This is a genomic window from Anaerococcus sp. Marseille-P9784, assembly GCF_902500265.1.
Classification (GTDB): Bacteria; Bacillota; Clostridia; order Tissierellales; family Peptoniphilaceae; genus Anaerococcus.
In genome coordinates this window covers 57,672-115,342 of the sequence record NZ_CABVOZ010000003.1, presented here as the reverse complement: position 1 = coordinate 115,342, position 57,671 = coordinate 57,672, and the positions used below count along the sequence as shown (strand labels likewise).

Sequence of the window (57,671 nt, the reverse complement as noted above, 5' to 3'; positions counted from 1 at the left end):
ACACTCGTTCCAGCATCTAAGTAAACAAAATCATTTTCAGAAATCAAACTTGCAGCAAATTTTCCAATAAGATCTTTTTCTTTAGTATTAATTGTAAATTTATAATCCAAGTCGTCCTCAGTTGAAATAAATTGAGCGTTTTTGATTGAGCTAGCTCCACCAAAAACTTTTACAATTTTATTAAGTGCATGAAGTTCATTAAGATCTCTTCTTACTGTTGCTAGTGAGGTGTCTAAAACTTCAGAAACTTCCGTAGTTTTTACTGAGCCTTTCTCATTTACTAACTCTATTATTTTTGAAAATCTTTCTTCCTTTAGCATGGCAAATCCTTTCTATAAACTATTATAGAATAATATTAAATCATTGTCAAGCATTTTAAATCAAAATAAATCATTTTTTTCAAAAAAATAAAGTTTCAAATTATTTTAAAATGTGAAACTTTAGATTTAAGATATAAAATTGTCAATTTTTAATGGAATCTAGGAATTTTTCAAAATTCGGATCTGATTCTAATATTATTTTTTTCCCATCTAGAAATCTTATGAATTGTATTTTGTAAGCGTGGAGCAAAAATCTTCCTAGCTTGATTTTTGATCCATAAAGTTTATCTCCTAAAATTGGATAGCCAAGATTTGCTAAAGACGCTCTAATTTGATGAGTTTTTCCAGTTTTTATATCAGCATTTATATAAGTTATGTCTTTTGATGGGTCATAAGTTAAAGTTTTAAAGTAAGTTATGGCAGTTTTTCCATCTTTTGAAACTTCATATCTTTTTTGATCTTCATTGTAGGCTAAATTTAATTTTATTATTTCATCTATGTCTAATTTTCCTTCGACAACAGCCAAGTAATTCTTCTTAAAAAGAATTTTTTCAATTTGATTTTGATAATATGCCATAGAATAAGGATTTTTTGCAACCATCAAAAGTCCAGAAGTATTCATATCCAAACGATTAACTAGTCTCACTTTTGACTTTATATTATTTTCAGAAAAATAATAAGCTAAATAATTTGCCAAAGATATTTGACCTTTGGAATTTACTGTCAAATTATAAGCTTTGTTTACAACTAATATATTTTGATCTTCGTAAACAATTTCTAATTCGCCTTTGACTTTGTCATAGTCAATCTTCTCATCTTCTATTGGAATAATTAAAGAATCATTTATATTTAAGTCAAAATTTTTATTAACCTTATCATCATTAACAAAATAGCCATTTTCCAAGATATCTTTAATTGCTCTTTTGGAAAAATTATTTTCTAATAAGAATTTTTTTGTAGTTATTTTTTCATTTATTTTAAAATTTATACTATTCATATCGACCTCTATGTTATAATGTATTATATGAGAGGTTTTCAAGATGACAAATGTTATAAATATATTTAAAAATAAATCGAAATATAGCAAAAATATTTTTTATAAAAGCAAAGATATATTAGAAAATTATGGCTTTATTATTTCTAAAACATATGATCCTCATGCCATGTTAAATCTTGTTATTGGTGGAGATGGGACATTTCTTAAAGCAGTTCACGATACAAATTTTACTGATATTCCTTTTATTGGAATTAACACAGGGCATTTGGGTTTTTATCAAGAGATTGAAGTTAACGAAATTGAATCTTTTGCAAAAGCTCTAAAAAATGGATCATATTTTACAGAAGAACTTACAGTTTTGGATTCAAATGTAAACAGAAATCATATTTCTTGCCTAAATGAAGTTGTTGTAAAAAGTGATAGAAATCAAATTGTTAGACTAAAAGTATTTATTGACGGGATTTTTGTAGAAAATTTCCAAGGCGATGGTCTTATAATTTCAACTCCCCATGGGTCTACAGCTTATAATTTATCTGCTGGCGGTGCAATTCTTCACCAATCTTTAAAAGGTTTTGAGCTAACTCCAATTGCTCCTATTTATTCAAATATAAACAAATCCCTTAAAAGTCCTATAGTTTTACCAGAAAATGCTATAGTCGATATCTTAGTATCAAGAAGGGATAATTACCATACTGTTTTTATCTTTGATGGAAAAGAACATCAAACTAAAGATTATAAAATTAGCATTAAAGTTTCAAATAAGACAATAAAAAAACTTATTCTTGACAATAATCACTATTGGACTAATATCAAAAATAAGTTATTGTAATTTTATTCTAAGTTTACTTGATTAAAAATGTCAAAAATTAAATTTCTTGCAATTGGTGCTACAGTTACTCCTGCTGCGTCTGTCGAATTTTCTATTACAATAGCAATAGCAATTTTTGGGTCATAAGCAGGAGCAAATCCTACAAACCAGGAATCAATTAGTCCGTCGTTTTTATCAACAGTACCAGTTTTGCCTGCTAGCTGGATTCCTTGTATATAAGCTCCTTTTGCAGTACCTTCATTTACTACATCTACCATCATATCTCTTATTATATTGGCATTTTCCACACTTGTAACTTTTGATAAGACTTCTTTTTCTGATTCCCAAAGAGTTTCACCTTCTTTATTTGTTATAGATGAAACAAGCCTTGGCTTCATCATTTTCCCTTCTGAAGCAATTGATGAAACCATCATTGCCATGTGAAGAGGAGTTGTCTTTGTTTTCCCATAACCAAAACCAGTCATAGCTAAATCTACTTGGTTTAATTCTTTGTATGGTATAGTCGAATCGTATTTCTCCAAATCAAAGTCATAGCTTTTGTTAAACATATATTTATCTGTCATCTTCATCAAAGATTCCTTACCCATTTTATTTGTTTTTGAGGCAAAATATGTGTTTACAGAATGAACAAAAGCACTTCTTAAATCAAGACTTCCAAAAACTTGATCGCCAAAGTTTTTGATATCAAAATTTTGTATAGTTTCTGTACCTGTATCTTCATAAGACTTATCAATATTATTTTCAAGCATAGCATTAGATGTAATGATTTTAAAAATTGATCCTGGTCTATATAAGCCCGAAGTAGCTCTATTTACTAAAGGTCCGTTGTTATTTGCAATTAGGTTATCCCAATCTCTATTTACAGTATTAGGATCAAAAGTTGGAGCTGATGCCAAGGCTAAAATTTCACCTGTTTTTGGATTCATTATTACTATTGCACCTTGATGAGGACTCAAATAATTATAAGCTAAATTTTGGATATTTTGATCAATTGTTAGGTGTAAATCATTTCCTTTGTCTGTTTTTACAACCATTTTTCTAAACTGACTTAAATTTTCTTCTTTTAAATTTAGTAACCAATTATTGTATGTTTTCTCTATGCCAGTTTTTCCATAAGTTTTTGAATTATAACCAGTAATTGCTGCGCTTGCTTTGCCATAATTATAGATTCTTTCTTTACTACCATCTTGGTTTTCTTGGTTATAAGCTAGGATATTTCCCTTTCTATCAAAAATTATTCCTCTATCAATTGCATCTTCATTTACCCACAATCTTCTGTTATTTTCATTTTTTGCTATCTCTTTTGCTTTGAAAAGTTGAAAATATACAATATACATGGCAAGGCCCATAAAAAGAAGTACAAAAAAGATCATTACAAAAAGCAATCTTTTGTTTAGGGTTGATTTTGATAGGACTTTTAACTCTCTGCTATCTTTAATTCTTTGCTCTTTTTCTAATTCTTTTATTTTATCAATGAAGCTTTTTTCAGTTTTCCTTTTTTTCTTTGCCTTAAAATTTTTATCTTCAGTCATTAGTTTCATCTCCATATTTAATATTTGTAGCACAATATTGCAAACAACCTAGAAGTATAAAACCTGAAAGCATGGAAGAACCACCTTGAGATATAAAAGGTAAGGTTACTCCAGTTAGGGGTATAACTTTCAAAACTCCACCAAGTATAATAAAAGTTTGTAAGGCAAATAAAACTCCTATACAAAATGCTAGTGTTGAAAAAAATTTATCTTGCTGAGTCAAAGATATTTTAAAAGCTCTATATACCAAAATCATAAACAGAAGAATTACCGCAATTCCCATAAATACTCCCATTTCTTCAGTAATAGCTGAGAAAATAAAGTCAGATTCTGCAACAGGTATATAATCTGGATGACCCAAACCAATTCCAGTTCCAAATAATCCACCACTAGCTGTGGCAAATAAAGCCTGAGTAATTTGATATCCTTTTTTATTTATATCCGACCATGGATCAAGCCAAGTTGCAACTCTTATCCTTACATGTCCAAACATAAAATAAGCAAGAATGGAACCTAAAATCATAGAAATTATGTTAAATACAATAAAAAACCTATCTTTTTCATAGACAAATTGGCTTAAAATCATAAGACCAAAAAATATCAATGCAGTCCCTAAGTCTTTTTGTAAAAATAAAAAACCTATAAACATTAAAATAACAAATTCCATATAATATCTACCAAAGGGTTTGCTTACAATTTCATTATAACGTGCATAAAAGCTTGCAACGAAAAATGCTAGTGGAACTTTGATAAATTCAGATGGCTGAAAAGAAAAATTCTTAATAACTATCCAGTTTTTAGCTCCTCCTAAATAAGTACCAAAAACAAGTGTTGCAACAAATAATCCAACAGAAACGATAACATAAAAAATACTTATTTTAGACCAAAACTTAAATGCTTTTAGTATAAAAAATGTAATAAAAAACAAGGCTATACCTACTAAATAAAATTGTAATTGCCTTTTGCCATAAGATGGATTTAATCTATATATCATAGAAACTCCTATAGAAAAAAGCATATTTACAATCATAACCAGGATGTTATCTGCTTTTGTAATCTTACTTACAAGGCTTGTTGATAAGACAACTACTAATAAAATCGCCAAATAAGTATAAAAGTCAGTATTGCCGATGTTTTTAATATTAAAAATTAGAGAAAGTGATAAAGATAAAAAAGTAAAAATCAACAGTAAAAAAGTCGATTTATTGCTATACTTATCTTCTCTTAAGGTTAAATCTAAATCTTTATTCATTTTTATCTCCTTGGATAAACAAGAATTGCAATTGACCAAGATGAATAATATCATTAGTCTTTAGTTCAATTGCATCTTCTATTCTTTCTCCATTCAAAAAAGTTCCGTTGGCAGATTTCAAATCTTCAAGGAAATATATATCTTCATCTTGAATTATTCTTGCGTGAAATTTTGACAAATACTTATCCTTTATACAAATAGTATTTCTATCATCACGACCAATTGTATCTTCTTCGCCAATAAAATAGTATTCCTGAACCATAAATCTAAAGGCATCATTTTTATTTATTAGTTTTAAATAGGTATCAGATTCTTTTTCCTTTAACAAAGTTGTTTTAACATCGTAATATATTATTCTTATAATAGAATATATAAAATAAAAAACAACTATTACAAAGATATACTTTAATATTGTCGAAATCAATTGATATAATGTTAAATTGCCAAATACATTTATTGAAAAAATTCTATCTATAAAATTAAAAAATTTATCCATAATATTCATCCTTTACTTTTGTTCTTATATTTTACCACATAAATTATATTTGAAAACTTATTAGTTTTGAGTTTACTAGCTTTTAGGCGATAATATCAAACATTAAAATAAAAAAGGATCTAATCTATATTTTAGACTAGTTCCTTATGGTTTACTCTTATTAATTTTAAAGGTCTAAATATGCTCTATTCAATAGAGTCGATGATGTCATTCATTTCTTTTATCAATAGATCTTTTTTCTTCGTTGATGACTTTTCATCTTTATCGACAGAATTTACATAAACTTTAATTTTTGGTTCAGTACCTGATGGTCTTAAAGCAAGCCATGAATTATCTTCAAAATAATATTTTAATACGTTTGATTTTGCCAAACCTGTATCGTCATTTTTGTAATCAATTATATGGTCTGTTTTAAGTCCTGCTAAATCTTTTATTGGATTTTGACGAACGCTTTCCATAATACGACCTATACGTTCTTGTCCATCTATTCCAGTTAAGGTTATAGAAATTACATCATTTGCATAAAATCCATGTTCTTTATAGATTTCATCAAGAACATCAAGCATGCTTTTGCTCATTTTTTTGTAATATCCTGCCATTTCAGCAATCATCATAGCAGAGTTTACTGCATCTTTATCTCTTACAAAGTCTTTATAGTTGTAGCCAATAGATTCTTCAAAACCAAAGATAAATTTACCTGAATTGTCTTTTTCTAATTTATTAGCAACTTCATAAATATTTTTAAAACCTGTTAGAACATCATAAGTTTTTACATTGTATTTTGCAGCAATAGGTTTTACCAAATCTGTTGAAACTAATGATTTAACTACTGCACCATTTTCTGGAAGTTCATTGTTTTTTTCTAAAGCTTCTAGTATATAATTAGTTAATAAAGATCCAATTTTATTTCCAGATAAGAATATATATTCTCCATTATCATCTTTAATTTCTACAGCACATCTATCGGAATCTGGATCTGTTGCAAGTAATAAGTCTGCGCCAACTTCTTTGCCTAATTTTTCTGAATATTCAAATGCTGCTGGCATTTCTGGATTTGGATATCCAACTGTTGTAAAATCAGGATCAGGATTTTCTTGTTCCTTAACGATGTAAATATTTTTGAATCCACGTTCATCTAATATTCTTCTTACAAGTTTGTTGCCACAGCCGTTAAGTGGTGTGTAGACAATTTTAATATCCTTATCTATATCATCATTTATTGTACAAGCCAAAACTTCTTTTACATAATCTTCTAATAATTGATCATCTACATATTCAATAATCCCTTCTTTTAATCCCTCTTCGAAATCAATTCTTGGAATTGCAAAAAAGTCTTGATGCTCTGATATATGATTTAAGATTTTATTTGCAGTTTCATCTAATATTTGACTTCCTTCTGAATTGTAAGCTTTATAGCCATTGTATTCTCTTGGATTATGACTTGCAGTTACCATAACTCCAGCGGAAGTTTTTAGATGTCTAACTGTATAGGATAAAACTGGTGTTGGCTCTATATCTTTGTGAATATAAACCTTAATACCATTTGCAGCAAATACTTCTGCAGTTATTTTTGCGAATTCTTTTGATTTGTGACGAACATCATAGGCAATTGCAACACCTGCTTTTTTTGCTTCTTCTCCATTTTCAGAAATAGTATCTGCAAAACCTTGGGTAGCTTGTGCAACCATATATTCGTTCATTCTATTAGTTCCTGCTCCAAGTTTACCACGCAAGCCTGCTGTTCCAAATTCTAAGGAGCTATAAAACCTATCTTTAATTTCCTTATCGTCATCTTTAATTTTTTCTAATTCTCTTTTTGTTTCTTCATCAAATTTTTCGTTGTTATACCAGCTCTCAAAATTTTTCCTGTAATCCATATTAACCTCCAATTTTATAGACGTTTACTGATAATTCATCAATTGTTAAAGCATCCTTAATTTCTATCTTATAAGTATTTTTACCCTCTTTAGAAAAAATATTTTCAATATTATCAATATTTTTGCCAAGGAATTTTTCCAAGTCTACTTTTTTAATATTTTCTATCTGGTCTTTAGAATTTATAATTATTAGAATTGTGCTTTTTTGCTCAGTAATTTTATAAATTATTGTTGAATCACTTTCTGTTTGCATAAATTCCAAATTTTTCTTTATATTTTCTCTACTTGTATTGGAAAATACACCAAGACTTTTTCTTAAAGCAATTAGATCTTTCGTATAGGTGAAAATTCCATAATTAATTTCTTTGTCTGCCCAATTTATTGCATTTACAAATAAAGGCGAATTATAGGAATTTCTGTCATTTTTTTTAGAATGATTAAATTCATTACCCTCATATAAAAAAGGAATTCCATAAGAAAGCAATATTATTCCCATACTAAGTTTGACATAATCGTCAATTTTATCAAGATTTGATAAGGAAATTTGCAACTTATCATACAAAATCAAATTATCGTGACAATTTAAATAATTAATCGATTCATTTGCCTGATCTGTGAAGCCTACTAAGCTATCATTTGATAATGATCCAGCTATTCCCTCTTGGAGAAGTCCTTTAAGCTTAAAATCTCCTTGAATATAGCCTATGGCAAATGATTCTGTATCTCCTTTGATTGCATCTCTAAATATGTCATTAAAAACTCCAAAACCTTGTGATTTTTGCGATCCCTTTAGACTTTGCTTTTCATAAGCTAAAGTTGTAGATAAAGCAAACCAAGGCTCGCCATAAATTATTATATTTGGATTTATTTTTCTTAGCTCTTTTACAGCAATTTTCATTGTGTCTATATCAATTAGACCCATCAAATCAAAGCGAAAGCCATCTATTTTATATTCACTGACCCAAAATTTTAGGCAATCGATTATTAATTTTCTTACGAAGGATCTCTCACTTGCAAGCTCATTACCAACTCCAGATCCATTTGAAAAAGTTTCATCTTCATTTAATCTGTAATAATATTTACATAAGCTATAAAGATTTGAATCATACGATTTAAAAGTATGGTTAAAAACAACATCCATAACAACAGCGATGTTATTTTGATGAAAACTTTCTATCATCTTTTTTAATTCATAAATTCTATTTAAGGGATCTTTGGGATTTGTAGAATATGAACCTTCTGGTACAAAATATAATTCTGGATCGTAACCCCAATTATAGTTATTATCATCAAAAAACTTATCAGAGGCTTCATCTACACTAAAGAAGTCAAAAATCGGCAGCAATTGGACATGAGTAATACCTAAATCAATTATATTGTCAATTCCTGTAGAAAAACCGTGATATTTTCTATTTTTTTCACATAGACCTAGATATTTTCCTGCATTTTTAACATTACTTGATTTATCAGCAGTATAATTTTTTACATTCAATTCATAGATTATAGCATCGTCAATTTTAATCTTGGGAACTTCTGAATTTCTAAAACCTACAGGGTCAGTTTTTCTCAAATCACAAACGATAGAGTACATACTATTTATGGATGATGCGTAGGAATAAGGATCTGTGATTTCATAGACATCATCAATAATATATGAATAAAAATATCCATGAAAGTCACCCTTTAAAGTTACTTCAAAAATCCCCAAATTATTTTTTTTCATAGAAATTTTTTTATTTCTTGGGTTATTGAAATTTTTTCCTATTTTTAATTCAATTTTTTTAGGATCTGGAGCAAAAACTCTAAATACTGTTTTCGATTTTTCATAAATTGCCCCAAGATCTATATCTTTTATATCTTCATATTTTATTTTTTCTATTTTCGTTAACAAAACTTTTTTTCCTTTGCAAAACATCATCTATGTTAAATTCACTAGACCATATCAAATTCTTTATTTCGTTTCCCGTCCATTTTTCTCTATCTAAAAAATCAAATGAAATTTCTTTACGCAATTTTATCAACTCCGAAAGATTCAATAGAATATTAAATGAGTCATTATATAATAATATTTCATCTAAAAGAGCCTTGAAATTGTAAGGGAAATTTTGATAGGATTCATTGATTAAATTCCTTGTTGTATAGCTTACTATTTCATTATTGTTTAATAGATCATAGGCTCTATAAGACTTATTTTCTTTCATGTTTTTATAATTTTTGAAACTATCAGCTAATAGATAAAATGAATTTTCTTCTTCTAAATTATTTACAATTCCACCTCTTGTGGAAAGTATATTAGACATATTTATTGAAGTATTAAGGATATCGAAATTCATATTATCTAATAATGGGTTAGTTAAATTTGAGTATATATCGCAAGCTGGGTAGAGAAATTTTTGTAGACTTACATTTAAGTTTTCTACAAAAATTATTTTTATTTTTTCCCTAATTATTTTATCTGATTCAACAAGTTTTTTTAGTGCCATTATTAGTTTTATAGCTTCTTTGGCCACATAATATCCCTCATTGGCTTTGCCAGAAAAAATATAAGTCTTAGGTATATAATAAGTATTGGAATTATCTCTTAAATAGAAAAATTCATAAGCTATGGCTAAGGCGTTTAATATTTGCCTTTTGCCCTCATGCATAATTGATAGTTGCATATCAAATATTGAATATGGATTGATATCTTTTTCTTTTTCCAATTTCTTTATAAGCTTTTCTTTATTTTCAAATTTAATTTCTTCAAGATCAGCAGAAAATCTTTTGTTATTTATTAGAGAATTTAGCTTATCTCTATCTGTATTTATATCATTTATCCCATTATCTCTTAATAAATTATAAAGTTTGGGATTGGCACTTTTGCCATAAGTAAAAGTATCAGTTCCCATATTAATATATCTTGTATTATCGTTTGCTTTTCTATCCTCGTAAAGAGTTTTTGAAAGGAAAATGTATTCTTTTGATAATGATTTATTAATATTTTTAAAGATTACAAAAGAATCTTCGATTAATGGTAGATAGTTTTCTTCTTTAACTAATTCTGCTTGAATTTCAACTATAGTATTAAATAAGTCTTGATTCATTTTTCTAATTTCATCCACAGGATATTTTTCTAAAGAATCATCAGTAATAGAAAAAACCAAATGATAAAATATTTCTCTTGTGTATGCTATAGCTTCCTTAATAGAAAAATCATATTGGCTTTTTAGTATTCGGATAAATTCAACTAAAGCTAAGCTTGGATGGATATCATTTATTACTACATTAGTTTGTTTGTTTATATTTCGAATATCTTTGTAATATAAGATATATCTTCTTACAAAATCTCTCATTGATGCCGCTGCAAAAAAGTATTCTTGCTTTAATCTTAAAATTTTTCCATCATAGGTAGAATCATCCACATACAAAAATTTGGTGAGAGAAGAGCTGTTTATATAATTTTCATAAGCCTTTATTAAATCGCCCTTGGTAAAATCTTTAAGATCTACATCGGAAATTGGATCAGACTTAAATAATCTTAAAGTGTTCACAAAACTTCCATCATCTGAAACTATGGGCATATCATAGGTCGTCACTTTATCTTTTTTGTCATAAATATCTATAATATTTGTAAAAGATTTCTGATGTTCGAAATTGGATCCATCTTTAAGCCATGAATCAGACTTAGCTAATTGCACTCCATTTTCGATTGATTGTTTAAAATCTCCTGACTCATATCTTAGAGCATAAGCAGTTGCCTTTATTTTTGCATTTGTGAGTGCATTTATCAAATAAGAGCTTCCCATACCCATATCTCCAATACCAAGAGCAAGATCTTTATCAAATTTCAAAATATGATCATAATCAAAACCAATTTCATTTATGGCAGCTTTTATTTGATCTTCAATTTCTAGTTTAGCGGATATATTTTTTAAAAATCCTCCTGGCAAATACTCGAAACTTAAAATATAAACTTCATAGCCTTCTTTTATTTTTTTGCTTGCTACCCAAGTTTTACCGACAATTTCCATCACAAATCTGCACAAGGAATCATATACTTCTTTTTCTCTTGCAAAAGAAAGATCCTTAGCATAAAAAGAATACAAATAATTTTGTATTCTTTCTATGATTAAATCTTTACTTATATTAAGCTTTTGTTTTTTCATACAAATCCAAGTATTTTTCTGCAGAAATTTGCCAATCTAAATCTATATTCATTGCATTTTTAACCAATTGCTGATGAGCCTTAGGATTGTCTTTGTAGATACTTATGGCATTTTTTATTGCAAACAATAACTCGTGAGCATTAATATTTGAAAAAGAATAACCAGTTCCCTCACCAGTGTATTCATTGTAAGGAACAACAGTATCTTTTAGTCCACCTGCTTCACGCACTATAGGAAGTGAACCATATCTCATAGCTATTAGTTGACTTATTCCGCAAGGCTCAGAAATAGAAGGCATTAGATAAAAATCACTTGCTGCATATATTTTATTGCTTTCTTTGGAATTAAAATATATTCTTGCAGCCATTTTTTCTGGATATTTCCAAGCGAAATATTTAAACATTTCCTCGTAAGTATATTCTCCCGTACCTAAAACTACAAATTGTATATCTTCAGATAAGAGTTCATCTAATATATACCTAACAAGGTCCATTCCCTTCATTTCATTTAGTCTTGATACAAGACCAATCATAGGAACATCTTCCCTTTGAGGAAGATCATATAGTTTTTGTAAGGCTAATTTATTCTTACTTTTGTTTTTTATAGTTTTTATATCGTAATTATAATCTATAAGCTTATCAGTTTTTGGATTCCATTGTTTGTAATCAATTCCATTTACAATTCCAGAAAGCTTATAATCGTATTGTCTAATTACTCCATCTAAACCTTCACCATAAAAAGGATAATGAATTTCTCTAGCATAATTTTCTGACACAGTATTTACAGCGGTGGCATGGATTATACCACCTTTCATAAAGTTTATTGCATCGTAATATTTTAGGTCATTTTCATTAAAATATCCACCATCAAGACCTGCAAGTCTCATCACATCAGGGTCAAAAACACCTTGATATTTAAGATTATGAATAGTAAATAATGTCCTTATATCATCATAATAAGAATCACCATGTCTAAAATCATTGACAAAAACATTTACCATAGCAGTATGCCAATCATTAGAATGAATTATATCTGGTTTAAAATTGATCTCTTTTGGCAAAAGAGTACAAGCCTTAGAAAAGTAAATAAATCTTTCAGCATCATCACCAAATCCATAAGGATAGGATCTTGAAAAATACTCTTTATTATCAATAAAATAGTATGTTACTCCATCAAAATCCAATTGATAAATTCCAGTATACTGATGTTTCCAATCAAGATCTACATAAAATTCAGTTACTTTTTCCATCATTGATTTGTATTTTTCGTCAATTGTTTCATACATTGGAAGAACAACTCTTATATCAACGCCAAGATTTTTAAGCTCTTTAGGCAAGGATCCTGCAACATCAGCAAGACCACCAGTTTTTATAAAGGGTACCGCCTCACTAGTAAGATAAAGAACTTTCATTAGTAACTCCTATTGTTTAATTTTTCATTTTTATTACTGACAAAAGGATGTGATCTATTGCCAAATAATTTCATATTATTTCCAATTTCTGTTCCTTTTTCACATATAGTAAAGTTTAAAATTGCATCTTCACCAATTACGCTATCTTGGAAAATTATTGAGTTTTTAACAACTGCATTCTTTTTGATATTTACACCTCTAAAGATTATTGAGTTTTCAACCTCTCCTTCAATAATTGAACCATTAGCAACTAAAGAATTTTTGGCTAAAGAGTCTTTTGTATAAGAAGTTGATGGTTCATCTTTGGATTTTGTATAAACTAAACCGTCTTTGTAGAACATATTATCAAAATATTCTCTATCCAACAATTTTATATTGGCATCAAAAAATGAATAAGTATCCATTATAATTTGTAATTGCTTGTCAATTCTATAAAAATCTTTACTTAAATTTGATGGATATTTAAATATAGCTGAAAGCAAAGAATCAATATTATTCATTTCTACAGCATATCTTAAAACTTTTATAAACACTTCTCTTTTTATTAGAATAGAACCAGCAAACAAGTCAAATTCATCACTTAACCCAAGGTTGATTCCAGCATTTAATGGCTTATTATTATCATCAGAATTGATAATCCTTCTATTTAATAAAAATCCATAGTCATCTCTAGTTTTTTGAGTAAATATCAAAACATCTGTATCGTTTGATTTCATTCTTTCTTTTGCATCACCAATATCCACCTTAGTAATATACATAGGATTTGTAATAAAAACATACTCTGCGTTACTTTGCTCATAAGCAGGCAAAGAATCATAATATTTACTTACTTCAGATGGATCTTTTATATCATAATTTGGTGGATTTATTGTTAGTCCTCCGCGTCTTCTATTTAATTCCCAACTTTTGCCATTTCCAATATGGTCAAGGGTTGACCTCATCTTTTTGCCAGCAAATAATATTACATTTGTAATGTCATAATTGGTAAGATTTGATAAGGTGAAATCAATAATTCTATATCTTCCCCCAAAAGGTAACATATAATCTGGTCTAACCTTGCATAATTCACCATAATTAGCTGGATTGAATTCAGAACTATAAACTAAAGCTAATACACTATCCATCCTATTCCTCCTCTATACCTTCATTACTAACCAAATAGACGCTATTAGAGTTTTCACAACCTATATTTTCATCTATTTCAATATCTTCTGCGACTACACAATTGTAAATTTTTACCCCTTCTTTAATATGAGATCCATTTAAAAGTACTGAATTATAAACTTCTGCACCCTCATCTACTTTGACATTAGAAAATAGAACTGAATTATCAACTTTTCCATCGATTACACACGCTTCATTTACTAGTGCATCTTTAAGTTCGCCTTTTGGGCCGATTCTATGTGGAGGCAAATTAAGGCTTGTTGTATATATTTTCCAATCCTCATCGTAAATATCCAATTCATTGTTTGGATCAATTAAATCTAAATTTGCCTGCCAATAGCTTCTTACAGTTCCAACATCTTTCCAGTATCCATCAAATTTATAAACATAAAGTGGATCGCCGCTAGCTAACATTTTTGGGATAATATCATGGCCAAAGTCATTTGTAGAATTTTTATCCTTATCATCTTCAATTAAAGCTTTCCTTAAAACTTTCCAATTAAATACATAAATTCCCATTGAAGCAAGATTTGACTTAGGATTTGCTGGTTTTTCTTCAAATTCTGTAATTCTACCCTCTTCGTCAGTATTCATAATTCCAAATCTACTAGCTTCTTCCCATTCAACTTCCATAACAGCAATTGTTGCACTAGCACCCTTTGACTTATGTACATCTAATAATTCTCTATAATCCATCTTGTAGATATGATCTCCAGATAGAATTAAAACGTATTCAGGATTAACTTGGTCTAGGTAATTAATATTTTCAAAAATAGCACTGGCAGTTCCCTCAAACCACTTACCACCTTCTTCTGTATAATAAGGTGAAAGAATCCTAAGACCACCGTGGTTTCTATCATAATCCCAAGCTGAACCAATACCTAAGTGTCTATTTAGTAATTGTGGTTTATATTGAGTCAGAACTCCTATGTCTTTTATCTCTGAGTTAGTTGAATTACTCAAAGCAAAGTCTATAATTCTGTATTTTCCTCCAAAAGGAACAACAGGCTTAGCCATATCTTTTGTTAAAGCTTTAAGTCTAGAACCTTGACCACCAGCTAAAAGCATGGCAGCTGTTTTGTTTGAATTTCTCATAAGTCCTCCTGTTAATAAAAAAACTTCTTAATGTATTAATACCCAATAATAAATATTAAGTGCATAAAAACCTTTTCTTAACTTATATTTTACAAAATTTTATCATTTTTGACAATATCCAATTTAGAAAGTATAATCAAGAACACTAGGGGATGCCAAGGTTTCGACGTGGTCGAAAAATTTTTAATTGCAAGTCGTTTACTGATCGTAAATCAGCTAATAAATATAAACGCAAACAATAATAGCGAAGCAAACTTCGCACTAGCTGCCTAAGAATTGGTAGCAATGAATTATAAACTCGTCGCAAGTTTATAATTTGTTTCATAATTTAGCGACAAAACTTTTAGTAAAGCTTTGAACTAAAAGTTCTATGATGAAGCTAGCATAAAAATTATTTGTAAGTTTAATGATTCTTATGCGAAATTTCTAAACTTACTAAACTTGTAGATATTAAAAAGGAAGCTTCCACGGACATGGGTTCAACTCCCATCATCTCCACCAAATGCCTTTAAGTTCATATATTTCAAAGTTTGTGTCTATTTACTGATACTAAAATGATACTTGAAAATTTAAGCAAAATAAAAACAGGGACTTGAGCTGCACCCATAAACACGGAATAACTTAATAATATTTTAAGCGGAATGTAATCTGTAATCAACAGGGGACATTCCGTTTAATTTTGCCTTTATCCTGTCTTCATTGTACCATTTGATGTATGATTCTATTTCTTTTCTTAATTGTTCATAATTCTTAAATTCTACACCGTAGTACATTTCTTGTTTGAGTAGACCAAAGAAGTTTTCCATTGGTGAATTGTCTAGACAATTCCCTTTTCTTGACATACTTTGTCGTATGTTTAGTTTTCTTAGCTTGCTAGACCATGAGCTATGTTGGTAATGGAATCCCTGGTCTGAGTGTATTACTAAGTTGTCTTTAGTACTAATACCTTTTATTGCTTTGTCTAACATTGAGTTGGTCAGTTTAATAGTTGGGTGATGGCTTAGTGTATAGCTAATTATCTCACTGTTGTAAACATCTAGTATTGGTGATAGGTATAGTCTTTCTTCACGTCCCTTGATTCTAAATTCTGTTACATCTGTTAGCCATAGTTGATTTGGTCTGCTGGCTTTAAAATTACGATTTACAACATTAGGAGCTACTTTGCCTACCTGTCCCTTGTAGGATGAGTATTTTCTTGATCTAGTTTTAAATTTAGTGCATAGGAGTCCTTCTTGTTTCATGATTCTTAGAACTCTTTTATGGTTTACTATTAGACCCTTGTTTCTTAGGGCGGTATTTACTCTCCTGTATCCATATCTTCCTTTGCTGGCTTTAACTATTAACTTGATTTCTTCTTTGATTTCTTTGTCTTTGTCTATTGGATTTTCTAATTTGCTCTTCCGCTCATAGTATGATGATTTAGGAAGTTTTGCTACTGTTATCCATTCACTTATCTTTGTACCAGGGTGTTCTTCTAGAAGACTTAGTATTATCTTTGTTTTTTCCTTGCTTCTGCTTCTTCTTCCAGTAGCAAGGCTTGAAACTTTTTTTCGAATAGTATTTGCATTTTTAGAAGTCTATTTTCTTCTCTAAGTCTGATTAGTTCTTCTCTTTCAGTCTCTACTATTGGTTTTTGATTCTTAGATTTCTTATCTGCTTTAGACATATCTTTATTAGGCCTTCCTCTATTATCTTCTAGCCCAGATAAACCACGTTGTTGATATGCTTTCTCCCAGTTAAATATTACTGAGCCATTGCTGATATCAAAATGTTCTGCGGTTTCTCTGTATGATAGATTATTGATTTGCCTATATTGTATTACAGATAGTTTAAATTCACTAGTGTATTTATTATTGTTTAGCTTTTTAGATAAGTTATCAAAGCCTCCTGAGTTATATTTGTTAATCCAATTTTCTAGAGTGCTATCAGGTATGTAATATTTGTTTGCTATTGCAGGTCGCCCACCTGTTTCACCTGATAAGTATTCTAGCACTAATCTAATTTTAAATTCTTTTGTATATTTTGGCATGAAAAAACCCCTCCATCCGTATTCCGGATTTTGGGGTTCGGCTCAACTTGCCCTGCTTTTTAAATTATTATTTTATTTGTTAAGATAATATAAGCTATCACTTGGTTTTATTTCTCCAAGTAATGATTCATCGATTTGTTTTAATCTTTCTAAAAATATTTGGTAAGTACCCTTCATTGTATCTTTATCTATGTAGCTAAAGTCCATATTATCAATAGCATTGTTTAACTCTTCTTTGGACATTTTGTATTTTTCACATAAGTTATCGCTTATTTCTGGATTTTGATTGATCTTTTCGATTGAGTTTTTGCATAAGTCTAAGAATTTATCAAAGTTTTCTTTATTATTTACTAGATAATCTTTGTTTACTATTATTATATCTCTTAAAAATTCTCCTTTTCCTATTGGTAGAAAGGTATTTAAATTGGTTTTGTATAAATTATTATTTTTTGCTTTACTATAATAAGGTTCAACTAATAATGATACAAAATTATTTGATGAGTTGATTTTTTTGACAATTTCATTTATATCTTGATAATATTCTATTTTTAATCGCAAAAATAAGTTAAATAGCCCAATTTTCTTATCTATTACTTTTGATATATTTCCAATTGGATCTGGAATAAATACATTTTTGCCTTTTAAGTCTTCTTGTTCTTTAATTTCAGTATCACTAAGCATATATAGTTCACCCGTTTGTGTGATAGCAGCTATTTCAAAGGCTTGATTTGTTTTATTATTAAAATATGGTCCCAAATAAGCTGGTATAATCCCTATGTCAAATTTTCCTTGCTCAATACTACTATAATTATTGACCTTATCGGTATTTATTTTATAATCATCACTTTTTTCGATATTATCTATTAATAAATCACCTCCAAAAGTCATGGCTGTGATATTGTATTCAGTTTCCTTTTCTTTTGGCTTTTCAACATTAATAGTAACATCAACATCTTCTGTTTCTGTATTCTCTTTTTTGCAAGCAACAAATATTAAGAGAAACATTATTATGAGAGTGATTTTCTTAAATTTAATCATTAACTTCTCTCCTATCCTCGATTGCTCTTTCTAAAGTTAGTTGATCAAAATACTCAAGATTGGAACCAACTGGTATTCCTTGGGCGATTTTTGATAGTCTAACATTTTTTTCAGCTAGTAGATTTGATAAAAATATACTTGTTGTTTCCCCTTCTATGGTCGAAGAAATTGCAAGAATTATCTCTTTTATATTTTCATCTGTGATTCTTTTTAAGAGTTTATCTATGTTTAATTCTTCTGGACCAATTCCATCTGATGGAGATATTAAGCCACCTAATACATGGTATTTCCCATGAAAGGCTGCAGATTTTTCAATAGCAATTAGGTCGTTAATATCTTCAACTACACACAAACAATCTTCATTTCTTGTTATGTCCTTACAGATATCGCAAAGATTATCTTCTGTGATATTTCCACAATTTTCACAATATTTTATCTTTTCTTTAACATCAATTAGAGCATCAGCAAATTCTTTTACGCTTTTTTCATCGCGAAAAACTATACTCATTGCAAGTCTTTGGGCAGATTTTTTGCCTATAGTAGGTAATTTTTGGAATTGTTCTATTAAATTTGATAAACTTTCTGGATATATAGCCATTACATAAGTCCAGGTATATTTATTCCACCTGTTAATTTATCCATTTTTTGACCGCTAAATTCGTCAGCTTTTTTCATAGCATCGTTTATTGCAGCTATTATTAAATCTTCAAGCATATCACTTTCTTCTGGATCTATTACATCAGGATCAATTTTAATAGCAACTAGTTCTTTTTTGCCGTTAACCTTTGCAGATACAACTCCACCGCCTGATGTTGATTCAAATTCTGTTTCCTCTATTTCAAGTTGAGCTTTTTGCATCTCTTCTTGCATTTTTTTAACTTGTTTCATCATATTGTTCATATTTGGTGAACCACCACGGAATCCGCCTCTTGCCATAATTATTCTCCTATTCTATAATTAATTCATCTCCAAAAACTTCTCTAAGTTTATCAGAGTGGTCATTATTTTCTTTACTTTCTTCTATAGTATTATTATTATCTAAATTTTCTATTCTATCAAGAGAAAACTTGTAAGCTCTCCCTAAGATAGACATTAAATTTTTTTCTATATCGTCTATTTTTGTTTCTATAAAAATCTTATAATAATCATCATTACAAAGCATTATAAATTCATTTTCTTTTATTTTATAATTAAAACCCTCATTATTAAATAATGTTGTCAAAAATCCCCCAGCTGTATTGATTATCATTTTTTGGATTTCTTTTTCTTTTTTGGGGTCTAGTCTATCAATATTTAGCTTTGGAAATTCTTTTTTTACTTCTGTTTTTGTTTTATCAATTTCAATAATAGGTTTTTGTAAATTTGACTTTGATTCTTTGGCATTTGCAATAGCTGTCATAGATTTTGAAAAATTATAATTATTAAGCTTTTGATCTATCAAATTATTTACAATTTCTTCAATATCATTAGCTGAATTTGCTTCGATTGCTCTAATTCTTGATTCAAAATTCTCCATATTTTTTAATTTAACAAGCCTTAGCAAACAAACTTCTGTCAATACATCTGTATTTTCAGCTAATTTTAGTTTATTTTCATAATCGATAAGCACATCCAAATAATCGCTAACTTCTAAATCGTTAATTTCTTCTGATCTTTTCTTGATAAAGGATAGTCTTTCTTCATCCTTAAAAAAAGAATCATTATTAGTCATTTTATAGATTAAAATATCATCAAAATATGATATTAATGAGCTTATTATTTCCCTATTAGTTTTATTTTTATCTCTAATGAAAAAAAGTGTATCAAGAGATTTGAAACTGTCTTTTTTTATTATTGCTTCTATCAATTTATCTATATCATAAAAATCAACCACGCCAATAAGCGATTCGACATCTTTTAATGAATAATTATCCGCTTCTAAAGATAAAACCTGATCCAAAAGTGATAAGGCATCGCGCATAGCACCATTTGATTTTTTTATTATCAAATTTATGGCATCATCATTCATACTAATATTTTTATCTATTAATATCTGATTGATTTGTTGATAAATTTCTTTTCTGCCAATTTTATTAAACTCAAATCTTTGAAGTCTTGATAAAATCGTTTGTGGAATTTTTTCAATCTCAGTTGTAGCTAATATAAATACCAAATGACTTGGAGGTTCTTCCATGATTTTTAATAAGGCATTAAAAGCCTCTCTTGTTATCATATGAGCCTCATCTATAATATAAACCTTGTATTTTAGATTATTGGGTGGATATATTACATTATCTTTAAGATTTCTAATATCATCAATACGCCTATTACTAGCAGCATCCATCTCAACAACATCAATTGTTGTTTCTTCTTCAATAGCCAAACAATTTTCGCATTTACCACAAGGAGAGCCATCAACAGGATTTAGGCAATTGATAGCCTTGGCAAAAATTTTTGCACAAGAAGTTTTACCAGTACCACGTTCTCCAGCAAACAAATATGCATGACTTATTTTATTTAATTTAACTTGATTTTTTAAGACATTGACAACTCTATCTTGTCCTAAGACTTTATCAAAAGTTTTGGGTCTGTATTCTCTGTATAAAGCTTTTGCCATATTTTCCCTTCCTAATATTATTTATTATACCATAAATACTCAATAGCTTTTGCAAGATTTTTAATAAATGGTATAATTTAATATGTTAATTGCATGGAGAGCTGTCCGAGTGGTTGAAGGAGCACGATTGGAAATCGTGTATACATATATAAAGTGTATCATGGGTTCAAATCCCATGCTCTCCGCCATGCACTAGACGGGGAACTAGCGGTGCCTTGTAACCTGCAATCCGCTACAGCAGGGTTTAATTCCTAGTCTAAGGTGTAAATTTCAATATAAGCCTTTTAGTTTTGGTGTTGATTGATGGGTCTTACGCAATAGAAACTTGTGAATCATGTCAGGACGGGAACGTAGCAGCATTAAGCAATTCTTTCTGTGTGCCGTAAGGTCACCTATCATGAGCTAAAATTACTAGAAACTGTATGTGGAATTTGCCTCGAAGCTAGGTGTGCTTACATATAAAAGTCTTGTGGAGTACTTATAAATATTTCACAAGACTTTTTTTATCTTTAATTTTATTTTTATTTGATTTATAATATATACAAAGGAGCAAATAATGATAGGCAAAAAAATTGAAAAAATGTTCAATGAACCCACTGAAAATCTTATGATCCCCGCAAGCGATGTTGCTATAGTACATGAAGAAGATAATCTCGTCCATGCAATCCTTGTTTTATCGTCTTCTGGATATCAAACTATACCAGTTCTTGATAATGAAAATCGCGTAAGAGGTCTTATTTCTATTTCAAATATTGTAACCAACCCCCATGAGCTATCAATTTTTGACGAAGATAGTTTATCACAAATAAAAGTTTCTGAAGTAATGAATCAAATCGTTCCTATTCTTTTTGATAATTATAATCTTGAAGAAGTTTTAAGACTATTAATCAACAATAACTTCATTTGTATAACTCATAAAAATGGATATTTCGTTGGAATAATTCCTAGAAAAGTTGTAATGGAAAGATTTACTCACATTGCCCACAATTTAGAAAATATATACGAACTCAAAGAAAAATAACTCCAAGATTTTACTTGGAGTTTTATTTTTCTATAAAATCTTAAATATTGCTGATCCGTAGGGACTAAGGTAAATTTTTTCGTTTTTTTCTATATTTCCATTTATATTTCCAGAACCTTCATATGAAATATCTTCACTATTTATCAATTCTTTAATTTTGTAAGGACTTTTTATGCTGTAATCGATATCTGTAAGGTTTATAATTACCAACAATTTTTCATCTTCAAATTCTCTGACAAAAGCATAAAGGCTATAACCTTCTATATCAAGAATTGTAGTTTTTGACTTTTCATCATTTAAGGCCTTATAATTCAAATAAATTTTTGATAGATCTTTATAGAATTTATTAAAAGTACCTTGGTTTTTATCCAATGTATGCATATCTATATTTTCATAAACTGAAAATGTTTGATTTGATAAAATCTCATCTCCCATAAAAAGCATCTTAGAAGAATTTAAGCTATAAAATAATGTAAAAATTGTCTTCATCTGCTTTGATTTTTCGCTTCCGTACATTTTCATAGCAAGACTTGCCTCATCTAAGAAACTATCTATATATGAAAAACCTAATATTCTATTTGAATTATTAGAATTTATAATTTTTCCAACATCTTTTTTATAATAATTTCTTTCAAACGGCTGTTTTTGATTGATTCTTATAAGAGGTCTTAGGGAATAATCATAAACATAGTCAAATCCTAAATCAAAATCATAAATTCCATTAAAACTTGCAAGAGCTAGAGATTTATTTGCATGGATAAGATCAATCAATTCTCTTATTAGGTCCATAAATTTATCATTTACTCCCCTTGAAAAATCTCCCTGCCAATAAATCATAGAATCGATATTAGAAAGTTCAATCCCATCTACATTAAATTCATTTATCCAAAAACTTAGACAGGATTTTAAATAGGATTTAGTCAAATTTTTCTCTGGGTCAAAATTTATTGTATTATGATAAGTGTAATTTATATCATCGTAATCGTAATTATAAAGCCTTGTACCGTCAAAATCATTCAAGTAATAAGAATCTGGATCAAATTGGCTAAAATCTAAATCTAAAATTATTTCAATTTTATTTTTATGGCAATTGTCAATAAATTTCTTAAAATCCTTACTTTCTCCATAACGATTAGTAAAAGCAAAAAGACCTATGCTATTAAAGCCATAAGATTTGTAATTTTTATATTCTGTAACTGGCAAAAACTTAATATAAGTAAAGTTATTAGCAATTACATGTTCTAACAAATCATCAAGAATTTGATTTTTGTCCTTGCTATCGTCCTTAAATAATGAGCCTAGATGGACTTGATAAATATTAGTTGGACTAATTTTTGTTTTTTTATTATTAAATTTATAAGAATCATCAGTTACCACTGAAGAATTTTCATTAATTAGAATTTTTCTTGAAAAAGGATCAATTTTTTTAAATTTTTGACCATTTTTATCCGTTATTATATATTGATATCTATCCTTAACTTTGGCGTTTTTTATATTAATAGAAAAAACTCCAGTTGAATAAGATCTAAGTTTTGATTCTTGCCAATCGTTGAAATCACCAATTATATGAACTTCTTTTGCATTTGGAGCAAGAATTCTAAATATGTAACCCTTATCTTTTTTGTGAGAGCCAAAAAATTTATAACCATCACTAGATAAGCCTTGTAAATACTCTCTTGTATCCATAATTCACCTCAAAAACATTATATTCTTTTAAATTAATCTTGCAAAATTCCATTTAATCACAAAAAATACAAGCTAATTGCTTGTACTTTCTTCAAATTTATTTATCATAGTTTCAGCTACTTCAGACATCATCCAATTTACTTTTTTTGACCAATCAGGATCTGTTGCGTAGGATTTGCCCATGGCTTCTGTGGAAACTCCTTTGTAGTAAATTCCTTTTGGATTTAGATAATTTTCTTTTAAGTGTTTTGCTACTGTGTTAATAGAATCAGCAGGAGACTCATAATTACTTGCTTTGTTATACGGATCGTCATCATAGGCGTTAAAGCCAAAAAGATTATTTTTGTTTACAAATAATTGGCTTGTTCCATTGCCAGTTTCATGTTTTGCCATTGCCATTAAAAGAATAGCATTTACTCCATAAGTTTCTTCAGCTTTTTTAAAATCTTTACCAAGACCCCTAAGACCTGTATCTTCTATGGCAGATTCTAATTCATCGGCTGTAAATTCTGTTTCATTTAGCAGATAAAAGCTATTGCTTTGATCAATTTCAGCTGATTTTTTATTTTTAAAGTCATCAAGATCCTTTTTTAATTTGTTAAAAACTAAAGCTCTTTCTTCTTTTAGAAGACTAGTTTGATAATTTATTTGATTTAATCCAGCCATAAGATTTTTCTTTTTTTCTTCTTTACTGGCATAGGCTAATCTTGTAGTAATAAAAATAAGCATTAAGATTATTAAAAATCCTAAGCTTATTATTTTAAAATTTTTCTTTTTTCTTTTCATATAATAACCTTACTTTTTTTATAGATTATATACTTGTAAGGCTATATTAGCAAGCTATTTGTTCATTTTTCTTGAGCCAGGTTTGATAGCTTGTGTGTCTTTTAAACTATCTGGCAAATCATCAGCATCCCAAGTATTTATATCAAGTTTTGTTGCTGAAATTATTGGAAGTCCATTTATTTCGTCTTTTTTTGATCTATTTACTATTGATGTTAGTGCCAAAACATTTCCGCCAAGATTTTTGATTACATCGACTGTTTCAAATGAAGATTTGCCTGTAGTAATTACATCTTCAACAATTATAACATTTGCCCCTTCTTCTATTTCAAAACCACGGCGAAGTGTCATAATATTGTCAACTCTTTCAGTAAAAATTGCTGGTACTCCAAGTGCTCTTGCTACTTCATAAGCTATTATAATTCCACCCATAGCAGGTCCAACACAAAGATCTACTTTTATAGATTTTTCTTTAATTTTTTCTGCTATAATTTTTGCAACTTCTTCACAGTATTCTGGATGAGCAATTAATTTTGCACATTGAATATATCTGTCTGAATGTTTGCCTGATGACAATAAGAAATGACCTTCAAGTAAGGCGTTTGATTTTTTTAACAATTCTAATGTTTTATCCATTTTTTCTCCTATATTATTTTCGTAATTTCACTTAAATTACTTATGTTTTCTTCTTCCATATATTTTTCTATTCCATTAGCAATATCTATCATGGTATTATAATCAATAAAATTAGCCGTTCCAACTTCTATTGCTACTGCTCCTGCCATAATAAATTCAAGGGCATCTTTATAATTCATTATTCCACCCATGCCAACAACTGGAATATCGACAGCATTAGCTGCTTCATAAACCATTCTTAAAGCTATTGGTTTTATTGCAGGACCTGAAAGTCCAGCAGTTTTATTGGCAAAAATCGGAGCTTTTTTTCTAATATCAATTGCTAGGGCATTAAAGGTATTTACTAAAGAAATTGCATCGCAACCCTCATCTTCAGCAATTTTTGCAAATTCTCCTATCGAACCAACATTTGGAGATAGTTTTACCATTAATGGTTTTTTGGTTGCTTTTCTTACTTTTCTTATAACTTCACTTGCTTTAATAGGATCAGTACCAAAAGCCATACCACCTTCTTTTACATTCGGGCAAGAAATATTCAATTCTATCATAGGGACTTCAGTCTTATCTAAAATACTAGCTCCTTTGACATAATCGCTAACGCTATGACCCCCAAGATTTGCAATTGTAACAGTATCTTGTTTTAACAAAAAAGCTAACTCTTCTTTTACAAAATAATCAATACCGGGATTTTGAAGTCCAATGGAGTTCATTATTCCTGCTGGTGTTTCATAAATTCTAATACCTTTATTGCCTAAATTTTTATTTAAAGTAAGGCCTTTTGAACAAATTCCACCAATTTTTGATAAATCTATATATTCTGCAAATTCTCTACCAAAACCAAATGTACCACTTGCTGCTATAACTGGATTTTTAAAATGAACTCCAGCAATTTCTACTGATAAATTCATCCGAAAACCTCCTTTGAATCAAATACAGGGCCATCCTTACAAACTCTTATAAAATCATGACTTGCATTTTCTACAGTACATCCAAGGCAAGCACCGATTCCGCAAGCCATATGAGCTTCCATGGAAACTTGAATTTTTGCTTTTTGGTTTTTTTCATGGATAGCTTTTAGCATTGGATTTGGTCCACAAGCATAAATTATATCGTAATCATTTGGATCAAAAAGATCTGTGACTAATTTACCATCATTTTTATATGATGTATAAGATACGGATTTTACATAAGGCTTAAATTCATCTACAAAATAAGGATCGTAGGTAAATCCTGCAAAAAAATCAGCCTTAGTTTCTAAAATTTTTGCTAAATATAATAAGGGAGCTATGCCAATTCCACCAGCTACTATGGCGATTTTTTTATCCTTAGAATCACTTAAATCGAAGCCATTCCCCAAAGGTCCTAAAATTTTTACCTTATGACCTTCTTTAAGGCCAGACATTATTTCAGTTCCCTCTCCTACAACTTGATATAGGAGTGTTAGTTTGCCATCTTCATCATCACAAACTCCAAAAGGTCGGGATAATAAGGGTTCATTTCTAAAATCTTCAGTTCTAAACATGAAAAATTGACCAGGCTTAGCATCTAAATTTACATCGACAAGCATTTTATAAATGTCAGTTGAAATTTTTGTATTTACTATTATAGGTCCGATTTTATAAGTTTTCATTAGCCAAGATTACCTCTCTGGTTTTTATAGCTGCTTCTCTTGCGTATTTTCCTATATTATCTTTGCCATCTTCATAATCCATATAGGCTTTTAGAACTTTTCTGGAATTATTTACAACTCCACCATTTTTATTTTTCAAAAGTTTAAAGACGTTTAAACTATCAGCTCCTTGAGCTCCAAAACCTGGAATTAAGAAAAATTGATTAGGATATCTTTGTCTAATTTTTTCAACTTCTTTAGTATGGGTTGCTCCAACAACAAGTCCTATCGGTCCAAAACCAGATTTTCCTAAATAGTTTTCATTTAATTCTTTCATTTTATCGCCTATGGCAAAAAATAATTCTTCATCATTAGTCATAAGTGTTTCAAAATCATTTGCACCAGGATTTGAAGTTCTAAGTAAGACAAAAACTCCTTTTTCTCCACTTTCAATATAAGGCAAATATGGAGAAATTGAATCCATGCCCATATAAGGATTTAAAGTTATAAAATCAGCTTCGAAATCTCCCTCAAAGTGAGCTTTGGCATATTGGCTTGCTGAGGCTGCTATATCAGATCTTTTGACATCCGCAATAGATAGGAGATTTTTTTCTCTTAAATATTTTAAAGTATCTCTATAAGCTATCATTCCTTCAATTCCATAAGACTCATAATAGGCAATTTGAATTTTATAAATTGCACAAACATCATAAGTGTGGTCAATTATTTCTTTGTTAAAATTAAAAATTGCCTGGCTTAATCTTAGGCCTTCTTTTATTTGATCTGGAATATAATCATAAGAAGTATCAAGACCCACACAAACAAAGCCTTTTTGGGAAACTTCCTCATAAAGTCTATCAATTATCTTCATATTTTAAAACTCCTTTCTTATAAACTCTTTTTACACGTCCAGCTAAAGTTTTTCCTATCATTAGGGAATTTTTTGATTTTGACAAAATTTCATCTTCCCTATAAGTATATTCTTCATCTAAATCTATCAAAGTAAAATCAGCCTCATAACCGATTTTAAGTTTTCCCTTATTTAATCCCAAAATTTTTGCTGGATTTGTTGACATTAGTTTTATAAGATGATTTAAAGATATTTCTCCAGATTTTACCAAAACTTCATAGACGGTTGAAAAACTTGTCTCTAGTCCCAAAAATCCTGGGGATCCTTTTTCTTTATCTTCTTTGGAATGAGGAGCATGGTCTGTAGATATGCAATCGACAACTCCTTTTTTTATCATTTCTATAAGAGTTAATCTATCAATTTCAGTTCTAATTGGTGGATTTACCTTTACCTCTTCTCTTTTTTTATCAGCTAAATAAAGATGGTGAGGTGTTACTTCGCAAGTTATTTTTGCTCCTAAGTTTTTAAAATATTCTATAGCCTTAATTGATCCTCTAGTAGAAACATGTGAAAAATGCACAGGGCAATTAAGTTTATAGGCATAATAGCAATCTCTAAGAGTCATTGCATCTTCTGCAATTTCGTAATCAATAGGTGAAACTCCCGTAACTTCTTCGTGCAAAGTCATATTTACACCAAGCTCTTTTGCTTTAAGCATTGCCTTATACATGGTTAAATCGTCATCTACTCCATGTCCATCATCTGAAATGAATTTAACTGATTTTGGCAAATTATCCAAATGATCCAAGGTTTTTCCATCAAAATCTTTCGTTATTGTATAAACTTGATTTATATCTATCAAATCAAGATCTTTTGCTCTTTTCATTATGTCTTCGTAAACTTCTACTGATGAAACAGTTGGTTTGGTGTTACCCATCAAAAGAACAGAAGTAAAGCCACCCTTTAGGGCAGCTTTTGATCCGCTTTCTAAATCTTCTTTGTAGGTAAATCCAGGATCCCTAAAATGAACGTGCATATCTACAAAAGAAGGAAGAAGAGCTAGATTATTACAATCTATAAGCTCAGTTTGATCGTCAATTTCAAATTCATCAACTATTATCCCATCTTTTACATAAATAGGCTTATTTGAAATTTTGACATCATCAAAACAATAAGCATTTTGAAAAACTTTTTTCATTTTATTCTTCTACATCGTAAATGTGTCCACAATAAACACATCTATATGATTTTTCTTCATTGTGTAGTAGTTCAAATTTTGATTTCACACTTCTTTCAGAAGTTGAAACGCATTTTGGATTTTGGCAAACTAATATATCTTCAATTTCTTCTGGAAGTTCAAGAGATTTTTTCTCAACAACTTTTTCATCTTTAATAATATTTACTGTAGCAGATGGATCTATTATTGCAACTGCATCTAAGTTTAGATCTGTGTGATTTTCAATTTTAATTATATCTTTTTTGCCCATTGCTGAAGAAGAAGCTCCGAGTATTAGTGCAACCTCATCTTCTAAACTTTCTAAATTTAAAAGGTTGAAAATTTTTAAACCGTTACCTGCTTTTATGTGATCTATTACTATTCCATCTTTTAAACTGGTAATCTCAAGCATTGTTTGCCTCCAATAATTTCATAATTAGTGCCATTCTTACATACATACCAAATTTTACTTGGTTAAAATAAACTGCTCTTGGGTCTTTATCCACTTCTGTTGCTATTTCATTAACTCTTGGTAGTGGATGTAGAACTATCATATCATCTTTTGCAAGTTTCATCTTTTCACAATCCAAAACATAAGAATCTTTGAGTCTTGTGTATTGACTTTGAGAGAAAAATCTTTCTTTTTGAATTCTTGTCATATAAAGAATATCACATTCTGGTATAACTTCTTCTAAGTTTCTAACTTCTTTGTATTGTGAATTGGCATCAAATACTTCTTCTTTTACATATTGAGGAAGCTTTAGCTCATCTGGAGAAATTAGAATAAATTTGTTATTGTCAAATAAATTCATAACTTTTATTAATGAATGGACTGTTCTACCATATTTTAAATCTCCAACCAAACCAATGGTGTGATTTTCCAAACTGTGTTTGTATTGGCTAATGGTTAATACATCTGTCAAAGTTTGAGTTGGATGTTGGTGGCCACCATCGCCAGCATTTATAATTGGACAATCAGCAGTAAGACTTGCTAGATATGCTGCACCTTCTTGAGGGTGACGCATTGCAATTATATCTGCGTATTGGCTAACAGTTCTTACTGTATCTTGTAAGCTTTCTCCCTTTGTTGTAGAAGAAGATCCAGCTTCTGAAAAGCCTAAAACTTTTCCGCCTAATCTGTCCATAGCTGCAGTAAATGAAAGTCTTGTCCTTGTTGAAGGCTCAAAAAAAAGAGTCCCTAAGATTTTTCCATCACATATATGGGAAAAATCTTCTGGACTCTTGACTATTTCATTTGCTAAGTCAACTATTTCATATAAATCCTCTTTGGTTAAATCTTCAGAACTTAATAAATTTTTTATGTTGATCATTTAGCACTCCTTAAGTTTTTTTAAATTTTACACTTAAAAGCCTATTAAGTCAATAGCAATTTTTAATTTTTTAACCTATCTCTTAGCTCGCTAATAGATAAAGTTGTTACATTATCCCTATCAACTCCCAAGTCATCAATGATTTCATCGATTTTGCCTTGGTTTGTAAATTCTATTTCCATATAAGGATCAGGATAAGTTTTTTTATCCCAGATGTCAATGTCAAATCTTTGATTCTTATAAGAATAAGACTTGCGTTTTTTATCTCCCTTATATTCTAATTTTATGCCAAGTTTGCTTAAAATACTTGTCATAACAGAAACAGAATCTATATTAACAGTATACTCATTATTAACTCTGAAATCATCGGAATTTTTAAATTCTTTAAAAGTTAATTCAATGTTTTTTTTCCCATCTTCAAACCTGCTTTCGCGAATCCTCAAATATCCATCAGCAAATTCTCCTTCTTCAGGGATAAATGTATAATTCGTTTGCTCTTCTTCTGAAATCTTTTTTGCTCCCAATGAAAGTAATTTTTCTTCCATCTCTTCTACATCAATATTTAATACTTTTACTTCAATTTCTCTTTGCATTATATAATCCTTACTGGGGCAAAATCAAGGTAATCACCTGATACACACCTTACCCCTATTCCTTTAATATTCCCTTCTTTTATCAATCTATGACCAAAGCCATGGAGGTGACCATATACTAAAAAATCCACCTGAAAATCTAAACATATATCAAAAAATTCATTAAAATCTCCTGAAGAATTTATCGGAGGATAATGTAACATCACAATTTTTTTACTTGCTTTACTTTCCTTTAACGAATTTTCTAATCTAAGTAATTCCCTTTGAAAAATTTTCTCATCGTGTTCAGTAAAATCCTTGCTATCTCTTGAAATCCAGCCACGAGTCCCACATATATCATAATTTTCATAAGAAAAATAATTGTTTTGTAAAAATTCCATAGATTTTAGACCCAAATTATTGATTTTACTAAGAGAAGTCCACCGATAATCATGATTTCCTTTTAGCAAAATTTTTCTTCCATTCAAATCATCTATCTTTTTTAAATCTATATAAGCATCATCAAGACTCATTGCCCAAGAAATATCACCAGGAATTAAGACACAATCGTCATTTCCTACAAATTTATTCCAGTTTTTAAAAATTTTTTCCTGATAATCCTTCCAATCATCTCCAAATACTTCCATGCTCTTTTGGTTTGTATAATCAAGATGTAAATCAGCCAGAGCAAAGATCATATTTCCTCCAAATAAATTTTATTATAAGTTATAGCTTCAGAATCTAAAATTTCCATTTCTCTTTTATGGCAAGTAAAATAAATTATCTGTCTAGACCTAGTCAAATCCAACAAAAAATACAAGGCATTTCTAAGCCTATCCATATCATAATTTATAAAAGCATCATCAAAAATCAAAAAGTCATCAGAATTTTTTTCATTTATCGAATACTTAAAGGCAAAATTTAGTTGATCATAAAAACCAGTAGAAAGTTTATCTATATCTAAAATTTCTCCACTATTGGTAAATATTTTTGCTTTCAAATCCTTATCGCAGATAATTTTTTCGTATCTTCCTCTAGTCAAAATGTTAATCATTTCTGAAACTTTCTTGTCGTAGTCATCTAAAGATTCTTTAGAGCTTTCAATTATTGCAATTATCTTATCTTTAGCTAAATTAATAGCTTTGATTTCATTTTCCATATCATTAAGCTTTTCTTTTAAAGTTTCTAATTTATTAGTAAGATTTGGCAATTTTGAAAGCTCATCTTCAAATTTTGCTAGATTTTTTTCTAAATCTATATTTGTTTTTATCAAGGATTCAAGTTCATTTTCGTAAATATTAATTTTATCTTCAGTTTCTCTAATATTTATATCTTGATTGCTGGTATAATTTTCTAAATTTTCTGATTTTTCTTGATTTTCTAGAATACTTAATATTTCTTCTATCTTTTCTTTTTCATTTTTTATCTTAACAAATTCTAAATACTTGCTCTCATTAGCATTATACTCTTTATTGCTAATCTTACTTAGATTATTAAATTTAAGCCATTGAAATAGACAAAATAAAGTAGCCAATACTAATCCAAGCACAAAAATAAAAATATTATTTTTATAAAAAGCAAAAATTGCCGTTATAATAAGCAAAGCTAGACCTATAAAATAATTATTTTTATTAAAAGTCCAATTTTCGTTTCTATTGGCATAATAGTCATCATAGTTTTTATATTTTTCAAGCTTTGCATCAACCATTTTTAGTTGATTTTCATATTTTAGCTGATCTTTAAGGTTGTTATTTCGAAGATTTTTTCTAAAGGAATCTCTTTGGTCTTTAAATTTTTTTAAATCCTCAGAAATCCTAGCAATTTCTTCTCTATTTTTTTCCAAATTTTTAAATTCTTCGATGTAAGAATTTCTAAGTATTTTTAGTTTTGAGATTTCATTTTCTAAATTAGAAATTTGCTTTATAGTTTTTGCGTAAGGCTTGCTATAAGCCCTATCTGTTCCTATATCAGCTAAAGATTTATCCAAAATTTCTAAAGCATTGGAAGATGAAAAAACATAATCATCTTTGTTAATAAGCATTTCTATTATCTTCTCTTTTGTTTGTGAATTTGATTCTTGACTTTGATAAATGGAAGTCAAATCTTTGTAAATATCATAAGAAATTCCTAGTAAAAATTCTCCTGGGAAAGCTAAATTGCTATTTTTACTAGCCACTATTTCTTTATAATTCAAATCATAAATTTCATAAGATCCATCTGAAAAATCTCTGCTAATCCTATAATCCACACCATCCTTAGAAAAAATACCATAACCACTATACTTATATGATGAGAGCGGCCTATAAATTTCGTGTTTTTGATTAAAATGACGTATTTTTTTACCATCGTCAAAGCCATAAAGCAAGGCTTCGATAAAACTTACAATTGTAGATTTGCCCGATTCATTTTTCCCATATATAAGATTAAAATTTTTACTAAATTCTATGCTGGTATCAGAAAATTGCCCAAAGGAAATGATATGCAATTTTTTTATAAAAACGCTCATTTTTTGCTCCTTAAAATTGCATCCATTCCTATTTGGTAGGATCTTTTTTCAATCTCATTTAAAGGCCTCTCAAAGTCATCGGCAAATTTACTTAAAAGAGAATTGGGAAATAATTTGATTTCATTCTCAAAAGTATTTTCTTTTGTAAATATAATCTCAATATAATGAGAGTTTATAGAATTTTTTATTATAGAAATATCAAAATCATTTGCTTGATCAAAATTTAATCTCAAAAAATTTATTTTATCCGAAAGATTTTCATTTACAAATCTAATAATTTCTTCTTCATCTTTAAATTGTTCAGACGAAATATCAAAAATATTATATTTCATTTGACTAGACGAAATATGATCAATTTTTCCATTATCGTATAAAAAATATCCAAAATCACCAAGATCTGTAAAATCAAAAGGCTCGACAGATCCTGGATTATAGATATTATTTTTTATAAAAGTCTTATGAATATGACCTAGGCCTATATAATCATATCCTAAGGCATTTAATTTATTAAAATCTAAATCAAGATAAGAACTTTTAGTATTTGATAAATTTCCATGAACCATAAGAATATTGTAAAAAGATTTGTCAAGCTTTAATTCATAAGGAAAATCTTTATCATATATCCTATCTTTGTAAGATAGGCCGTAAATTCTAGTACCAGATTTCTCATAAAAGGATAAATTATCGTCCATAAAGATATGAAAATTAGAAGGCTTTGATTTTAAAAAAATCTCATTTGTTTGATCGATATAATCGTGGTTGCCAGTTACATAATAAATATCCTTAGAAAAATTTTCAAAAATATTAAATAAATACTTGTAATCTTTTTGGGAAAAATAATCTCGTTCAAATAAATCTCCACAGATTAATGCAAAATCAGCATCTTTATTAGATGTAAAAATATTTTCAAAAGATTCCCATCTAATCTTATTAATAAAATTTGCTTTATTATCATCATAAGTATTTCTTGTTGATAAATGGCAATCTGCTAGATGGATAAATTTCATAATATATTAAGTGCCTTTATTAATTTTTTCTTATCTTCTATTTGAAAAACTGTTATAGACCCATTTTCTATCCAGAAATTATCCCAAGCTGAAAGATCTTTTAATATCCAAAATAAAGAAGCTTTTATGGCAATTCCATGGGAAATGCAAAGGGCATTCTCATTTTTTTCTACTAATTCATCGTAAAATTCACTAAGTCTATTAATAAGATCTAATCTATTTTCCCCATTTGGATATTTTATATGAAAAATATCATCTTTCTGATTTTTAAAAAAATTATCATAAGTATTAAAGACATAATCATAAGATTTGCCCTTAAAATCTCCAAAATCCATCTCATTAAGCCTGCTATCGCTAGTAAAATTTTCAAAGCCTAAAATTTTTGCAGTTTGTTTGGCTCTAAGGAGATTTGAAGTATATATTCTATCAATTTTAAAATCTTTAAGCTTTTCTTTTGTTTTTTCCAATAGTTCATATGAACTTTCATCAAGCCTTGTATCTTCTGTGGAAAAAATCTTTTCTTTGTTGGCCTTAGTTAAACCATGACGGACTAAAATTATATCCATTAAATCCTCCTATTCTCCAGAACTCATAGCTTCAGCCATATCGATTTTCTTTAAATTTTTGTGAACAAAAATTATTAATACAAAAAGTATAAGTATTGTTAAAACCCCACTAAAAATATAGGCTGTTGGGTGAGTTCTGTAAGCGAGTAGTACATTTTCTGGTGCAACTACAGCTATTACATACCTAAACATTAAAATTCCAAGTACATATCCTAGCAAGATTCCAAGCAAAGTAAGAATTGAAATTTCTCTTGAAATGTAGCTGGTAACTTCTTTTGGATAAAATCCCAAAACTTTTATAGTCGCCAACTCTCTTTTTCTTTCACTAACATTAATATTTATCAAATTGTACAAAACTACAAGAGCTAGCATTATTGAAATAAGAGTTATAACTCCAATTACCAAATTTAGATTTGCCATCAAAACATCTATTGATGCGTAAACCACACTTGTATTAGTAATCGCATTAATAGAATTTTCATTTTCAATTTTCTTTATAATTTTATCTGAATCTCCCTTTAGATAAATAGCATTGGTCTGGTATTTTTCTCCAGTGACTTCTTCATACTTATCTTTTGTCATGTAAATAAAATCACCAGTATAGTTTTCAGAAAAATTTGTAACTTTAACTTTTATATCTTTGCCATCTTTGTCGAAATTTATCAGATCATTTTTCTTTAAATTTAATTTATTAAAGGCCTTTTCAGTAATAACCGCTTCTTCTTTTGATAAATCTATAGATTTTCCTTTGTTGGTGTGAAGACTTACAAATTTATCCAAATTATCTGTATCATTAAATACAACGAAATTTAGCTTACGCTTTTCATTATTTTTTGTGATTTTTACTTCTTGCATTTTTATTTGAAGGTGATCAAAATCTTCAATTTTTTTATAAAAACTTGCTAAATCTGATTCTTTTGATTTTTCATCAATTGCCGCAACAACATCGTAATGATTAATCGCATTTTTTTGTAAGTTCACTGTATCTTTTATTGAATCGATCATCGCAAAGCCAAAAAATGTAAGAGCAGTGCATCCTCCAACGCCGAATAATGTCATAAACATCCTAGATTTGTACCTAAATAAATTCCTTGCGGTAATTTTTTGCAAAAATGAAAGTCTTTTCCAAATTGGACTTATCTTTTCCATTAGGATTTTTTTGCCAACTTCTGGAGATTTACCTCTAAGTAAGCTAGCAGGAGTTTCTCTAACGGTTTCATTTGAGGATAAATGAACAGTTATTGCTATCAAAAATGCTGATAAAAGTATAGCAAAAGCCATATAAGAAATTGGATTTACATAATCAATTCCTAAATTATTAAAACCAGATGAATAGGCTTTTATAATTACTTCTGCTACAATTAATCTACCCAATATAGCGCCGATTATTGAACCAACAATAGTTGGAATTAGTCCATAAAAATAAAATCTCTGGCTTATTTGTGAGTTTGTATAGCCCAATGATTTTAAAGTTCCATTTATAACTCTCTGCTCATCTATAAAACGTTTCATAGTTGTTAAGGAAACAAGCATTGCTACTAGATAGAAAAATGTTGGAAAAACTTTTGTCATTTGATCCATATTTAAACTATTTTGATAATAGGTGTTTATACCTTGATTTTCAAATATATTTTCTACTGTGTACTCTGGATCAACCAATCTTGCCAAAGCATCTTTGCCATCTTCAATTTCAACTTCCCCATCGGCAATTTCTTTTTGGGCGTCATTTTTTTCTTTGGTAAATTTTTCAAAATTCTTATCGTATTCGTCTTTGCCGTCTAAAAGCTTTTTGTAATTATCTCTAAGCTCTTTTTCGCCCTTTTGTTTTTGGTAATTAAAGTTCTTTATTCCTTCATTATATTTTTGCAAACCATCAGCGAGTTCTTTTTTGGAATTAGATATTTTATTATTTGCTTGGTCAAGTTCTTGCTTTCCTTGTGCTTTTTGACTTTCTAATTTACTTTTAGCTTCAGTTAATTTCTTTTTGCCAGAATTAATTTCGCTTTGTTTTTGGTCAAGCAAGGCTTTTTGATCATCTATCTTTGATTTTTCATCATTGTATTTATTATCTAGCAAAAGTTTATTGGCCTTATAATCATTTAGACCCTCATTATATTGATTTTTGGCTTCTTCTAATTGAGCTTTCATGTTTAATAAATCAGAAGGACTTAGGTTTTTGTATTCGATTGGAATATCCGTAGCAAGTTTTTTTTGAGGGCTTTGATTTAATAATTGTTCAAGTTTTGAAAGTTCATTTTCTTTTTGATCAATTTCTTCTTTTGCCTTATCAAGTTGATCTTTTCCAGCATTTAGCTTTTCTCTAGCTTTAGAAAATTCATCATCTAATAATTTATAACCTTTTTTGATTTTTAAATAGCCTTCATCAATTTGTTTTTGGCCATTTTCTAATTCATTCTCATTCTTAGCAATTTCTTCTTCAGCTTCTTTTATCTTATCATTAAAAATTGCTAGATTTTCTTCATATTCTTTTTGACCATCTTTTAATTTTTTTTCACCGTCAATAAGTTCTTTTTTGGAAGATTCTAAAGATTTTTTCCCATCTAGGATTTTCTGGTCAAAAGTTTTTTTGCCTTTTTCATAATCTTTGAAGCCCTTATCCAATTTTTCTTTTGCATCTTCTAATTTTTTTTCTCCATCAGAAAGCTCTTTTTTTGCAGAATCTATATCATTTTGAGCTTTTTTGATATCGTAATTAGAATCTTTTTTAATTTTTTCTAAAACTTCTTTTGGTCTATTAGCTATATCTTTTTCTATTTTTTCTTTTTTATCTTCAACAAATTTCTCGTAATCTTTGCTTGTTCTATCTAAATTTTTAGTATTTTTATATACAATATTTATTTCAGAAAATTTATCAGTATCAAAATTTTCTTCTAAAACAAAGGCATATCCACTTAATTCTTTTTTTGCAGCAAAAGAAAGCTCTCTCATATCTTCCATAAAATGATCAGAAGATTTGTAAAAGCCAACAACTTCATAGGTTAAATTTTTAAGAGCTTTTTCATCAAATTTTGAGTTTTTGATGTATTTTAATTTTATCTTATCCCCAATTTTATAAGAATATTCTAAGGAATCTTCCAAGGCAATTTCATCTTTTTTCCTAGGCATATATCCTTTTGTAAGGACTGATTTTTTTATATTTTCATTATAGGCTTTAACTCTTATCAAATTATCATCGATAAGTAAGTCAGAAGCTTTTATTTTTGTGATTTTTTCTATATCCTTATCTTTGCTTATTATCAAATCATCTTCATAATCCAAACCATAGGTTGATTTGACGATTATATCGGGATGTTCGTAAGTATTAAGAGAATTATTTAAGGTATTTCTCATTGACGGCCCAGTTAAGGTCATTGCAACGACTACAAGAGTTGCAAGACCAATCATTATAGCAATTGATAATACTTTTCCTTTGGTATTTTTTATATCTCTTAAATTATTTTTTAAGTAGGTCTTGTTCATTTTTACCACTCAATTTCTTCGATATCTTTTGGACTTTCATTAAAATAGTTTTCTATAATTTTTCCATCTCTAAGTTCAATCACCTGATCTGCCATTGGTTTTATAAGCGAGTTGTGGGTAATTATTATTACTGTTGCTCCCATTTTATGAGAAGCATCTTGCAATAGTTTTAAAATATTTTTTCCTGTTTCATAATCTAGTGCGCCTGTTGGTTCATCACATAATAACAACTTTGGATTTTTTGTAAGAGCTCTTGCTATGGCAACTCTTTGTTGCTCTCCTCCAGAAAGTTGTGAAGGAAAATTATTTGACCTATTACTTAGTCCCACTTCTTCTAAAATCGTTCTTGGATCTAGGGCATTTTCTGCAATTTCTGCAGATAATTCTACATTTTCCAAAGCTGTCAAATTGCCAACAAGATTATAATGTTGAAAGACAAAACCAACGTCATTTCTTCTATAACTAGTTAAATCGATATCGTTTAGTTTGGATAAGTCCTTATCATCTATAAAAACTTCTCCAGAACTTGCTTTTTCCATGCCACCTAAAATATTTAAAAGAGTAGTTTTTCCTGCACCCGATGCACCGACAATTACTAATAATTTTCCCTTTTCAAGTGTAAAACTAATGTTATCATTAGCAACAATGATGCTACTACCAGATTTATATTCTTTTCTTAAATTGTTTAATTTTATGTATGCCATAAAAACCTTTCTAATATACTTTATAAATAATATTATACCAAAATTAGACTTTTAATCATTGTATTATCATAAAAATATTTTTTAGAGTAAAATACTTATCAGGAGTTTATTATGCTAAATGAAAAACTTGATGATTATTTAAAAGAAAATTACTATCCCTTTCATATGCCAGGGGCAAAAAGAACTGATATCTTACGTTCTGATTTACCTTACAAAAGAGATTTAACAGAAATTTATGGTTTTGATAATCTAAATGATCCTAGGGATATTTTTTTAAAAATGGAAGAAAAAATCACTAATATTTATAAGGTAAAAGATGCAATTATTTCAACAAATGGCTCAACTTGTGGAATTTTATCTACAATTAGAAGTCTAACTTATGAAAATAAAAATATTTTAATTCAAAGATCTTGCCATAAATCAGTTTATAATGCCATTGAAATTTTTAATTTGCAAAGTGATTATGTAAATGTTTATGTCGATGATAATGGATCTATAATCGATATTTCCTATAAAGATTTGGAAAATAAATTAAAATCAAAGAAATATGCAGCTTTTGTCATAACTTCCCCATCTTATGAAGGCTATTATTTGGACTTAAAAAAAATTTATCAACTTACAAGAAAATACCAAATAAGCTTAATTTTAGATATGGCTCATGGTTCTCACAGCTTGCTTTTTGGAAAATATGAGAATAATTTTGATATTGCAATAACATCTTTTCATAAAAATTTATCAGCACTTACACCTAGCTCAGCTATTTTAATTAATGATCTAAGCTTATCAGATGAGATACGTAGAAATATGGCTATTTTTCAAACGTCTTCCCCTTCTTATGTCATTTTACAATCAATAGATGAAATGCTTGAAAAATTTGATTCTTTTTATAAAATGTATGATTTGTTAGATTCTTATTTGGATGATATTTACAATATAAATTTAGAGAAACTAAAATTAATTGATAAAAAAAATAAAGATAGGTCAAAAATACTAATTTCTACAATAAATACAAATATTACTGGGGAAAGGCTGGCAAATAAGTTAAGAGAAGAAAAAATTGAAATTGAAATGGCTTATCCTTCCTACGCCCTACTTATAGCAAGTATTTTTGATAGAAAAGAAGGCTTTGAAAGATTAAAAAATGTCTTACTAAAAATCGATAGATCCATAGAATTTAGAAATAAAAATTTGGACTTTTCCTATGAAATCCCTAAAAAATCTTTGGCAATTAGTCGTGCAATCTTAGCTAGAAAAACTCCTATAGATTTAAATTTAGCAGAAAATAAAATATCCGCTCAGTTTGTTTACGCTTATCCACCGGGCATTCCTATAATTGCTCCAGGTGAGATAATTTCCAAAAATATAATTGACAATATCAAATATTTTCAAAAAAATTCTATTGTTTTAAATATTGACGATGAGATTTTTATCCTAAATTGACAAATTATCATAAAACTGATAATATTAAATTGTATAGCGATTATATAAAGGAGCATACATATGAAAAGAATAGTAACTTTAAACACTAGAAATCTTCACAAGAGCAAAGAAAATGGTGGTTGTGGTGAATGCCAAACCTCTTGCCAATCTGCTTGCAAAACATCTTGTGGAGTTGCTAACCAAGAATGTGTTAGCCATAAAGAAAAATAAGGGATTAGCCCTTATTTTTTTCTTTTGTGATTTATTTAAGTTAAGGAGAAATGATGATACACCAATATAAAGCCAAAGGCTTTAATATAGTTTTAGATACATTTAGTGGTTCAGTCCACGCTGTCGATGATGTTACTTATGAGATTATTTCCTTATTTGAAAATTATAATAAGGATGAGATTAGAAAAAAGTTAGAAAAATATAACTTATCAGATGAAGAATATGATGAAGCTTATGAAGAAGTGGGCAATTTAGTTAAGGAAAATCTATTATTTTCAACTGATAACTTTTCAAATTTATCCATAGATCTTAATAAAAGACCAACTTATGTTAAGGCAATTTGTCTTAATGTAGCTCACACTTGCAATCTTTCCTGCCAATATTGTTTTGCAAAGGGTGGCAAATATCAAGGAAAAGATGCCCTAATGACTCTTGAGACTGCCAAAGATGCGGTAGATTTTCTTATAAAAAATTCTGGAAATCATTATAATCTTGATATTGATTTTTTTGGTGGAGAGCCACTAATGAATTGGAAGGTTGTAAAAGAAACTGTAACTTATGCAAGAAGTTTAGAAGAAAAATACAACAAGCATTTTAATTTTACGCTTACAACAAATGGCATGCTTTTAGATGATGAAAAAATTGCATATCTAAATGAGAATATGAAAAATGTGGTATTATCCCTTGATGGCAGAGCTGAAGTTCACGATAAATTTAGAAAAACCTTATCTGGCAAAGGATCTTTTGATCTTGTAGTTCCAAACTTTCAAAATTTTGTTAAGCAGAGAAAAGATAAGGAATACTATATAAGAGGAACTTTTACAGCTAACAATCTAGATTTTACAAATGATATAAAAACTTATCTTGATTTAGGATTTAAAAGAACATCACTTGAGCCAGTTGTGGGAAATTCCAAGGAAGATTTTGCCCTAAAAGATGAAAATTTGCCATTTTTGTATGACCAATACGAAAAATTAGCCGATATGATGATTGAAGCAATTGATAAGGATGACGAATTTATTTTTTATCATTTTATGATAGATCTTGAAAATGGACCTTGTGCTCAAAAAAGAATAAGTGGTTGTGGATCAGGTAGTGAATATATGGCAATTACTCCTGATAGATCTTTATATCCTTGCCATCAATTTGTTGGAAATAGCGATTTTGTGATTGGAAATCTTGATCAAGGAATTCTTAGAAACGACTTAATAAACGAATTTAAGACTTGCAATTGCTATTCCAAAGAAGAATGTAAAACTTGTTGGGCAAGTATGTATTGTTCTGGTGGCTGTGCTGCAAATAATTACAATGCCAACGGCGATATAAATTCAACTTGCGATTATTCTTGCAAGCTTTTTAGAAAAAGAATTGAAATGGCAATAGCTATTAAAATTTACCAATATATGAAAGAAGCTTAAAAAATAGAACTCTTTATTGATTAGCAACTAATCTAAAGAGTTCTTTTTAACTTAGTCTATGTTCTGATGTTATTGCTAGTGCTTTTACTTCCCTAGCATTTTTTTCTTTTAAAACTTTTCCAATTTCCTTTACGGTATTTCCTGTCGTTATAATATCATCAATTATCAAAATAGATTTATCTTTTAAATCGCAATCAAGACTAAAAGCTCCCTTTAGATTATAAGATCTTTCTTCATTGTTTAGCTTGTGTTGAGCTTTTGTTTCAGATATTTTTCTAAAATTTTCTAGGTAATTTGGCTCAATTTGGTCAATAAAATAATCTGTTATCATTTTGATATGGTCAAAACCTCTTTTGTTTAAGACTTTTTTTGAAGATGGTGATGGTAAAATATAATCACAAGAAAATAAGTCATTAACTTTGCCATAATCAAAAATCATGCTGGCGAATACTTTAGCCAAAGAAGTATTTCTATTAAATTTGTAATCTGCTACTAATTTTTTCATCTCTTCGTTGTAGTAATAGATAGCATGGGCAGAAATATCATTAATATCAAATTTATTTGCCACATAATCCAATTTTTTTAAGCATTTTTTGCACAAAAAATGATGAGAAATAGGATTTTCCTTGCAAAGATAGCAGGTATTTTTATCCAAAAATAAAAAGTCAATCAAAATTCATATTCTCCATTTCCTTTATCCAATAGGATAAATTTGTAAATCTTTTGTTGGAATAATTATTATCTATCATTTGCTTTAAAATTCTTTTTTCCCCAACCAAGACAAGTAATTTTTTGGCACGAGTTATGCCTGTGTATAGCAGATTTCTATTTAAAAGCATTGGTGCAACCTGCATCATCGGGATTATTACACAATCAAATTCTGAACCTTGTGACTTATGAATTGTAATTGCATAGGAAAGTTCCAAATCTTTTATATCTTCTTTATTGTAGTTTACCAAAGATCCATCGTAAAAAATTACTTTTATAATCTCTTCTTGATAATCTATACTTTCGATAAAGCCAATATCACCATTATAAACTCCCTCAGCATCTACTGATGAATTTTCTGGAATTAGATCATAATTATTTCTAATTTGCATAACTTTATCATCTCTTTTAAAAATTTTATCATTTATTTTGAGACTTTTTTCTGACTTATTTAGCAATTTTTGTAGATTTTTATTGATATTTTGAGAACCCCAATTAGTTTTTTTGCTTGGGCATAATATTTGTATATCTTTTATGCTGTCAAAGTTATAAAATTTTGCTAGTCTATTGGAAACTAAATCTCCAAGTACAAAATCAAAATTATTCTGATTTGCCTCTATGAAAAAAAAGTCCTTGTCAGCTTCATTTAATATCGGGTACTGACCCTTGTTTATCTTATGGGCATTTACTATGATATTTGATTTAAGTGATTGCCTATAAATTTTTTCAAGTCTTACGGTTTTGATATTTGTATTTATAATATCTTTTAAAACATTTCCAGGACCCACAGAAGGAAGTTGGTCGCTATCTCCTACCATAATTAGGGCAGTATTTTCGGAAATAGCTGATAAAAGTTGTCGCATCAAATAAATATCAACCATACTCATCTCATCTACGATAATATAATCTTTATCAATTGGATTATCTTGATTATATAAAGCAACTTTTTCGTCAGGCTTAATGCCTAAAAGTCTATGAATTGTAAAGGCTTGTTCGTTTGAAGATTCTTGAATTCTCTTTGCAGCTCTGCCTGTTGGTGCAAGAAGAGCATAAGTTAGTTTATTGTCGGTTAATATTTTTGTAATAGCTTTAATAACTGTAGTTTTTCCAGTACCTGGACCACCAGTTATTACTAAAAGCATATTCTTAAAAGCTTCAGCAATTGCATTTTCTTGCTCTTTTGAAAATATGGAAAAATCAAAATCTATATCTACATCAAAAATATAAGGACTGTTTTTCTTTAAAAATAATGCAGTTGCGATAAATTTTTCTGCCTTGAACAAAGAATTTTTGTAAACATATTTCTCATCTTCTATTATGACTATGTCGATTTTTCCCTCTATGGCATCATCGTCTATCTCTTTTTTTATATCTTCGTTTTTGATATTTAATAGCTTTGAAACCTTTTTTACAAGCAAATCGTATTCTAAAGAGCAGTGGCCGTTAAAATCAGCTTCGTAGGATAAAATATAATTTATACCGGCTGAAATCCTAAATTTTGAATTTGAGGCTATTTGCATATTAAAGGCTATTTTATCAGCGATAGCAAAACCTATGCCAGAAATATCTTCTACTAGCTTGTAGGGGTTAGATTTGATGATATCTATGGTGTTTTCCTTATAAAGCTTATAAATTTTCATTGATAAGTTGTAGGAAATATTTAAGTTTTGTAAAAATAAAATGGTATCCCTTGATTCTTTAAGATCATTTGATGAAATTTTAATTTCTTCTAATTTTTTCTTGCCAATGCCTTTTATTTTTAAAAGCTTCTCAGGATTTTTGTAAATAATATCGATGGAATCTTTGCCAAATTCATTATATATATCAATAGCAGTTTTTTTGCCTATTCCTTTGATATTTGAATTGGCAAGAAAATTTATAATTCCTGTCTTGTCATTAGGTTTTACTAAACTTATAGAATCTACATTTATCTGTTCACCATATTTATCATGATAAACTAAAGTTCCAATGATATTTACATTGTCGCCTTCATTAAAAATAGGCATAGTGCCAACACAAGTTATAGAATCGTCAGATGTTTTTAGCTTTATTATAGTATAGCCATTTTCTTCATTTCTATAAATTATATTAGTTACTATGCCTTTGATTTCCATTTATTTTACTTTAACTCTCTTTATGTCAGCTCCCAATTTTCTAAATTTACCCTCAAGGTCGCTGTAGCCCCTATCTATATGATAAATATCAGAAACTCTGGTTTCGCCTTTTGCTGTAAGTCCAGCCATAACTAAAGCTGCACCAGCTCTAAGATCTGTCGCTTTTACGCTAGCTCCATGAAGTCTATCAACTCCAACAACAGTTGCTCTATTACCACTAGTTGCAATTGCTGCTCCCATTTTGTTAAGTTGTTCAACGTGCATGAATCTGTTTTCAAAAACGGTTTCTTGGATTCTACTTTCCCCATCGCAAACCGTCATAAGTGCCATAAATTGGGCTTGTGCATCCGTAGGAAAACCTGGATATGGAAGAGTTTGAACATTTGTTGGTTTTAACCTATGGTTTGTACTAACTCTAATTATATCCTCATCTTCATATTCTTCTACACTTGCTCCCATCTCGATAAGTTTTGCTATAATTGGTCTAATGTGAGAACCTATAACATTTTTTATTGTTACATCACCCTTTGTCATCACTGCAGCTATCATATAACTTGCTGCTTCAATCCTATCAGGGATTATTGTATGACGAGCACCAGTAAGTTTTTCTACTCCTTCAATAACTATTGTAGAAGTTCCAGCTCCTTTTATCTTTGCACCCATTTTTGATAAAAACGAAGCCAAGTCAACGATTTCTGGTTCTTTTGCAGCATTTTCTATGGTTGTTTCGCCTTTTGCTAAAGTTGCTGCCATCATTATATTTTGTGTAGCGCCTACTGATGGAAAGTCTAGGTATATTTCATTGCCAAAAAGCTCCCCATTAGTTGTTATTGAAATTTCGTCATCATTTACCATGCTTTCTGCACCTAATGCTTGAAAACCCTTAAGATGTAGATCGATTGGTCTTGCACCAATATTACAACCTCCGGGAGCTTTTGTGTAGGCTTTTTTAAATCTTGATAAAAGAGGACCCATTACCACAAAAGATGCACGCATTTTATCCATCAATTCAAATGGAGTTTCACAGGTGTTTATATTTGAAGAATCAATTCTTACAGTTTCCTCATCAATGTATTCAACCTTACTTCCTAAATGTCTTAATACATCTATCATTATCTCTACATCTTTTAATTTAGGAACTGCATCTAATATAATTTCTTCAGTTCCCAAAACGCAAGCTGCAAGTATTGGCAAGGCCGAGTTTTTTGCTCCTGATATACAAACCTCTCCCTCTAAAGGTTTGCCTCCATTTATTACTAATATTTCTTTATTATCCATTTAATATTCCTTTATTTTGTGCCAAATAATCTATCTCCCGCATCGCCAAGACCTGGTACAATATAACTATTTTCATTTAATCCCTCATCAAGTTGAGCTACAGTTATAGCCACATCTGGATGTTCTTTGCCTAATTTTTCTAGGCCTTCTGGAGCTGCAATTATAGAAAGTAATCTTATAGAATTGCAACCTTTTTCTTTAAGTTTTTCTATAGCATCGCAAGCAGATCCACCTGTAGCAAGCATTGGATCAATTACGAAAATATCTCTTTTATCTACATCTAGCGGTAATTTTGAATAATATTCAACTGGTTTTAAGGTTTTCTCATCTCTATACATACCAATGTGTCCAATTTTGGCAGCTGGGAAAACTTCCAAAACTCCATCAACCATTCCAAGTCCTGCTCTAAGAATTGGCACTATACCTAGCTTTTTGCCTGATAATCTGTAGCCAGTTGTTTTTGTTATTGGAGTTTCTACTTCATATTCTTCTAATTCTAAATCCTTGCTAGCTTCATAAGCTAAAATCATTGCAATTTCTTTAATTATTGATCTAAATTCATTTGATCCAGTATTTATATCTCTTAAAATAGAAATTTTATGTTTAATTACTGGGTGGTCTAATACTTTTACTCTCTCTTGCATATTCTCTCCTATAAGTAAATTACATTTCCTGATGCTGATTTTTTCATCCTATTCATTATACTCTTACCCAAGTTTATTTCTTCAACTCCTTGAGCTAGGATTACATCTACATTTTCCATATCCATCAATCTTAAGGATGTAAATAAAACATGACTCATATAAGATAAGTCAGCTTTATCTCCTAAGCTAATTAAAAAATAGTCCTTAAAATCATTCTTATATTGATCAAAAACTAATACACCAACTTTTAATCCTTTTTCTTCTAATTCCAAAGCCTTAGTTTTTATGGCTTCTTCTGATTTTTCTCCTAGGTAAACTTCCATTTTTGCTTTTGGTGCATAATGTTTATATTTTTGTCCTGGAGATTTAGGAATTTTTGAATTATCAACTAAACTATCATCTAATTTTACATCTGATAAAATTTCTTTGATAAATTCAAAGGTAAAAAATCCTGGTCTTAAAATAGTTGGAATATCTTCACTCATATCAATTACTGTTGATTCTATTCCAATATCAGATTCGCCGCCATCTAAAATAAGATTGATCTTGCCGTTCATATCATTATATACATCATCTGCTCTAGTAGGAGATGGCCTTCCTGAAATATTGGCACTTGGTGCTGCTATTGGTGTATTTGAAGCTTCGATTAGGTTTTGTGCGATTTTATTGCTTGGAAATCTAATAGCAACAGTATCTAGCCCTGCAGTTATTATATTTGGTATTATTTTTGATTTTTTAAAAATAATAGTTAGTGGGCCTGGCCAACATTTATCTATTAGTTTTTTTGATTTTGGATCTACATTTTCTACTAAATTATACAACATAGATATATTAGAAATATGTAAAATTAATGGATTATCTGATGGCCTACCTTTAGCTTCAAATATTTTTTTACAAGCATTTTCATTAAGTCCATCTGCTCCTAATCCATAAACAGTTTCTGTAGGAAAAGCTACAAGCTCACCATTTTTTATAAGGTCACTTGCTTTTTTTATAATATTTTCATCTATATTTTTGCTATCTAATTTAGAAATCTTCGTAATCATATTTTGCCTTTTTTTCTAAATTTTCTATCTGTTTTTTTATATCATCATCGATTATCAAGGTATAAGTTGGATCCATGTGAATGCTTAGTTTTATTCCCACTTCTTCTTTTATTCTTTTTTGTATATCTGTTATAAGCATATGAGCAACAAGCAAGGATAAATTTTGTGCAATTTCAACATCCACAGAGCCATCTACATGACCTTTTCCATATTCATGGATTTCTAGATTATGAAAACCAACTATAAAATCATTATCAAGAAGTATTTTCGAAATTTTTTCTTCAATTTCCGGATTTATTCTTTTGCCAACCAAATAATTAACCGTATCCTTAAACATATTAAATCCAGGTATAAAGACTGCTACAGATAAGAAAATACCTGCTATTGCATCTACATTGAAATCCACATATTTTTGGACATATAAACTTATGATGATTGCAAGTGTTGATAAGATATCATTTCTTGAATCTACCATAACTCCATAGTTTAGCTCGGAATCTAATTTAAAAAAGAGTCTCCTATTTAAAATATAAATATAAATTTTTGCCAAAATACTTAAAATAAGAATTAAAGCAATTGTAAAATTCATTTGTACAAAATTATCATCTTTAAATTTGCCAATGGAATTTAGAAACAATTGAAATCCCACATACATTATTAAAATTCCAACAAGCATAGAAACTAAAAACTCCATCCTTCCGTGTCCGTGAGGATGCTCTTTATCCGCAGGTTTTCTACTTAATTTTGAACCCAAAAATGCTAAAATAGCAACTATTGTATCAGATAAATTATTAAAGGCGTCGTTTATTATACTTGCTGAATTTGCTATTAGTCCTATCACTAACTTGCTGATAGCTAGTATTATATTTAAGACGATGGATATTGAAGATGAAAGTGATATTAATTTTAATCTTACTTCAGGATTATCTATATTTTTGTAGTCTTTTATAAATCTTTCAGAAAGAAAATTAAACAACTTATTCTCCTATATGTTCAAGTTTCCTGGTTTGATCTTCTGCTATCAAAGAGTCGATCATTTCTTCAATATCTCCATTTAGAAAATCTTCTAGTTGGTAAATAGTTTTATTTATCCTATGATCAGTTATTCTTCCTTGTGGGAAATTATAGGTTCTTATTCTCTCACTTCTATCTCCAGTACCAACTTGAGATTTTCTATTATCTGCAATTTCCTTGTTTCTTTTTTCTTCTTCTATTTCATAAAGACGAGCTCTAAGAACTCTCATTGCCTTATCTTTATTTTTAATTTGAGATTTTTCATCTTGGCAAGTTACAACTAAGCCTGTTGGAATGTGGGTAATTCTTACAGCAGAATCTGTTGTATTTACAGATTGACCACCATTTCCAGAAGATCTATAAACATCAACTCTTAAATCATTTGGGTCAATATTTATGTCTACATCATCAACCTCTGGTAAAACTGCAACTGTTGCTGTGGATGTATGAATTCTTCCACCAGATTCTGTTTCAGGAACACGTTGAACTCTGTGAACTCCAGATTCATATTTTAATTTTGAATAAGCTCCTTCGCCTTTTACGACAAAAGTAGCTTCTTTTATTCCTCCAACTCCTTGAGTTTGAACTTCTATTTCTTCTGTTTTAAAGCCAGCCTTATCAGCATACATATTGTACATCCTGTATAAGTCACCAGCAAAAAGTCCAGCTTCATCTCCACCAGCACCTGGCCTAATTTCAACAATAACGTCTTTGGTGTCGTTAGGATCTTTTGGAATAAGAAGAATTTTTAAATCATTATTGTAAATTTCTAAATTTTTCTTTTCTTCTGCAATTTGATCTTTTAGCATTTCAACCATTTCGCTATCGTTAGTTTCATTTAGTAATTCTTGATTTTCCTCAATTGTGGCTTCAGCTTTTAAAATTTCTTCGTATTTTTCTACAACTGGTTTAAGGGAATTGTATTCTCTAGAAATTTTGGTAAACTCATCTATATTAGATAAAATTGCTGGATCGGCAAGTTTACTTTCAAGTTCTTTGTAATTTTCTCTTATATGGTTTAAATTATCAAACATATTTATCCTTTCTTTGCTATAACAAATCTATCAAAACCATTAAAATCTTTTAAATTTTCAATATTTTTAAAATCAGATTTGACCAACAGCTTATTTATCTCATCCTTTTGATCATATCCAATTTCAAAAATCAAATGACCATCTTCTTTTAAGAACTTATTGGCTTCACTTATGATTTTCCTATAAAAATATAAGCCATCTTCTCCACCATAAAGAGCATTTTTAGGCTCGTAATACAATTTTTCATCCAAATTCATATAATCTTTTTTGTTGATATAAGGTGGATTTGAAATTATTATATCAAATTTTTCTTCGATATTATCAAATAAATCAGAAATTTTAAATTCCACATTTGGTAAGCTTAAATTATTCTTATTTTCATTTGATAGGTCAATAGCTTCTCTACTTATATCAAGGCCTATAATTTGTGAATTAGGAAGATTGTAAGCTAAACTTAAGCTAATTGCCCCTGATCCTGAACCGATGTCTAATATTTTATCTTTATCATAATCTGATTTAATTATATAATCTATTATTATCTCAGTTTCAAATCTTGGAATTAAGGCTCTTTGATCTACTTTTAATTTAAGATTATAAAAATTCCAATAGCCAATTGCATATTGGAGTGGATATCCTTTTTCTATTTTACTTTCAATTTCTAGAATTTTCTTGCTTAAATCACTATCAAGCTTTTGATTTGGATTTAAATACAAATATGATTTTGGTTTATCCAATAAGTAAGTTAGAGCTATTATTAAATCTTCGTTCTTTCTTTCTATTATATCTTTTATTTTCATTATGCACACAAAAATAAGGTTAGTTGCCTAACCTTATTATTTTCTTCCATATCTTTTGTTGAATTTTTCTACATTACCACCACGTTCAGCGTTTCTTTGTTTACCTGAGTAGAATGGATGGCAATTGCTGCAAACTTCTACCTTGATTTCTTCTTCTGTAGAACCTACTGTAAATTCGTTTCCACAAGAAATGCAGGTAACTTTAGCTTGGTGATATTCTGGATGTAATTCTTTTTTCATATAAACACCTCTATTTTCCTTCATTCAATAAGCATTTTTTATTATACCATGTATTTAAAAACAAATCAAGTTAAAGTGTTCTATTTATTAATTCTACAAATCTTTCGTTAGAATCTGTTCTTTTCAAAAGATCAATTAATTCAACAATTGAACCAGTTGCGTCCATTTGTGATTTTCTAATTTTGAAAATTGCTTCAAGTTCTTCTTTTGATAATAATAATTCTTCTTTTCTAGTTGATGATTTTTCTATGTTGATAGCTGGGAAAATTCTTCTATCTGATAATCTTCTATCCAAATGAACTTCCATATTTCCAGTTCCTTTGAATTCCTCAAAAATCAAATCGTCCATACGAGATCCTGTTTCAACCAAAGCTGTTGCTAGAATAGTAAGTGATCCACCATTTTCAACATTTCTTGCAGCTCCAAAAAATTGTTTTGGACCTACCAAAGCCATAGGATCAAGACCTCCAGATAAAGTTTTTCCAGATTGTGGAGTTATGATGTTGTAGGCTCTTGCAAGTCTTGTTATTGAATCTAATAGTATTACCACGTCTTTTTTATCTTCGACAAATCTTTTGGCACGTTCCAAGATCATCTCTGCTATTTCTACATGATTTTGTGGTGGCATATCAAAAGTTGATGATGCAACCTCTGTTCTCATATAGTCATTGTCTGGATCTCTATATTCATTTACAAATCTTATGAAATCTGTAACTTCTTCTGGTCTTTCATCTATTAGCAAAACAAATATTTTAATATCATCGTAATTTTTTTCAATAGATCTTTCTATGTTTTTGATAAGAGTTGTTTTTCCAGCTTTAGGTTGAGATACGATAAGACCTCTTTGACCTTTTCCAATTGGGGAAATTATGTCTACAATTCTTCCAGAAATATCTCTATTGCTAGTTTCTAATTTAATTCTTTGATTTGGATAAATTGGAGTTAAATCATCAAATCCAACTCTGTTAAATGCATCTGCTGGCTTTTGGCCGTTAACATCGCTTACAAATATTAATGGTGCAAATTTATCTTTATCGTGTTTTTCGCGAGCAATTCCCCTTATATAGTCCCCTGTTTTTAGCTTAAACATTTTTATCTGCTTAGGTGGTACGTAAATATCGTCATCACCTTGTTCATATAAGTCGGATCTTAAAAAACCAAATCCATCTGGTAAAATTTCAAGTACACCTTCGCAATCGAATTTTTCACCTAAATCATTGTCTTGTTTTTCTTTTTGCTCTTCTTCCTTTTCTTTTTTTGCCTCTTCTATTAATTTTATAAGTTCATCTTTTTTGTACCTAGTAACTGAAGGAATCTCTAGTGACTTTGCAATTTCCCTTAGACTAGCTACAGTATTTTCTGTTAAATTTTCCATATATACCTTAAAAAAGGGATTGCTTCTTAATATTAAGTTGCAACCCCTAATAATTTTTTTATTTGTTAGCTGAGCCTTCACTGCCCATCATAGCAATTTTTTCATATAAAACTTCTTTGATTGCTTCTGTTCCTGGAGCCAATAATTTTCTAGGATCGTATCCCTTGCCTTCTTTATCTTTGCCAGCTTCAATATATTCTCTTGTAGCCTTTGCAAAAGCAATTTGACATTCTGTGTTTACATTTATTTTTGACACACCTAGGCTTATGGCTTTTTTGATTTGATCTTCTGGAATTCCTGTTCCACCATGTAATACCAATGGCATTTTCACAGCATCAGAAATTTCTTTTAGTCTGTCAAAGTTTAGGCCTTTCCAATTAGCTGGATAAACTCCATGGATATTACCTATACCTGCTGCCAAGAAATCTATGCCACAAGCGGCAATTTTTTTGCATTCTTCAACATCTGCAAGTTCACCCTCGCTTGCAACTCCATCTTCTTCTCCACCGATTCCACCAACTTCAGCTTCAACTGAGATGTTTTTGCTGTGAGCAAGAGCTACTATTTCTTTTGTTTTTTCGATATTTTCTTCTAGTGGCAATGAAGAACCGTCAAACATTACTGATGTAAATCCAGCTTCTATACAAGCTTTTGCTCCCTCATAAGAACCATGGTCAAGGTGAATTGCTACTGGAACTGTGATATTTAAGCTATCATGCATAGCGCGAACTAAATCTGCAACAACTTTAAATCCGCCCATATATTTTGCAGCACCTTCACTTGATGCTATGATAACTGCTGTCTTTTTTTCTTCTGCTGCTTCTAAAATTGCTCTGGTCCATTCTAAGTTGTTTGTGTTAAAATGAGCTATAGCGTAACCATTTTCATAAGCCTTGTCCAAAAATTCTTTTGCATTAACTAACATTTCATTCTCCTTATAAAATTTCAAAATTTCTAGCTATTATCATAATACCCTATTATTTTCTTAAATCTTCACTAATTTGAGATACTATTTTAGAAATTGCTTCTCCTTTATCAATTAACAAATTCTTCATATCAATTCTTTTAGAATATTCAACTTGTCCATTTATGGCATCTTTTCCAACTGTTATTCTATAAGGAATTCCAATTAGATCTCTATCGTTAAATTTAACTCCAGCTCTTTCTTTTCTATCATCTAATAAAACTTCAATACCTTTAGCTTTTAGGCTTTGATATATATCTTCAGCAAGTTTAACTTGATTTTCATCTTTTGTATTTACAAGGGTAATTATAGCTTGGAATGGAGCTACTGATGTTGGCCAAATTATTCCATTTTCATCGTAATTTTGCTCAACGATTGCTGATATTGATCTTGATACTCCTATGCCGTAAGAGCCCATTATAAATGGCTTACTTACACCATTTTCATCTAGAAAGTTTGCATTTAAAGCTTCTGAGTATTTTGTTCCAAGTTGGAAAATATTTCCTACTTCTATACCTCTTGCTGATTTGTATAATCCTGACCCATTGTAAGCAGGATCATTTTCTTTTGCCAAGATCAAATCTTCTGCAATTTCGCCATCAAAATCTCTACCATAATTTGCATTGATATAATGATGGTCATCTTTGTTTGCTCCAACTACTAAATTGTTTATTTCTGTAAGACTTTTATCTATAATAATTCTTGCATCTTTTAGGCCAATTGGTCCTGTAAATCCAGCTTTGGCTGAAGTAATTTTTAAGATAGATTCATCATCTAACATTTGGATTTCATGTTCTGGAACTTTAAGATATGATATGAGTTTTGCCATATTTAGCTCTCTATTTCCAGGAATAAATACGAAAACTGGTTCTCCTTCTACCAATAAATCAATTGCCTTTGCACATTTTGAAGGATCTACATCCAAAAAGTTAGAAACTTCTTCGATAGTTTTGGTATCGATTGTTTCTACCAATTCTAGTTTTCTTTCTTCTTCTCTTATAGGATCGATTTTTATTCTAGCTTTTTCATCTGTGTAGGCATCATCACTTCCATCGGTGTATAATATTACACCTTCTCCACTTTCAGAAAGAGCAATAAATTCATGTGATTTTCTTCCACCCATTGCCCCATTGTCACCTTCAACTATCTTATACTCTAGTTTCATCTGATCAAAGGCATATTCATAAGCTTTCCACATATTCATATAAGATTTTTCAAGACCTTCATAATCCTTATCAAAAGTATAAGCATCTTTCATTAGGAAATCTCTTGAACGATTTATACCAAATCTTGGTCTTTTTTCATCTCTAAATTTATCTACAATTTGATAAAGATTAAGAGGTAATTGCTTGTAGGAATTTATTTCATCTTTTATAAGTGCCACAAAAGCTTCCTCAGCTGTTGGTCCAAGGGCATATTCTCTTTCGTGTCTATCTTTTAATTTAAACATCTCTGGACCAAATGTATCCCATCTACCTGATGCCTCCCAAATTTCTCTAGGTTGCAAAATTGATGTGGAAACTTCAATTGCTCCATATTCGTTCATAGCATCTCTAACAATTTTTTCAATTTTATTTAAAACTAACTTGCCTAATGGTAAGAATGAATATATTCCAGATGCTTGTTTTCTAATATATCCTGCTCTTACTAATAATTTGTGACTTACAGTTTCAGCATCAACTGGGTCTTCTCTTAATGTTGGCATATAATAATTTGATAATCTCATATTTTTTTAATCCTTTAGGGATAAACCTATCCTTTCTTTTTCTTTGTCTATTTCAATAACTTTTACTTCGACAATATCTGAATTTGTCAAAACTTCGTTTGGGTTTTTTATAAATTTATCACTCATATTTGATATATGAATAAGTCCATCAATTCCAACACCAATATCGACAAAAGCACCAAAATCCGTTATGTTTCTAACTTTTCCAGAAATTTTATCTCCAATTTTTAAATCGTCTATTGTCATAATTTCTGATTTTGTTAAAACTTCTGGGTTATCATCTCTTGGATCTCTTCCAGGCTTTTTTAATTCATCGATAATATCTTTTAGAGTTGGCAATCCAACTTCTAATTTTTCGCTAATTTCTTCTAAATTTATATCATCAAGATCGTAATTTATTATTTCTTTGGCAATTTTATAACTTTCAGGGTGTACTGATGTATTATCTAAAATTTCTGGTGAATCTGGAAATCTTAAAAATCCTGCTGCTAATTTATAGGTTTTATCCCCAAGACCTTTAACTTTTTTTAGGTCTTTCCTATAAATTAATTTGCCTTCTTTGAAGTCTTCTTCAATTCTTTTTGCTAAAGTTAAGTTTAGACCAGACACATATGACAATAACTTATAAGAAGCATTATTTATGCTTACTCCAACCTCATTTACAGAATCTTCCACGACTTTTGAAAGTTCATTATCTAATTTCTTTTCATTTAAGTCGTGTTGGTATTGGCCAATACCTATGTGTTTTGGCTCAATTTTTACAAGTTCTGCCATTGGATCTTGAAGTCTACGAGCCATGGAAATTGCTCCTCTGATTGTTACATCCAAATCTGGAAATTCTTCTTCTCCAAGGCTTGATGCAGAATAAACTGACGCCCCAGCTTCATTTACAATTGCATAAGAAATTTTTTCATCTAAACTTTCAATAAGCTTATTTACAAAAATTTCTGTTTCACGACTTGCAGTTGCATTGCCAAGAGCTATTAAATTTACTCCATGTTTTTTAATAAGATTTGTAAGTATTTCTAAAGCTTCTTTTTCTTTTTTGTGAGGAATTACCGGGTAAATTACCGCTTGGTCTAAATATTTCCCGTTGCTATCTACTACTGCAACTTTGCATCCTGTTCTATAACCTGGGTCAAGACCCATAACAACCTTGCTTTTTATTGGTCTTTGTAATAAATAAGGTTTTAAATTTTTAGAAAAAACTTTGATTGATTCATCTTCAGCAATTTCTGTAATATTATTTCTCATTTCGGTAGAAATTGACGGTAAAATCAATCTTTTGTAAGCATCGTTTATACAAATATCTAATAATTCCTTTTGGTAGGTGTTATTTGTTTGATATAAATTGCTTATAAGTTTTTTATTATATTCATCAGAAAATTCAAGTTTTACGCTTAAAGCTCCTTCTTTTTCTCCACGATTTATGGCAAGAGTTTGGTAAGCCTTAAGATCTTTTATTTTTTTATTAAAATCATGATAGGGTTCATATTGATTTTTATCATCTTCTTTTTTGCTTACAAGAATTCTTGCTCTCATAAAGCCATCACGTCTTACGATATTTCTGGCATCTAGGTTGTTATTTATATCTTCTGCCATTATATCAAGAGCTTTTTCAATTGCAAGCTCAGGCGAATCTATATCCTCATTTACAAATTCTTTTGCAAAGTTAATTGCGTCATCGTTATCTTTTGCTTTAGAAAAAAGATAAGCAAATAGTGGCTCAAGTCCCAATTCTTTTGCCATATCGGCACGAGTTTTCCTTTTTTTCTTATAGGGATTATAAATATCTTCTAGCAAAGTTAGAGAATTTGTCTCTAAAATTTTTGCTTTTAATTCATCAGTTAAATTATCTGAATTTTCTAAAGCACTTATAATCTCTTCTTGTCTTTTTTCTATATTTCTTAATTTATTAAGATTTTTTTCGATTTCTCTTACTTCAACATCAGTAAGATTACCAGTTTTTTCTTTTCTATATCTTGCAATAAAAGCTACAGTTGAGCCTTCATCCAAAAGTTCTATAACATTTTCAATTTTATTTGCTTCGATTTTTAATTCTTCAGCTAAAATATTTACTATATCCATAATTTCCTTTATAAAATAAACAACTTCAAAAAATAAATTAACAACAAATGAGCCGGATAAAATATGTAAAATAGCCATTTGCTTTGTTTCCCTTTTTTACCATTATATAACATAAGTAGTGGGATTGATAAATAGACAAAACCATAGGTCATTTCGATAGCATAGCCCCACACCTCTAATTCAAAGAAAAATCCCACAAATAGGGCGATAGCGGTAGAAATTTTTCTATTTCTTGTTAGATATATCAAAACTATCGCCAATACACCCTTATAACTATAATCCGTTTTTAAAATATTTCCAAGAGCCATGCCGACAAGGCTTATCAATATTATAAAGATTATTTTGATGATGTCATTTTTCTCTGATTGAAAAACTTTTTCTATGGCAAATATGGTTAATGCTCCAATAAGCAAGGTAAAAATTACATTTTGACTTCCAAAATCAAATAAGGAATCATTTAATGCCAAATCAAAGGGAATTTCTGAGATTAGAGCAAAAATTAGCATCCTTAAAAAATATTTTTTTATATCAGTGCTATAAATCACAGCTTGCACTGTAAAAAAACAAAAAATAGGCATAGAAATTCTACCGATAAAGACAAAGATATCAGCAAGCACCCAATATTTTTCTCCAATCAAATAGAGAAAATCACTTTGGGCAAGGTGAGATAAAAACATGGCAATAATTGCTATTATTTTGATTTGTCCGCCTGTTATAAAATTCCTATCTCTAAACCAGACTTTTTTGTATTCTTCTTTTGATTTTAAATTTATAATTTCCATAATTCACCTAATTGCCCGAAATAAAGTTTATTTTATATTTAGGAA

The 57,671-nt window shown here is 29.4% G+C and carries 53 protein-coding genes, 1 tRNA gene and 2 other RNA genes (2 of these 56 cut by a window edge); 8 read left to right on the top strand and 48 right to left on the bottom strand.

Going from position 1 to position 57,671, the window contains the following annotated elements; genetic code table 11:
• Window positions 1-320, bottom strand: partial view of a DeoR/GlpR family DNA-binding transcription regulator gene (locus GAN53_RS07150; protein WP_151410424.1) — the beginning only. Its footprint begins 433 nt before the window's first position; only the first 320 of its 753 coding nucleotides appear in the window; its start codon is at window positions 318-320; the stop codon falls past the left edge of the window.
• Window positions 321-462: 142 nt separating this feature from the next.
• Complete coding sequence (locus tag GAN53_RS07145) at window positions 463-1,317, bottom strand: RluA family pseudouridine synthase (RefSeq protein ID WP_151410423.1); 855 nt, start codon at window positions 1,315-1,317, stop codon at window positions 463-465.
• A gap of 43 nt (window positions 1,318-1,360) precedes the next feature.
• Between GAN53_RS07145 and GAN53_RS07140 the strand changes: the two genes are divergently transcribed.
• On the top strand, window positions 1,361-2,146 hold the full coding sequence (locus GAN53_RS07140) for an NAD(+)/NADH kinase (RefSeq protein WP_151410422.1): 786 nt from the start codon (window positions 1,361-1,363) through the stop codon (window positions 2,144-2,146).
• 2 nt (window positions 2,147-2,148) lie between these two features.
• Here the strand turns inward: GAN53_RS07140 and GAN53_RS07135 are convergent, their stop codons facing one another.
• The 9 genes from GAN53_RS07135 to GAN53_RS07095 form a co-directional block, all read right to left on the bottom strand.
• Window positions 2,149-3,678 carry a peptidoglycan D,D-transpeptidase FtsI family protein gene (locus tag GAN53_RS07135; RefSeq protein ID WP_151410421.1) on the bottom strand — a complete coding sequence of 510 codons (1,530 nt, stop codon included), beginning with the start codon at window positions 3,676-3,678 and terminating at the stop codon, window positions 2,149-2,151.
• On the bottom strand, window positions 3,671-4,930 hold the full coding sequence (locus tag GAN53_RS07130) for an FtsW/RodA/SpoVE family cell cycle protein (protein WP_151410420.1): 1,260 nt from the start codon (window positions 4,928-4,930) through the stop codon (window positions 3,671-3,673). Before GAN53_RS07130 ends, GAN53_RS07135 begins: the two co-directional genes overlap by 8 nt.
• Window positions 4,923-5,426, bottom strand: coding sequence for an FHA domain-containing protein (locus tag GAN53_RS07125; RefSeq protein ID WP_151410419.1), 504 nt, complete (start codon window positions 5,424-5,426; stop codon window positions 4,923-4,925). Before GAN53_RS07125 ends, GAN53_RS07130 begins: the two co-directional genes overlap by 8 nt.
• A gap of 185 nt (window positions 5,427-5,611) precedes the next feature.
• Entirely contained in the window at window positions 5,612-7,303 is a 1,692-nt protein-coding gene (locus GAN53_RS07120) for a phospho-sugar mutase (RefSeq protein WP_151410418.1), read from the bottom strand.
• A 1-nt stretch (window position 7,304) separates the two neighbouring features.
• Entirely contained in the window at window positions 7,305-9,194 is a 1,890-nt protein-coding gene (gene pulA, locus GAN53_RS07115) for a type I pullulanase (protein WP_318655664.1), read from the bottom strand.
• Window positions 9,163-11,448, bottom strand: a complete 2,286-nt coding sequence (locus GAN53_RS07110; protein WP_151410417.1) for a glycogen/starch/alpha-glucan phosphorylase — start codon at window positions 11,446-11,448, stop codon at window positions 9,163-9,165. Before GAN53_RS07110 ends, pulA begins: the two co-directional genes overlap by 32 nt.
• Entirely contained in the window at window positions 11,429-12,859 is a 1,431-nt protein-coding gene (gene glgA, locus GAN53_RS07105) for a glycogen synthase GlgA (protein ID WP_151410416.1), read from the bottom strand. The genes GAN53_RS07110 and glgA overlap by 20 nt, the downstream gene beginning before the upstream one ends.
• Window positions 12,859-13,983, bottom strand: a complete 1,125-nt coding sequence (gene glgD, locus GAN53_RS07100) for a glucose-1-phosphate adenylyltransferase subunit GlgD (protein WP_151410415.1) — start codon at window positions 13,981-13,983, stop codon at window positions 12,859-12,861. Before glgD ends, glgA begins: the two co-directional genes overlap by 1 nt.
• A 1-nt stretch (window position 13,984) precedes the next feature.
• Complete coding sequence (locus GAN53_RS07095) at window positions 13,985-15,118, bottom strand: glucose-1-phosphate adenylyltransferase (RefSeq protein ID WP_151410414.1); 1,134 nt, start codon at window positions 15,116-15,118, stop codon at window positions 13,985-13,987.
• A 148-nt stretch (window positions 15,119-15,266) separates the two neighbouring features.
• Between GAN53_RS07095 and ssrA the strand changes: the two genes are divergently transcribed.
• Window positions 15,267-15,619, top strand: a transfer-messenger RNA (tmRNA) gene (gene ssrA, locus GAN53_RS07090).
• A gap of 131 nt (window positions 15,620-15,750) precedes the next feature.
• On the opposite strand, the gene GAN53_RS07085 is transcribed toward ssrA, so the two are convergent.
• The 6 genes from GAN53_RS07085 to dnaX form a co-directional block, all read right to left on the bottom strand.
• On the bottom strand, window positions 15,751-16,674 hold the full coding sequence (locus GAN53_RS07085) for an IS3 family transposase (RefSeq protein WP_151409469.1): 924 nt from the start codon (window positions 16,672-16,674) through the stop codon (window positions 15,751-15,753).
• On the bottom strand, window positions 16,608-17,147 hold the full coding sequence (locus GAN53_RS07080; protein ID WP_151409470.1) for a helix-turn-helix domain-containing protein: 540 nt from the start codon (window positions 17,145-17,147) through the stop codon (window positions 16,608-16,610). Before GAN53_RS07080 ends, GAN53_RS07085 begins: the two co-directional genes overlap by 67 nt.
• Before the next feature lie 72 nt (window positions 17,148-17,219).
• A complete protein-coding gene (locus GAN53_RS07075; protein ID WP_151410413.1) occupies window positions 17,220-18,185 on the bottom strand; it encodes an ABC transporter substrate-binding protein in 966 nt (321 codons plus the stop codon).
• The gene (gene recR, locus GAN53_RS07070) at window positions 18,178-18,783 is read right to left on the bottom strand and encodes a recombination mediator RecR (protein ID WP_151410412.1); all 606 of its coding nucleotides are present in this window, start codon (window positions 18,781-18,783) and stop codon (window positions 18,178-18,180) included. Before recR ends, GAN53_RS07075 begins: the two co-directional genes overlap by 8 nt.
• Window positions 18,783-19,121 (bottom strand): YbaB/EbfC family nucleoid-associated protein, encoded by a 339-nt coding sequence (locus GAN53_RS07065; RefSeq protein WP_151410411.1) that lies wholly within the window; start codon window positions 19,119-19,121, stop codon window positions 18,783-18,785. Before GAN53_RS07065 ends, recR begins: the two co-directional genes overlap by 1 nt.
• A gap of 10 nt (window positions 19,122-19,131) precedes the next feature.
• Window positions 19,132-20,781, bottom strand: a complete 1,650-nt coding sequence (dnaX, locus tag GAN53_RS07060; protein ID WP_151410410.1) for a DNA polymerase III subunit gamma/tau — start codon at window positions 20,779-20,781, stop codon at window positions 19,132-19,134.
• Window positions 20,782-20,876: 95 nt separating this feature from the next.
• Between dnaX and GAN53_RS07055 the strand changes: the two genes are divergently transcribed.
• The 3 genes from GAN53_RS07055 (at window position 20,877) to cbpB (ending at window position 21,802) form a co-directional block, all read left to right on the top strand.
• Window positions 20,877-20,969, top strand: a tRNA-Ser gene (locus GAN53_RS07055).
• An RNA gene (ffs, locus tag GAN53_RS07050) (signal recognition particle sRNA large type) lies at window positions 20,969-21,235 on the top strand. The genes GAN53_RS07055 and ffs overlap by 1 nt, the downstream gene beginning before the upstream one ends.
• A gap of 102 nt (window positions 21,236-21,337) precedes the next feature.
• Window positions 21,338-21,802, top strand: coding sequence for a cyclic-di-AMP-binding protein CbpB (cbpB, locus tag GAN53_RS07045; protein WP_151410409.1), 465 nt, complete (start codon window positions 21,338-21,340; stop codon window positions 21,800-21,802).
• Window positions 21,803-21,832: 30 nt separating this feature from the next.
• Here cbpB and GAN53_RS07040 read toward each other — a convergent pair whose 3' ends face one another.
• The 16 genes from GAN53_RS07040 to GAN53_RS06965 form a co-directional block, all read right to left on the bottom strand.
• Entirely contained in the window at window positions 21,833-23,488 is a 1,656-nt protein-coding gene (locus GAN53_RS07040; protein WP_151410408.1) for a GlgB N-terminal domain-containing protein, read from the bottom strand.
• A 72-nt stretch (window positions 23,489-23,560) separates the two neighbouring features.
• Window positions 23,561-24,274, bottom strand: a complete 714-nt coding sequence (locus GAN53_RS07035) for a glucosaminidase domain-containing protein (protein ID WP_151410407.1) — start codon at window positions 24,272-24,274, stop codon at window positions 23,561-23,563.
• Window positions 24,275-24,328: 54 nt separating this feature from the next.
• Entirely contained in the window at window positions 24,329-24,907 is a 579-nt protein-coding gene (gene pyrE, locus GAN53_RS07030; protein WP_099320792.1) for an orotate phosphoribosyltransferase, read from the bottom strand.
• 8 nt (window positions 24,908-24,915) lie between these two features.
• Entirely contained in the window at window positions 24,916-25,815 is a 900-nt protein-coding gene (locus GAN53_RS07025) for a dihydroorotate dehydrogenase (protein ID WP_151410406.1), read from the bottom strand.
• Window positions 25,812-26,537 carry a dihydroorotate dehydrogenase electron transfer subunit gene (locus tag GAN53_RS07020; protein ID WP_151410405.1) on the bottom strand — a complete coding sequence of 242 codons (726 nt, stop codon included), beginning with the start codon at window positions 26,535-26,537 and terminating at the stop codon, window positions 25,812-25,814. The genes GAN53_RS07025 and GAN53_RS07020 overlap by 4 nt, the downstream gene beginning before the upstream one ends.
• Window positions 26,524-27,387 carry an orotidine-5'-phosphate decarboxylase gene (gene pyrF, locus GAN53_RS07015; protein ID WP_151410404.1) on the bottom strand — a complete coding sequence of 288 codons (864 nt, stop codon included), beginning with the start codon at window positions 27,385-27,387 and terminating at the stop codon, window positions 26,524-26,526. The genes GAN53_RS07020 and pyrF overlap by 14 nt, the downstream gene beginning before the upstream one ends.
• Window positions 27,374-28,564: a dihydroorotase gene (locus GAN53_RS07010; RefSeq protein WP_151410403.1), complete on the bottom strand. Its 1,191-nt coding sequence runs from the start codon at window positions 28,562-28,564 to the stop codon at window positions 27,374-27,376. The genes pyrF and GAN53_RS07010 overlap by 14 nt, the downstream gene beginning before the upstream one ends.
• 1 nt (window position 28,565) lies before the next feature.
• A complete protein-coding gene (locus GAN53_RS07005) occupies window positions 28,566-28,994 on the bottom strand; it encodes an aspartate carbamoyltransferase regulatory subunit (RefSeq protein WP_099320797.1) in 429 nt (142 codons plus the stop codon).
• On the bottom strand, window positions 28,987-29,913 hold the full coding sequence (gene pyrB / locus GAN53_RS07000; RefSeq protein ID WP_151410402.1) for an aspartate carbamoyltransferase: 927 nt from the start codon (window positions 29,911-29,913) through the stop codon (window positions 28,987-28,989). Before pyrB ends, GAN53_RS07005 begins: the two co-directional genes overlap by 8 nt.
• Before the next feature lie 62 nt (window positions 29,914-29,975).
• Window positions 29,976-30,506 carry a class IV adenylate cyclase gene (locus tag GAN53_RS06995; RefSeq protein WP_151410401.1) on the bottom strand — a complete coding sequence of 177 codons (531 nt, stop codon included), beginning with the start codon at window positions 30,504-30,506 and terminating at the stop codon, window positions 29,976-29,978.
• Window positions 30,506-31,183: a metallophosphoesterase gene (locus GAN53_RS06990; RefSeq protein ID WP_151410400.1), complete on the bottom strand. Its 678-nt coding sequence runs from the start codon at window positions 31,181-31,183 to the stop codon at window positions 30,506-30,508. Before GAN53_RS06990 ends, GAN53_RS06995 begins: the two co-directional genes overlap by 1 nt.
• Window positions 31,180-32,991 carry an ATP-binding protein gene (locus GAN53_RS06985; protein WP_151410399.1) on the bottom strand — a complete coding sequence of 604 codons (1,812 nt, stop codon included), beginning with the start codon at window positions 32,989-32,991 and terminating at the stop codon, window positions 31,180-31,182. Before GAN53_RS06985 ends, GAN53_RS06990 begins: the two co-directional genes overlap by 4 nt.
• Window positions 32,988-33,998, bottom strand: a complete 1,011-nt coding sequence (locus tag GAN53_RS06980; protein ID WP_151410398.1) for a metallophosphoesterase family protein — start codon at window positions 33,996-33,998, stop codon at window positions 32,988-32,990. The genes GAN53_RS06985 and GAN53_RS06980 overlap by 4 nt, the downstream gene beginning before the upstream one ends.
• Window positions 33,995-34,564, bottom strand: coding sequence for a histidine phosphatase family protein (locus GAN53_RS06975; RefSeq protein ID WP_151410397.1), 570 nt, complete (start codon window positions 34,562-34,564; stop codon window positions 33,995-33,997). The genes GAN53_RS06980 and GAN53_RS06975 overlap by 4 nt, the downstream gene beginning before the upstream one ends.
• A 9-nt stretch (window positions 34,565-34,573) precedes the next feature.
• Window positions 34,574-38,044 (bottom strand): FtsX-like permease family protein, encoded by a 3,471-nt coding sequence (locus GAN53_RS06970; protein ID WP_151410396.1) that lies wholly within the window; start codon window positions 38,042-38,044, stop codon window positions 34,574-34,576.
• A 2-nt stretch (window positions 38,045-38,046) separates the two neighbouring features.
• A complete protein-coding gene (locus GAN53_RS06965; RefSeq protein WP_151410395.1) occupies window positions 38,047-38,748 on the bottom strand; it encodes an ABC transporter ATP-binding protein in 702 nt (233 codons plus the stop codon).
• A gap of 111 nt (window positions 38,749-38,859) precedes the next feature.
• Here GAN53_RS06965 and GAN53_RS06960 point away from each other — a divergent pair, with 111 nt between their 5' ends.
• The 3 genes from GAN53_RS06960 to scfB are packed head-to-tail and all read left to right on the top strand — an operon-like array spanning window position 38,860 to window position 41,816.
• Entirely contained in the window at window positions 38,860-40,188 is a 1,329-nt protein-coding gene (locus GAN53_RS06960) for an aminotransferase class V-fold PLP-dependent enzyme (protein ID WP_151410394.1), read from the top strand.
• Window positions 40,189-40,248: 60 nt separating this feature from the next.
• Window positions 40,249-40,398: a six-cysteine ranthipeptide SCIFF gene (scfA, locus tag GAN53_RS06955; protein ID WP_099320807.1), complete on the top strand. Its 150-nt coding sequence runs from the start codon at window positions 40,249-40,251 to the stop codon at window positions 40,396-40,398.
• 53 nt (window positions 40,399-40,451) lie between these two features.
• Entirely contained in the window at window positions 40,452-41,816 is a 1,365-nt protein-coding gene (gene scfB / locus GAN53_RS06950) for a thioether cross-link-forming SCIFF peptide maturase (RefSeq protein ID WP_151410393.1), read from the top strand.
• Window positions 41,817-41,862: 46 nt separating this feature from the next.
• Here scfB and GAN53_RS06945 read toward each other — a convergent pair whose 3' ends face one another.
• From GAN53_RS06945 to GAN53_RS06875, 15 genes are all read right to left on the bottom strand, one after another.
• A complete protein-coding gene (locus GAN53_RS06945) occupies window positions 41,863-42,489 on the bottom strand; it encodes a ComF family protein (protein WP_151410392.1) in 627 nt (208 codons plus the stop codon).
• Window positions 42,482-44,638 carry an ATP-dependent RecD-like DNA helicase gene (locus GAN53_RS06940; protein ID WP_151410391.1) on the bottom strand — a complete coding sequence of 719 codons (2,157 nt, stop codon included), beginning with the start codon at window positions 44,636-44,638 and terminating at the stop codon, window positions 42,482-42,484. The genes GAN53_RS06945 and GAN53_RS06940 overlap by 8 nt, the downstream gene beginning before the upstream one ends.
• Window positions 44,639-45,916: a UDP-N-acetylglucosamine 1-carboxyvinyltransferase gene (gene murA / locus GAN53_RS06935; RefSeq protein ID WP_151410390.1), complete on the bottom strand. Its 1,278-nt coding sequence runs from the start codon at window positions 45,914-45,916 to the stop codon at window positions 44,639-44,641.
• Window positions 45,917-45,927: 11 nt separating this feature from the next.
• On the bottom strand, window positions 45,928-46,560 hold the full coding sequence (gene upp / locus GAN53_RS06930; protein WP_151410389.1) for a uracil phosphoribosyltransferase: 633 nt from the start codon (window positions 46,558-46,560) through the stop codon (window positions 45,928-45,930).
• A gap of 8 nt (window positions 46,561-46,568) precedes the next feature.
• Window positions 46,569-47,606 carry an L-threonylcarbamoyladenylate synthase gene (locus GAN53_RS06925; protein WP_151410388.1) on the bottom strand — a complete coding sequence of 346 codons (1,038 nt, stop codon included), beginning with the start codon at window positions 47,604-47,606 and terminating at the stop codon, window positions 46,569-46,571.
• Window positions 47,587-48,582, bottom strand: coding sequence for a cation diffusion facilitator family transporter (locus GAN53_RS06920; protein WP_151410387.1), 996 nt, complete (start codon window positions 48,580-48,582; stop codon window positions 47,587-47,589). Before GAN53_RS06920 ends, GAN53_RS06925 begins: the two co-directional genes overlap by 20 nt.
• Before the next feature lies 1 nt (window position 48,583).
• A complete protein-coding gene (gene prfA / locus GAN53_RS06915; RefSeq protein WP_151410386.1) occupies window positions 48,584-49,654 on the bottom strand; it encodes a peptide chain release factor 1 in 1,071 nt (356 codons plus the stop codon).
• Window positions 49,655-49,656: 2 nt separating this feature from the next.
• Complete coding sequence (gene prmC, locus GAN53_RS06910; protein ID WP_151410385.1) at window positions 49,657-50,451, bottom strand: peptide chain release factor N(5)-glutamine methyltransferase; 795 nt, start codon at window positions 50,449-50,451, stop codon at window positions 49,657-49,659.
• Window positions 50,452-50,487: 36 nt separating this feature from the next.
• Window positions 50,488-50,691, bottom strand: coding sequence for a 50S ribosomal protein L31 (rpmE, locus tag GAN53_RS06905; protein ID WP_099320817.1), 204 nt, complete (start codon window positions 50,689-50,691; stop codon window positions 50,488-50,490).
• 70 nt (window positions 50,692-50,761) lie between these two features.
• Window positions 50,762-52,066 carry a transcription termination factor Rho gene (rho, locus tag GAN53_RS06900; protein WP_151410384.1) on the bottom strand — a complete coding sequence of 435 codons (1,305 nt, stop codon included), beginning with the start codon at window positions 52,064-52,066 and terminating at the stop codon, window positions 50,762-50,764.
• 58 nt (window positions 52,067-52,124) lie between these two features.
• The gene (gene fba, locus GAN53_RS06895; RefSeq protein WP_151410383.1) at window positions 52,125-52,991 is read right to left on the bottom strand and encodes a class II fructose-1,6-bisphosphate aldolase; all 867 of its coding nucleotides are present in this window, start codon (window positions 52,989-52,991) and stop codon (window positions 52,125-52,127) included.
• 52 nt (window positions 52,992-53,043) lie between these two features.
• Complete coding sequence (locus GAN53_RS06890) at window positions 53,044-54,756, bottom strand: proline--tRNA ligase (protein ID WP_151410381.1); 1,713 nt, start codon at window positions 54,754-54,756, stop codon at window positions 53,044-53,046.
• Between the two features lie 6 nt (window positions 54,757-54,762).
• Complete coding sequence (locus GAN53_RS06885; RefSeq protein ID WP_151410379.1) at window positions 54,763-56,844, bottom strand: Tex-like N-terminal domain-containing protein; 2,082 nt, start codon at window positions 56,842-56,844, stop codon at window positions 54,763-54,765.
• 8 nt (window positions 56,845-56,852) lie between these two features.
• Entirely contained in the window at window positions 56,853-57,626 is a 774-nt protein-coding gene (locus tag GAN53_RS06880) for a TraX family protein (RefSeq protein ID WP_151410377.1), read from the bottom strand.
• 7 nt (window positions 57,627-57,633) lie between these two features.
• A protein-coding gene (locus GAN53_RS06875) for a hypothetical protein (protein WP_151410374.1) crosses the window boundary here: on the bottom strand, window positions 57,634-57,671 show its 3' end. 1,159 nt of this gene lie beyond the right edge of the window; only the last 38 of its 1,197 coding nucleotides appear in the window; its start codon lies off the right edge, out of view — the gene reads right to left on this strand; its stop codon occupies window positions 57,634-57,636.

What these genes read in the sequence shown, in the direction of transcription:
- GAN53_RS07145 (WP_151410423.1), bottom strand. Translation starts at nt 1,317, where the DNA reads ATGAATAGTATAAATTTTAAAATAAATGAAAAAATAACTACAAAAAAA.
- GAN53_RS07140 (WP_151410422.1), top strand. Translation starts at nt 1,361, where the DNA reads ATGACAAATGTTATAAATATATTTAAAAATAAATCGAAATATAGCAAA.
- GAN53_RS07135 (WP_151410421.1), bottom strand. Translation starts at nt 3,678, where the DNA reads ATGACTGAAGATAAAAATTTTAAGGCAAAGAAAAAAAGGAAAACTGAA.
- GAN53_RS07130 (WP_151410420.1), bottom strand. Translation starts at nt 4,930, where the DNA reads ATGAATAAAGATTTAGATTTAACCTTAAGAGAAGATAAGTATAGCAAT.
- GAN53_RS07125 (WP_151410419.1), bottom strand. Translation starts at nt 5,426, where the DNA reads ATGGATAAATTTTTTAATTTTATAGATAGAATTTTTTCAATAAATGTA.
- GAN53_RS07120 (WP_151410418.1), bottom strand. Translation starts at nt 7,303, where the DNA reads ATGGATTACAGGAAAAATTTTGAGAGCTGGTATAACAACGAAAAATTT.
- GAN53_RS07110 (WP_151410417.1), bottom strand. Translation starts at nt 11,448, where the DNA reads ATGAAAAAACAAAAGCTTAATATAAGTAAAGATTTAATCATAGAAAGA.
- glgA (WP_151410416.1), bottom strand. Translation starts at nt 12,859, where the DNA reads ATGAAAGTTCTTTATCTTACTAGTGAGGCGGTACCCTTTATAAAAACT.
- glgD (WP_151410415.1), bottom strand. Translation starts at nt 13,983, where the DNA reads ATGGATAGTGTATTAGCTTTAGTTTATAGTTCTGAATTCAATCCAGCT.
- GAN53_RS07095 (WP_151410414.1), bottom strand. Translation starts at nt 15,118, where the DNA reads ATGAGAAATTCAAACAAAACAGCTGCCATGCTTTTAGCTGGTGGTCAA.
- GAN53_RS07080 (WP_151409470.1), bottom strand. Translation starts at nt 17,147, where the DNA reads ATGCCAAAATATACAAAAGAATTTAAAATTAGATTAGTGCTAGAATAC.
- GAN53_RS07075 (WP_151410413.1), bottom strand. Translation starts at nt 18,185, where the DNA reads ATGATTAAATTTAAGAAAATCACTCTCATAATAATGTTTCTCTTAATA.
- recR (WP_151410412.1), bottom strand. Translation starts at nt 18,783, where the DNA reads ATGGCTATATATCCAGAAAGTTTATCAAATTTAATAGAACAATTCCAA.
- GAN53_RS07065 (WP_151410411.1), bottom strand. Translation starts at nt 19,121, where the DNA reads ATGGCAAGAGGCGGATTCCGTGGTGGTTCACCAAATATGAACAATATG.
- dnaX (WP_151410410.1), bottom strand. Translation starts at nt 20,781, where the DNA reads ATGGCAAAAGCTTTATACAGAGAATACAGACCCAAAACTTTTGATAAA.
- cbpB (WP_151410409.1), top strand. Translation starts at nt 21,338, where the DNA reads ATGATAGGCAAAAAAATTGAAAAAATGTTCAATGAACCCACTGAAAAT.
- GAN53_RS07040 (WP_151410408.1), bottom strand. Translation starts at nt 23,488, where the DNA reads ATGGATACAAGAGAGTATTTACAAGGCTTATCTAGTGATGGTTATAAA.
- GAN53_RS07035 (WP_151410407.1), bottom strand. Translation starts at nt 24,274, where the DNA reads ATGAAAAGAAAAAAGAAAAATTTTAAAATAATAAGCTTAGGATTTTTA.
- pyrE (WP_099320792.1), bottom strand. Translation starts at nt 24,907, where the DNA reads ATGGATAAAACATTAGAATTGTTAAAAAAATCAAACGCCTTACTTGAA.
- GAN53_RS07025 (WP_151410406.1), bottom strand. Translation starts at nt 25,815, where the DNA reads ATGAATTTATCAGTAGAAATTGCTGGAGTTCATTTTAAAAATCCAGTT.
- GAN53_RS07020 (WP_151410405.1), bottom strand. Translation starts at nt 26,537, where the DNA reads ATGAAAACTTATAAAATCGGACCTATAATAGTAAATACAAAAATTTCA.
- pyrF (WP_151410404.1), bottom strand. Translation starts at nt 27,387, where the DNA reads ATGAAGATAATTGATAGACTTTATGAGGAAGTTTCCCAAAAAGGCTTT.
- GAN53_RS07010 (WP_151410403.1), bottom strand. Translation starts at nt 28,564, where the DNA reads ATGAAAAAAGTTTTTCAAAATGCTTATTGTTTTGATGATGTCAAAATT.
- GAN53_RS07005 (WP_099320797.1), bottom strand. Translation starts at nt 28,994, where the DNA reads ATGCTTGAGATTACCAGTTTAAAAGATGGAATAGTAATAGATCACATA.
- pyrB (WP_151410402.1), bottom strand. Translation starts at nt 29,913, where the DNA reads ATGATCAACATAAAAAATTTATTAAGTTCTGAAGATTTAACCAAAGAG.
- GAN53_RS06995 (WP_151410401.1), bottom strand. Translation starts at nt 30,506, where the DNA reads ATGCAAAGAGAAATTGAAGTAAAAGTATTAAATATTGATGTAGAAGAG.
- GAN53_RS06990 (WP_151410400.1), bottom strand. Translation starts at nt 31,183, where the DNA reads ATGATCTTTGCTCTGGCTGATTTACATCTTGATTATACAAACCAAAAG.
- GAN53_RS06985 (WP_151410399.1), bottom strand. Translation starts at nt 32,991, where the DNA reads ATGAGCGTTTTTATAAAAAAATTGCATATCATTTCCTTTGGGCAATTT.
- GAN53_RS06980 (WP_151410398.1), bottom strand. Translation starts at nt 33,998, where the DNA reads ATGAAATTTATCCATCTAGCAGATTGCCATTTATCAACAAGAAATACT.
- GAN53_RS06975 (WP_151410397.1), bottom strand. Translation starts at nt 34,564, where the DNA reads ATGGATATAATTTTAGTCCGTCATGGTTTAACTAAGGCCAACAAAGAA.
- GAN53_RS06970 (WP_151410396.1), bottom strand. Translation starts at nt 38,044, where the DNA reads ATGAACAAGACCTACTTAAAAAATAATTTAAGAGATATAAAAAATACC.
- GAN53_RS06965 (WP_151410395.1), bottom strand. Translation starts at nt 38,748, where the DNA reads ATGGCATACATAAAATTAAACAATTTAAGAAAAGAATATAAATCTGGT.
- GAN53_RS06960 (WP_151410394.1), top strand. Translation starts at nt 38,860, where the DNA reads ATGCTAAATGAAAAACTTGATGATTATTTAAAAGAAAATTACTATCCC.
- scfA (WP_099320807.1), top strand. Translation starts at nt 40,249, where the DNA reads ATGAAAAGAATAGTAACTTTAAACACTAGAAATCTTCACAAGAGCAAA.
- scfB (WP_151410393.1), top strand. Translation starts at nt 40,452, where the DNA reads ATGATACACCAATATAAAGCCAAAGGCTTTAATATAGTTTTAGATACA.
- GAN53_RS06940 (WP_151410391.1), bottom strand. Translation starts at nt 44,638, where the DNA reads ATGGAAATCAAAGGCATAGTAACTAATATAATTTATAGAAATGAAGAA.
- murA (WP_151410390.1), bottom strand. Translation starts at nt 45,916, where the DNA reads ATGGATAATAAAGAAATATTAGTAATAAATGGAGGCAAACCTTTAGAG.
- upp (WP_151410389.1), bottom strand. Translation starts at nt 46,560, where the DNA reads ATGCAAGAGAGAGTAAAAGTATTAGACCACCCAGTAATTAAACATAAA.
- GAN53_RS06925 (WP_151410388.1), bottom strand. Translation starts at nt 47,606, where the DNA reads ATGATTACGAAGATTTCTAAATTAGATAGCAAAAATATAGATGAAAAT.
- prfA (WP_151410386.1), bottom strand. Translation starts at nt 49,654, where the DNA reads ATGTTTGATAATTTAAACCATATAAGAGAAAATTACAAAGAACTTGAA.
- prmC (WP_151410385.1), bottom strand. Translation starts at nt 50,451, where the DNA reads ATGAAAATAAAAGATATAATAGAAAGAAAGAACGAAGATTTAATAATA.
- rpmE (WP_099320817.1), bottom strand. Translation starts at nt 50,691, where the DNA reads ATGAAAAAAGAATTACATCCAGAATATCACCAAGCTAAAGTTACCTGC.
- rho (WP_151410384.1), bottom strand. Translation starts at nt 52,066, where the DNA reads ATGGAAAATTTAACAGAAAATACTGTAGCTAGTCTAAGGGAAATTGCA.
- fba (WP_151410383.1), bottom strand. Translation starts at nt 52,991, where the DNA reads ATGTTAGTTAATGCAAAAGAATTTTTGGACAAGGCTTATGAAAATGGT.
- GAN53_RS06890 (WP_151410381.1), bottom strand. Translation starts at nt 54,756, where the DNA reads ATGAGATTATCAAATTATTATATGCCAACATTAAGAGAAGACCCAGTT.
- GAN53_RS06885 (WP_151410379.1), bottom strand. Translation starts at nt 56,844, where the DNA reads ATGGATATAGTAAATATTTTAGCTGAAGAATTAAAAATCGAAGCAAAT.
- GAN53_RS06880 (WP_151410377.1), bottom strand. Translation starts at nt 57,626, where the DNA reads ATGGAAATTATAAATTTAAAATCAAAAGAAGAATACAAAAAAGTCTGG.